40 protein-coding genes and 2 pseudogenes (2 of these 42 cut by a window edge) are annotated in these 57671 nt (G+C 70.5%); 11 read left to right on the top strand and 31 right to left on the bottom strand.

The window, feature by feature from the left end:
- The 3 genes in view from Prum_RS35850 to Prum_RS35840 are tightly spaced (at most 28 nt apart) and all read right to left on the bottom strand, a layout consistent with a single transcriptional unit that may run on beyond the window.
- Positions 1-1200 carry the 5' portion of a hypothetical protein gene (locus Prum_RS35850; RefSeq protein WP_173080856.1) on the bottom strand. Its footprint begins 156 nt before the window's first position, so the window shows 1200 of its 1356 coding nt (coding positions 1-1200); its start codon is at positions 1198-1200; its stop codon lies off the left edge, out of view.
- On the bottom strand, positions 1197-2024 hold the full coding sequence (locus Prum_RS35845; protein ID WP_173080854.1) for a phytanoyl-CoA dioxygenase family protein: 828 nt from the start codon (positions 2022-2024) through the stop codon (positions 1197-1199). Before Prum_RS35845 ends, Prum_RS35850 begins: the two co-directional genes overlap by 4 nt.
- A 28-nt stretch (positions 2025-2052) precedes the next feature.
- Positions 2053-3816: an ABC transporter substrate-binding protein gene (locus Prum_RS35840; RefSeq protein ID WP_218577506.1), complete on the bottom strand. Its 1764-nt coding sequence runs from the start codon at positions 3814-3816 to the stop codon at positions 2053-2055.
- Positions 3817-3987: 171 nt separating this feature from the next.
- Here Prum_RS35840 and Prum_RS55365 point away from each other — a divergent pair.
- From Prum_RS55365 to Prum_RS35825, 5 genes and pseudogenes are all read left to right on the top strand, one after another.
- Positions 3988-4659 (top strand): annotated as a pseudogene (locus Prum_RS55365) (glycosyltransferase); the annotation flags it as partial.
- Between the two features lie 128 nt (positions 4660-4787).
- Entirely contained in the window at positions 4788-4931 is a 144-nt protein-coding gene (locus Prum_RS49990) for a hypothetical protein (RefSeq protein ID WP_218577854.1), read from the top strand.
- A complete protein-coding gene (locus Prum_RS52465) occupies positions 4928-5392 on the top strand; it encodes a hypothetical protein (protein WP_246278317.1) in 465 nt (154 codons plus the stop codon). Before Prum_RS49990 ends, Prum_RS52465 begins: the two co-directional genes overlap by 4 nt.
- A complete protein-coding gene (locus tag Prum_RS35830) occupies positions 5287-6798 on the top strand; it encodes an ABC transporter ATP-binding protein (protein WP_246278316.1) in 1512 nt (503 codons plus the stop codon). Before Prum_RS52465 ends, Prum_RS35830 begins: the two co-directional genes overlap by 106 nt.
- Positions 6795-8582 carry an ABC transporter ATP-binding protein gene (locus tag Prum_RS35825; RefSeq protein ID WP_173080852.1) on the top strand — a complete coding sequence of 596 codons (1788 nt, stop codon included), beginning with the start codon at positions 6795-6797 and terminating at the stop codon, positions 8580-8582. Before Prum_RS35830 ends, Prum_RS35825 begins: the two co-directional genes overlap by 4 nt.
- Here Prum_RS35825 and Prum_RS35820 read toward each other — a convergent pair.
- The 18 genes and pseudogenes from Prum_RS35820 to Prum_RS35750 form a co-directional block, all read right to left on the bottom strand.
- Positions 8573-13360 (bottom strand): diguanylate cyclase, encoded by a 4788-nt coding sequence (locus tag Prum_RS35820; protein WP_218577505.1) that lies wholly within the window; start codon positions 13358-13360, stop codon positions 8573-8575. The genes Prum_RS35825 and Prum_RS35820 overlap by 10 nt on opposite strands.
- 126 nt (positions 13361-13486) lie before the next feature.
- The gene (locus Prum_RS35815) at positions 13487-14536 is read right to left on the bottom strand and encodes a hypothetical protein (protein WP_173080842.1); all 1050 of its coding nucleotides are present in this window, start codon (positions 14534-14536) and stop codon (positions 13487-13489) included.
- A gap of 51 nt (positions 14537-14587) precedes the next feature.
- A complete protein-coding gene (locus tag Prum_RS35810) occupies positions 14588-15220 on the bottom strand; it encodes a hypothetical protein (protein WP_173080840.1) in 633 nt (210 codons plus the stop codon).
- Positions 15221-15263: 43 nt separating this feature from the next.
- Positions 15264-15656 (bottom strand): hypothetical protein, encoded by a 393-nt coding sequence (locus Prum_RS54655; RefSeq protein ID WP_308785401.1) that lies wholly within the window; start codon positions 15654-15656, stop codon positions 15264-15266.
- Entirely contained in the window at positions 15599-18364 is a 2766-nt protein-coding gene (locus tag Prum_RS35805; RefSeq protein WP_308785400.1) for an OmpL47-type beta-barrel domain-containing protein, read from the bottom strand. The genes Prum_RS54655 and Prum_RS35805 overlap by 58 nt, the downstream gene beginning before the upstream one ends.
- 33 nt (positions 18365-18397) lie before the next feature.
- Positions 18398-23056, bottom strand: a complete 4659-nt coding sequence (locus tag Prum_RS35800) for a discoidin domain-containing protein (protein WP_246278315.1) — start codon at positions 23054-23056, stop codon at positions 18398-18400.
- A gap of 71 nt (positions 23057-23127) precedes the next feature.
- On the bottom strand, positions 23128-23700 hold the full coding sequence (locus tag Prum_RS55360) for a glycoside hydrolase family 127 protein (protein WP_371871405.1): 573 nt from the start codon (positions 23698-23700) through the stop codon (positions 23128-23130).
- A complete protein-coding gene (locus Prum_RS35795; protein WP_371871312.1) occupies positions 23610-25100 on the bottom strand; it encodes a glycoside hydrolase family 127 protein in 1491 nt (496 codons plus the stop codon). The genes Prum_RS55360 and Prum_RS35795 overlap by 91 nt, the downstream gene beginning before the upstream one ends.
- Before the next feature lie 2 nt (positions 25101-25102).
- On the bottom strand, positions 25103-25951 hold the full coding sequence (locus Prum_RS35790) for a carbohydrate ABC transporter permease (protein WP_173080838.1): 849 nt from the start codon (positions 25949-25951) through the stop codon (positions 25103-25105).
- 2 nt (positions 25952-25953) lie between these two features.
- Entirely contained in the window at positions 25954-26817 is an 864-nt protein-coding gene (locus tag Prum_RS35785) for a carbohydrate ABC transporter permease (RefSeq protein ID WP_173080836.1), read from the bottom strand.
- A gap of 81 nt (positions 26818-26898) precedes the next feature.
- Entirely contained in the window at positions 26899-27504 is a 606-nt protein-coding gene (locus tag Prum_RS54045) for an extracellular solute-binding protein (RefSeq protein ID WP_281369078.1), read from the bottom strand.
- A 98-nt stretch (positions 27505-27602) separates the two neighbouring features.
- The gene (locus Prum_RS54040; RefSeq protein WP_281369077.1) at positions 27603-28199 is read right to left on the bottom strand and encodes an ABC transporter substrate-binding protein; all 597 of its coding nucleotides are present in this window, start codon (positions 28197-28199) and stop codon (positions 27603-27605) included.
- Positions 28200-28392: 193 nt separating this feature from the next.
- On the bottom strand, positions 28393-29424 hold the full coding sequence (locus Prum_RS35775) for a LacI family DNA-binding transcriptional regulator (RefSeq protein ID WP_173080834.1): 1032 nt from the start codon (positions 29422-29424) through the stop codon (positions 28393-28395).
- Between the two features lie 72 nt (positions 29425-29496).
- Positions 29497-30039: a PIN domain-containing protein gene (locus Prum_RS35770; RefSeq protein ID WP_173080832.1), complete on the bottom strand. Its 543-nt coding sequence runs from the start codon at positions 30037-30039 to the stop codon at positions 29497-29499.
- A gap of 85 nt (positions 30040-30124) precedes the next feature.
- Positions 30125-31123: a helix-turn-helix domain-containing protein gene (locus Prum_RS35765; protein ID WP_503826946.1), complete on the bottom strand. Its 999-nt coding sequence runs from the start codon at positions 31121-31123 to the stop codon at positions 30125-30127.
- Between the two features lie 41 nt (positions 31124-31164).
- Entirely contained in the window at positions 31165-32262 is a 1098-nt protein-coding gene (locus Prum_RS35760) for a hypothetical protein (protein WP_178132675.1), read from the bottom strand.
- Positions 32263-32524: 262 nt separating this feature from the next.
- Positions 32525-32872: pseudogene (locus tag Prum_RS35755) on the bottom strand (cellulose binding domain-containing protein); the annotation flags it as partial.
- A 53-nt stretch (positions 32873-32925) separates the two neighbouring features.
- Positions 32926-33912, bottom strand: a complete 987-nt coding sequence (locus tag Prum_RS35750) for a DMT family transporter (protein WP_173080830.1) — start codon at positions 33910-33912, stop codon at positions 32926-32928.
- On the opposite strand from Prum_RS35750, the gene Prum_RS35745 reads away from it, so the two are divergent.
- Positions 33911-35314, top strand: a complete 1404-nt coding sequence (locus Prum_RS35745; protein WP_173080828.1) for an aminotransferase-like domain-containing protein — start codon at positions 33911-33913, stop codon at positions 35312-35314. The two genes, Prum_RS35750 and Prum_RS35745, sit on opposite strands and share 2 nt — an antisense overlap.
- A gap of 1 nt (position 35315) precedes the next feature.
- On the opposite strand, the gene Prum_RS35740 is transcribed toward Prum_RS35745, so the two are convergent.
- The 4 genes from Prum_RS35740 to Prum_RS49980 form a co-directional block, all read right to left on the bottom strand.
- On the bottom strand, positions 35316-36689 hold the full coding sequence (locus Prum_RS35740; protein ID WP_173080826.1) for a permease prefix domain 1-containing protein: 1374 nt from the start codon (positions 36687-36689) through the stop codon (positions 35316-35318).
- Complete coding sequence (locus Prum_RS35735) at positions 36686-37081, bottom strand: PadR family transcriptional regulator (RefSeq protein ID WP_173080824.1); 396 nt, start codon at positions 37079-37081, stop codon at positions 36686-36688. The genes Prum_RS35740 and Prum_RS35735 overlap by 4 nt, the downstream gene beginning before the upstream one ends.
- A 76-nt stretch (positions 37082-37157) precedes the next feature.
- The gene (locus Prum_RS49985) at positions 37158-37628 is read right to left on the bottom strand and encodes a helix-turn-helix domain-containing protein (protein ID WP_218577504.1); all 471 of its coding nucleotides are present in this window, start codon (positions 37626-37628) and stop codon (positions 37158-37160) included.
- Positions 37628-37915, bottom strand: a complete 288-nt coding sequence (locus Prum_RS49980) for a hypothetical protein (RefSeq protein WP_218577503.1) — start codon at positions 37913-37915, stop codon at positions 37628-37630. Before Prum_RS49980 ends, Prum_RS49985 begins: the two co-directional genes overlap by 1 nt.
- Positions 37916-37994: 79 nt before the next feature.
- Between Prum_RS49980 and Prum_RS35725 the strand changes: the two genes are divergently transcribed.
- The gene (locus tag Prum_RS35725; protein ID WP_173080822.1) at positions 37995-38813 is read left to right on the top strand and encodes a phytanoyl-CoA dioxygenase family protein; all 819 of its coding nucleotides are present in this window, start codon (positions 37995-37997) and stop codon (positions 38811-38813) included.
- The gene (locus tag Prum_RS35720) at positions 38810-39079 is read left to right on the top strand and encodes a hypothetical protein (RefSeq protein WP_173080820.1); all 270 of its coding nucleotides are present in this window, start codon (positions 38810-38812) and stop codon (positions 39077-39079) included. Before Prum_RS35725 ends, Prum_RS35720 begins: the two co-directional genes overlap by 4 nt.
- Here the strand turns inward: Prum_RS35720 and Prum_RS35715 are convergent.
- The 6 genes from Prum_RS35715 to Prum_RS35690 all read right to left on the bottom strand — a co-directional run bounded on the left by Prum_RS35715 (position 39063) and on the right by Prum_RS35690 (position 53407).
- Positions 39063-40514 carry a leucine-rich repeat protein gene (locus Prum_RS35715; RefSeq protein WP_173080818.1) on the bottom strand — a complete coding sequence of 484 codons (1452 nt, stop codon included), beginning with the start codon at positions 40512-40514 and terminating at the stop codon, positions 39063-39065. The genes Prum_RS35720 and Prum_RS35715 overlap by 17 nt on opposite strands.
- 41 nt (positions 40515-40555) lie before the next feature.
- Complete coding sequence (locus tag Prum_RS35710) at positions 40556-42226, bottom strand: DUF2207 family protein (protein ID WP_443094368.1); 1671 nt, start codon at positions 42224-42226, stop codon at positions 40556-40558.
- Complete coding sequence (locus Prum_RS35705) at positions 42223-42975, bottom strand: LemA family protein (RefSeq protein ID WP_443094364.1); 753 nt, start codon at positions 42973-42975, stop codon at positions 42223-42225. The genes Prum_RS35710 and Prum_RS35705 overlap by 4 nt, the downstream gene beginning before the upstream one ends.
- 166 nt (positions 42976-43141) lie before the next feature.
- Positions 43142-49393: an RHS repeat domain-containing protein gene (locus Prum_RS35700; RefSeq protein ID WP_246278670.1), complete on the bottom strand. Its 6252-nt coding sequence runs from the start codon at positions 49391-49393 to the stop codon at positions 43142-43144.
- Between the two features lie 7 nt (positions 49394-49400).
- Positions 49401-52910, bottom strand: a complete 3510-nt coding sequence (locus Prum_RS35695; RefSeq protein ID WP_173080812.1) for a LamG-like jellyroll fold domain-containing protein — start codon at positions 52908-52910, stop codon at positions 49401-49403.
- 227 nt (positions 52911-53137) lie between these two features.
- On the bottom strand, positions 53138-53407 hold the full coding sequence (locus Prum_RS35690) for a hypothetical protein (protein WP_173080810.1): 270 nt from the start codon (positions 53405-53407) through the stop codon (positions 53138-53140).
- A gap of 72 nt (positions 53408-53479) precedes the next feature.
- Between Prum_RS35690 and Prum_RS35685 the strand changes: the two genes are divergently transcribed.
- The 3 genes from Prum_RS35685 to Prum_RS35675 all read left to right on the top strand — a co-directional run.
- A complete protein-coding gene (locus Prum_RS35685) occupies positions 53480-55963 on the top strand; it encodes an ATP-binding protein (protein WP_173080808.1) in 2484 nt (827 codons plus the stop codon).
- 330 nt (positions 55964-56293) lie between these two features.
- On the top strand, positions 56294-56998 hold the full coding sequence (locus tag Prum_RS35680; protein WP_246278314.1) for an ABC transporter ATP-binding protein: 705 nt from the start codon (positions 56294-56296) through the stop codon (positions 56996-56998).
- On the top strand, positions 56995-57671 hold the 5' portion of the coding sequence (locus Prum_RS35675; RefSeq protein WP_173080806.1) for an FtsX-like permease family protein. 403 nt of this gene lie beyond the right edge of the window; 677 of the gene's 1080 nt are visible here — the first part of the coding sequence; the start codon lies at positions 56995-56997; its stop codon lies off the right edge, out of view. Before Prum_RS35680 ends, Prum_RS35675 begins: the two co-directional genes overlap by 4 nt.

Below are 57671 nucleotides of genomic sequence, written 5' to 3'. Positions count from 1 at the left end.
CAGGCCCCGGACGCTGGTCGGATAGGCGCGTACGCCCTCGTCCCAGAGCCGCTGGAAGATCGGCCGGAGGTGCTCGGCGTAGGTGATCCAGGACGGCACCTCGACCACGAAGTGTGCCGACAGCGTGAGGTCGCGCTCGGCGTCCCAGTTCTTCAGCAGCATGCAGGCGTGCATGGAACCGCTGCGCCGGGCGTTGATCTCGGTCACGTAGAGCTTGTCGTCGGTGCCGGCGACGCAGTCCACGCACATCCAGCCGCGGTATCCCAGCCGGTGCGCGGCCATGCCCAGCTCACGGGACACCTGCCGGACCCGCTCGCCCCAGACCGGCGGGAGGGCGCCGTCACCGACGTCGACGCTGCGGAAGACGTGCCCGTTCTTGACGGTCAGCGAGCAGAGCACGATGTTCTCCACGCCGTCCTCGCCGATCAGGATGTCCGCGGCGGGGCAGCCGACTCCTTCGGCGTGCGGGATGAACTGCTGCACCAGGATCGGGAAGGCGAAGAAGGAGTCCTTCACCGCGGCGGCCACGAACGACTCGACGCTGCCGGGTTCATCGCGGATGACCGCGGTTCCGGCGCCGGAGACCCCATACAGCGTACGGGCGACGACCGTCCCGTACCGGTCCAGCATGGCGCGCAATCCGCCGTGCAGCTCGGTCCAGTTGCAGAAGGTCATCCCCGGCGCGACGCGGACACCGGGCAGCTCCCGCGCCAGATCCATGCAACTGATCTTGGAATCCAGGTAGACGCTGGCCCAGTAGAGGTCCTCGGGCAGGTGGTCGATCCCGACCGGGAGACCCCAGCCACGCACGACCTCGGCCAGCAGATACGTCTCCGGGGTCGGCCCGGTCACGAGCAGTTCCACCCGGTCGTAACCCGTCAGGTGGGTGCGCAGCTCGTTCTGGGCCTCGCCGTCCTTCAGCAGGTCCGGCACGAGCATGCCGGTGCTGGGCCGGGGCGCGACGGCCGGCGGCTCCTCGATGCCGAGCGCGCGGTGCACGTCGGTGAACCACAGGCGGTCGTACCCGTGCGGGAGCACGAGCACCCGGGGCTCGACGCTCCAGAACACCGCGTGCTCGGCCTCGGAGGTACCGACGTAGGTGACGAGGCCGTCGCGTTCCGGGCCGGTGACGGTGAACGACGGATTCCGGAGCAGGAACTCCGCGCTGTTCATCAGGATGAGCTGGACGGTGCCGGTCATCGGGGTTCTCCGATCAGGTCGGCGGTGCGAGGGACGAGCGCGCGCACGTCCGGCTCGGCGAGGAAGGCGGGCCGGGGGTTCTCGACCTTGCGGGGCGCGTTGCTCATCGCGTTGTAGACGAAGATGGCCATGGCCCGGCGGCCCGGCGACATGTTGCGGACGGAGGCGTGCAGCAGGTTCGGGTGGAAGAAGAGCACGGACCCGGCGGGTCCCTTCGGGCTCACCATGCCGCCCAGGCCCGCCATCTCGGTGATGACGTCGGCGTTGACCAGGAACTTCTCGTCCGCGGTGAGGGTCGAGACCCAGCCCGGCGCGTCCTCGTACCCCAGCGGCATGCCGTCGCGCCCGGTCGCGGCCAGCACGCCGTGCCGGTGCGAGCCGGGGATGAAGGTGAGCGGTCCGTTGAACTCGGTGACCTCGTCCAGGAACACGGCCACGTTGACCATGTCGGGCCGCTCGATGCCGTCGTCCTGCAGCCAGTAGATGTAGTCCTGGTGCCAGTCCCACTGGTCGCCGGCGAACGCCGCCTTGATGTTCACCTTGGACTGGTGGACGTAGACCTCGTCGCCGAGGATCCGGCGGGCGGCGCCGAGCAGGGCGGGGTGACGCACCGCGCCGGGAAAGACGTCGCCCTTGCGATGTACGCCGTACACCGAGCGTACGGTGACGCCGTCGCGTTCCATGACGCGTTCCGGTCCGTCCTGGCGCAGCAGCGCCGGGACCGCCGACGCGAGGCTCGCGACGGTCTCGTCCGGCAGGAAGCCCGGCGGCATGAGCACGAAGCCGTCCTCGTGGAAACGCTGCACCGCGGCGGGGTCCATCATTGATGCCTCCTTGCGTTGGTGGCCGGATTCATCGGCGCCGGGGACGGATCTGGTAGAGCCAGTCGACGCCGGCTCCCTGGAAGGACGGCGGGGCGGTGGGGTTGGCGGCGGTCGGGAAGCCGGTCCACACCGTCTGGTTGAACTCGAAGAACTCCAGCGGCCGGTACATCAGCGGGACCATCGGCGCGTGCTCCATGAACAGGGTGTCGAGCGTGGTGAGCGTGCTCAGCAGCTCGGTGCCGTTGGCGACGGCGGCCTTGTCCAGCAGGACCGCGGTGTCCGGGTGACTGAACCGGCCGTAGTTGTAGGACGCCGGCAGACCCGGCTCCGGTACGCCCCGCATGTCGAGCACGTCGCGGAACCGCTGCCACGGGGTGCTGGGTGTGGTGGCGGTGATGTGCCAGACGGCGATGTCGAAGTCGGCGACGTAGAGAGTGGTGGCGGTCTCCGCCTCGCTCGGGTAGGTGGGGATGATCTCGATGCCGATCGCGCGGGCGTTCTCCGCGACGATCTCGATGGCGGTCTGCCAGTCGGTCCAGCCGGTCGGGGCCTGCATCTTCCAGCCGCCGAGCCGGGTGCCGTCAGGCAGACAGTAGACGCCGTCCGCGCCCTTGGTGGCGTGCAGCTCCTCCTCCAGGATGCGGACCGCCTCGGCCGGATCCGTACGCCAGCCGTTGCCGGCGACGTTGGCCGCGTCGAAGTAGGACGCTTCCGGGCCCATGGGCAGCAGCAGGCTGGACTGGGCCGGGTCGGAGTAGTTGGAGACCGCGTCCCGGGCGATCCGCGCGTAGTCGACGACGAACGCGATGGCCCGGCGCACCCGGGGATCGCTGAGTCCGGGCCGGCCGGTGTTAAAGATCATCATCGGCATGGCGCCGGGCAGGTGGTACGGCGCGCTGTCCAGCCAGGTGCCCACCGGCAGGCCGCGCTCCCGCAGCTTCCAGATCTCCGGCAGGTACTGCTGCATGACGTCGACCTCGCCGCGCTCGAAGGCGGTATTACCGGCGTCGTTGCCGTCGAAGACCGGGTGCACGATGTACTGCGGAGCGGGCAGCCGGCCCCGGAAGCAGCGTCCCCAGTACTTGTCGTCGCGGACCATGACCAGCTGCGACTCGTCGGCGACCTGCACCCGGTACGGGCCGGAACCGAGCGGGTCCTGCGTGTAGTACTCGCTCAGGTGCGCGTACCGGCGCTCCAGGCGCTCCCAAAGGTGCCTGGGCACGATGGGGATCTGCGCGAGGTGAGCCTTGATCATGCCGGGGTTCAGCTGCGCCTGGTTGAGGTGGAAGACGACCGTGTGCCGATCGGCCGCGGTCACCCCCGAGATGTAGAGCCAGACGTCGGAGAACTGCACCTCGGGATACCGCTGCGCCAGCTCGACGGTGTAGACCACGTCGTGCGCGGTCACCGGGCGCCCGTCGCGCCAGTGCGCTTCCGGCCGCAATCGTACGGTGAGCGTGGCAGGGTAGTTCGCCTTGAACGACTTGGCGAGCTGGGGGCGCAGCGTGCCGTCGCGGATATCGAAGGTGAACAGCGTCTCGTAGACCAGCTGCATGGAGTTGACCTGGGTCGGCCACGTCTGCTCACCGAACATGTTGAAGTTCGAGGGCGGACCCCAGAGGAAGCCGGCCGTGACAAGGGTCCGGGACCGGCCGTCCGAGCGTCCCTTGCCGGCGGGTGCGGCGTTCGCCGGTCCGGTAAGCAGGCCGGTGTTCAGGGCGGTGGCGGCGACACCTGCGGTCGCGCCCGTCAACAGATGACGGCGGGTGGGATGAACGGAGTCTGAAGGCATGTCGGAGTCCTTCCGGTCGCGCCGAGGCGACTCCATCGTCATGGTCAGTTTCGGCGCCGGACATCTCCGACGGTGCTAAGCCGCTAACGCAGGGCACGCTCGAAGTGTGTTGATCTGTACGGCGGCCATGAGACTGATCCAGACACTGCGTGATCTCGCGGAGGAGCTGCCATGACCGGTGAGCCCGAGCTCAGCGTCATCGTCCCCACGTACAACCGGGCGGCGCTGCTGACGCAGACCCTGCGGTCGCTGACCCGGCAGACCCTCGCGCCGCATCGCTTCGAGGTTCTCGTCTGCGACGACGGCTCGACCGACGACACCGCCGACGTGGTGGACGGTTTCAGCGATCAGCTGGACGTCCGCTTCTTCACCTCACCGCACGAGGGTTTCCGCGCCGGGCGGATGCGCAACACCGGCGTCACCCACGCCCGCGCCGAAATCAGCGTGTTCGTCGACAGCGGCGTGGTGCTGCACTCCGGCTGCCTCGGCGGGCACCTCGCGGCGCATCGGGCGTCGGGCGAGCCGGTCGCGGTCTGCGGGTACGTCTTCGGGTTCGCGCCGGACCCCAAGGACGCCGACGAGTTCTTGTCCACAGTGGACGTCAGCGATCCGGACAAGGCCATGGCGCGACTGCGGGAGACCGGCAGGTGGCCGGACGTCCGGGAGTTCTTCTATGAGAAGTACGGCGACGACTTCGCCGATCTGCCCGCTCCGTGGCTCGTCTACTGGACGGTGAACGCGTCCGCGCGTACGAGCCAGGTGCGGGCGGTCGGCATGTTCGACGAGGCGTTCCACGGGTGGGGCGGCGAGGACCTGGACCTCGGCTACCGGCTCTACCTCGACGGTGCCCGCCTTGTCCTTAGCCGGGCGGCGGCGGCGCTGGACATCCCGCATCCCAAGAACTTCGACAGCAACATGGAGAGCGCCGGCGAGAACTACCGCTACATGGTGCGGAAATACGGCACCCCGTGGTGGAGTTGCTCAGCACCTCCGACCCGGACGTCTTCTTCGATCTCAACGACATCATCCGCGAGCGTGGCCTGCCGGCGTGCCGTGACCTGCTGGCCGGCCGCCGCCATTCGGTCGACGACATCGACGCGGCGGTCGAAAGGTGACCATGCGCGGCCTGCTCGCCGACCGGCTGCGCATCATCCGGCTGTTGCGGTACGGCGGCGCCGGGCCGGTCACCGCCCTGGTGGCGATCAACCTGGTCCTCGGCCTGCTACCGGTGGCGTTCGTGCTGGCCACCGCGCGCCTGCTCGGCCTGGTGCCGGCGGCGGTCGAGGACGGACTCTCCTCCGCGGCCTTCGACTCGCTGGTCACCGCCTTCATCGTCGCCGCCGCCACGTTCGCCGGACAGCAGATCCTGGCCCCGCTGGCGTCCGCCGTCGGCGTCCTGGTGGCGAGGCGCGTCGACGGGCACGTCTTCGACCTGCTGATGGCCGCCACGCTGGGCACCCGGGCATCGCGGTGCTGGAGGACCAGGACGCGCTGGACGACCTGCGCCAGGCGGTCGGCGGTCTTGAGGTCGCCTACCAGTCGCCCGGCGAGGCATGTGCCGGGCAGGTCGCGCTGATCGCGCGATACACCCAGCTGGCCGGCTATGTCGCGGTGGTCGGCCTGGCCGCGTCGTGGCCGGCCGCGATCGGCCTGCTCGGGGCCGTTCTCCTTTTCCGGTACGGGCAGCGCGGCGGCCTGCGTAAGTTCGCCGACGTACGGATGGGTCTGTGGGACGCCGAGCGCGAGATGGACTACTTCCGGGAGTTGTCGCTGCGGCCCACCGCCGGCAAGGAGATCCGGGTGTTCGGCCTGACCGGCTGGCTGACCGGCCGGTACCGCGCCACCTATCTGGAGTGGATGCGCCCGTTGTGGGCGGCGCGGCGGCGGATCTATCTCTGGCCGTTCGTCTGGTTCGCGCTCTGGGGCCTGGCCGCGGCCGTGCTGATCTTCGTCCTGATCGGCCGGACCGCCGCCGGCGACCTGGCGCTGGTGGCGTTCGCCATCGTGGTGCAGGCCACCCTGGCCGCCCTGCGGCTGGGCGAGTTCTATCCCGAGGCCGACGTGCAGACCGCGATCGGCATGCTGGGCTACGACGGCGTGCAGAAGTTCGCCGAGCGTGTCCGTACCGAACTGCCCGCCGCGCAGGCGGCCGGCGCCGCCGGATCCGTGCCGGATCCGGCACGGACCATCCGCTTCCAGGGGATCACCTTCCGCTATCCGGGTACCGAACGGGCCGTCCTCGACGGGCTGGACCTGAGCATCCCGGTCGGGCGGTGCACCGCGATCGTCGGCCTCAACGGCGCGGGCAAGACCACCCTGGTCAAACTCCTCGCCCGCCTCTACGAGCCGGAGAGCGGCTCGGTGAGCGTCGACGGTGCGGACATCCGGTCGTACCCGATCGATCGCTGGCGGGAGCGGATCGCCGTGATCTTTCAGCAGTTCGCCCGATACGAGGTCTCTGCCGCGGACAACATCGGTTACGGCGCCGAGCGGTTCCGCGGCGACCGGGCCGGCATCGAGCAGGCCGCGGAGCAGGTGGGCATCGCCGCGGCGTTGCGTGCCCTGCCGCAGGGCTTCGACACGCCGCTGGGCCGCAACCTGACCGGCGGCGCCGACCTTTCCGGCGGCCAGTGGCAGCGGGTCGCACTGGCCCGGGCGCTGTTCGCCGTACGGCACGGTGCCTCGGTCGTCGTCCTGGACGAACCGACCGCGGCCCTGGACGTCCGTGCCGAGGCGCGCTTCTTCGACGAGTTCGCCGCCCTGACCCGAGGCGCCACCACCCTGTTGATCTCTCACCGCTTCTCCACCGTGCGCCGGGCCGACCACATCGTCGTGCTGGCCGACGGCCGGGTGTCCGAGCAGGGCAGCCACGAGGAGCTGATGGCCCGCGACGGGCGGTACGCCACCCTGTTCCGGCTGCAGGCCGACCGGTTCGCCGACTCCGACGTCAGCGCGCCCGAAGTCGGGAAGGTAGTGGCGTGAAAGACCTGATCAGAGGGGCGCGAGGCGTCCTCGGTGCGGCCTGGCGCCAGCACCGCGGCAAGACCATCGGCTCGATCCTGCTCATGGTGGCCGGCGCGGCGGCGGCGCCGCTGATCGCCGCCGCCCTGGCCTGGATGACCGATGCGGTGGTGGCCGGGGACGCCACCGCGGCCACGGTGGCCGGCGTGATCGTCGCCGTGCTGGCCATCGCCGTGCTGACCTTCGCCCACTTCGCCCACGTGCTCTACTTCGACCTGGCCGACCTCGCCGAGCTCGACTTCCAGGAACGCCTCATCGCGCTCTCGCACGGCACCACCGGGCTGCACCATCACGAGGACGCCCGGCAGGCCGACACGCTCAGCGTGCTGGAGCAGGACAGCCGGCAGTTCCAGGGCGCGATCGAGGCCCTGCTGAACACGCTCGGCCTGCTGATCGCGACCGGCATCACGGCGGTGCTGCTCGCCCGGCTGCATCCGGTTCTGCTCCTGCTGCCACTGGCCGCGATCCCGCCACTGGTGTGCGGGCGGTGGGCGGAACGCCGCATCGACCGCTCCCGGACGGCGGCCGCCGAACCCACCCGGGTCGCCCTGAACCTGTTCCGGCTCTCCACCAGCGCCGAGCTGGCCGGGGAACTGCGGGTGTTCCGGCTGCAGAACGAGCTGCGCCACCGGCACGGCACGCTCTGGGCGCAGGCCAGCCGCCGTCTCTGGCGCGGCCAGGTGACCGGCACGCTCCTGCGGATCGCCGGGCAGCTGGTCTTCGCCGCGGCCTACATCGCGGCGGTGCTGCTCGTGGTCACCAGCGCGGTCCGCGGCGACCGCAGTGTCGGCGAAGTGGTGCTCGCCATCGTCCTGGCCGCCCAGGTGAGCCAGCAGGTCACCCAGGCGGTGACCTTGCTGGAGACGCTGCAGCGCACCGCCAGCACCTATCGCCGGATCGCCGAGCTGGCGGAGTTCCTCAGCTCGCGGTCAGCCGGGCCGGCCGGTGCCGGAGCGCCGCCGGAGAGGCTTCGCGAGGGGATCGCCTTCGACGGCGTCTCGTTCACCTATCCCGGCACGGACACGCCGGTCCTGCGGGGCGTCGACCTCAAGCTGCCGGCCGGTACGACCGTGGCCGTCGTCGGCGAGAACGGCGCCGGCAAGTCCACTCTGGTGAAACTGCTCTGCGGTTTCTACCGGCCGACCGGCGGCCGGATCACGGTCGACGGGACCGATCTCAGCAGCCTGTCCATGATCGGCTGGCGGGAGCGGATCGCCGCCGGTTTCCAGGACTTCGCCCGCTTCGAGCTGGTGGCCCGGGAGACCGTCGGGGTCGGCGACCTGCCCCGGATGGCCTCGGCGGAGGCGGTGCTCGGCGGCCTGGAACGGGCGCACGCGACCGACGTGCTGAAGCATCTCGGCGACGGACTCGAGACCCCGCTCGGCAAGAGCTACACCGACGGCGCCGAGCTGTCCGGCGGGCAGTGGCAGAAGCTCGCCCTCGGCCGGGCCCTGATGCGGACGGCGCCGTTGCTGCTGGTGCTCGACGAGCCCACGTCGGCGCTCGACCCGCAGGCGGAGCACGACCTCTTCCAGCGGTACGCGGAGCAGTCGAAGCGGGTCGCGGCGGGCAACGGCGGCATCACGGTGCTGGTGTCGCACCGCTTCTCGACCGTACGCATGGCGGATCTGATCCTGGTCGTGGCCGGCGGCCGGATCGCCGAGCGTGGGGATCACGCGGCGCTGCTGGCGGCCGGTGGCGTGTACGCGGAGCTCTTCGACCTGCAAGCCGCCGCCTACCGCTGAGGCGCCGCGTGGACCCGGTTGCGCCCGCCGCGTTTGGCCCGGTACAGCTCCGCGTCGGCGGATTCGACAAGTTGGTTCCAGGTGCCCCGCTGCGGCGGGATCGTCGTGGCGACGCCGATGCTCACCGTGATGCCTCGGTCGCCGGCGCGGTCGCGCGGTTCGGGAAGCGTCATGACCGCCGCCCGTAGGCGCTCGGCGGCCGCCACGGCGGCGTCGAGGCTCATCCCGGGCATCACGACCGCGAACTCCTCGCCGCCGTACCGGGCGACCAGGTCGGTGTCGCGTACGTGCTGGCGCACCTTCGCGGCGACCCGCTGCAGGCATCGGTCGCCCGCAGCGTGTCCATAGTGGTCGTTGAAGAGCTTGAAGTGGTCGATGTCAATCATCGCGACGCTGATGGGTGACGCCATGGCCTGCGCGCGTTGCCACTCGGCGTCGAGGACCTCCTCCAGCCGGCGGCGGTTGGCGACTCCGGTGAGCGGGTCGGTGACACTCAACTGCTCCAGCCGCTCGTTGGCGATTCTGAGCAGTTCGTTGGTGACTCCCAACTCCTCCGTGCGTTCGGCGACCTTGCGCTCCAGCGACGCGTACACCATGGCGTTGTCGAGGGAGACGGCCAGTTGGCCGGCGATGAGCCGGACCCCGTCGAGCCTCTCGGTGGAGAACGCTCCGCGGATGAGGCGGTTCTCCAGCAGCAGCACCGCCCGGAGCATTCCCCGGTTGACGATGGGTACGGCCAGCAGCGAGCAGCCGGCGAGGTCGGCGAAGTACGGGTCGCGGGCGAAGCGGTCGTCGCGGGTGGCGTCGCGGGCGACCAGCGGCTCACGGATGCGTTGGGCGTAGCGCAGCACGGACATCGGCACGGTGTATTCGTGGCCGGTGCCGCTGATGAGGGCGGTGCCGCCGGCGCTGTCCGGCGCGGGCAGCAGCCAGTCCTGCCGCTCGTCGCTCCACAGCACCAGTCGTACGCCGGTGGCGCCGGTCATCGCGCTGAGCACCTCGACGACGTACGAGTGGAGCCCTTCGATGCTGGTCTGCGAGCTCAGCTCCTGCGACGCGGACAGGATGCCCAGTAGGTCTATCGTCCCGGTCGACACGGTGGATGGGCGCTCTTGCGGCCGCAGGGTCGGGTAGGCCCAGTCCAACTGGTCGACCTTCGCCGCCGCGCCCCAGACGAGATACTCCTGGCGGGCCTGGGCCAACAGCTCGTAGCCGGCGTGTTCGATGCCGTGGGCGAGGCAGAAGCGGGCCGCGCGTTCGGCGATCAGGGCCCGGTGCCACGGGCGCTGGCGGCCCGCGGCCTCGCGGCGCGCGGCGTCGAAGGCGAGTACGGCGGCGCGGAAGTCGCCGACCGCCCGGGCCCGCTCGGCCTCGACCAACCGCAGCAGGTGCAGGAGGTTGTCCGGCGCGTCCGCGGCGCGGGTGGCCAGCCACCGGATCACATCGTCCAGTTCGGACAGTAGCTCGTCGCGCTCGGTGCCGTGGCTGGTGCGGACCTGGCTGGCGAGCGCCAGCCCGCGTACCAGATAGGCCGTGGCGGTCGGGTAGCTGCCCAGGTCGGCGGGCAGCACCGGCATGGCCGCGGCGGTGTGCTGCGCCAGGGCGACCGGGTCGCCGAAGATGGCCGCCGCGACCGCGGCGCTGATGTGCCCGTGGAGAATCGCCAGCGGGTTGTCGGCGTACTTGTCGATGGGGACCACCGCGGCGGAGGTTTCGCCGCGCAGCACGCCGACCAGCCACCGGTAGATGTCCAGCGTCGCGCCGGTCTGCTCGTCGCCGCCGCGGCGCACCAGGGCCAGCCCCGCGTCCACCTCGGCGACAACGCTGTCCAGCGATGGCGCGCAGTCCAGCATGCCGCGCACGGTCGTGTGGTAGCTGTAGATGGCGTACACCAGGTCGCCGCTGCCGATCAGCCCTTCGCGGGCCCGGCGCGCCTGTTGGACGCCGTTTTCGACCGGCTCGAAGCACCAGCAGAGGGTGGCGAACAGGAAACGCGTCTGCGAGGTGTCGGGCTCGTAGCCGCGGGCCTCGCCCAGCGCCATTACCCGTCGCAGCGCCCGGTATCCGGCGGCGTAGTCCCCGCGCAGCGCCACCGCGCCGAAGGCGGCGATGCCGGCCGGGCCGACGAGGGTGCGGCCGGGGCCGTATTCGAGCCAGATCCGCACCGCTTCCAGGCTCAGCCAGGCGTGTGTGGTCGGGTCGGGGAAGAGGTACGCCGCCGGCAGGACCGCGTCGAGCAGGCGGGTGGTGGCGAGCAGCGTCGGGTTGGTGATTTCGGGTCGGGTCAGGTCGTCCGCGTCGCCGGCGCCGTCCAGCCACCGGTACAGGTAGTCGAATTGACCGTCCAGCTCCGCGGTGAGCCGCTCCCCCGCCGGTACGGCGATGCCGAACTCGCGCAGCCCCGCCAGGCCGAGACTGAGCGCCTCCGCGTAGCGGTTCCGGAAGGTCAGGCTGCGCACCTGTACGCCGGTCGCCGCCGCGCGCTCCATCGTGGACGGACGCAGCTCGACGATGGTGCGGTACTCCTCGTCCGCCTCCTCCAGGCGCCCCACGCTGAACAGCGCGGCGTGGCGGCTGGTGTGCACCTCGATCAGCGTGCCGGCGTCCGCCGGATCGACAAGCCGCAGCGCGGCCGTCAACAACACGTTCACCAGCGCGTAGTCCCCGATCAGGGCGGCCTGGCCGGCGGCGCGCCGCAACAGCCCGACGGCCCGGCGCCGCTCCCCCGGATCGTCGACCGCGTCGACCACCGGCAGGTACTGCTCCGCCGCGACGGCGAACAACTCCGGCACCGCCGCGAGCCGCCGCGCCATGGCCAGTTGCAGGGTGCTGCGCCGCCGTGGGTCCAGCTCCTCCAGGATCACCTCACGGATCCGGTCGTGGCGGAACCGCATCGCCTCATGCATCCCCGGCTCGACCACCAGCAGGCCCTCGTCGAGCGCGACGTCGAGGGCGTCCTCCACGGCGTTCGCCGGCTCGCAGGTCGCGATCTGCAGCACGGCGATGTCGGCGCGCGCGCCAAGACACGCCATCGTCTCGACCATCGCCCGCGACCGCGCGGGCATGATCGCCAGCCGCGCCGCCAGCAGCCCGCCGATCTCGGACCGGCCCAGGTTGGCCCGCACGGTCGTCGCGTCCCACCGCCATCCGCTGGCTGTCGCGGTCAGCACGCCCTCGCGGCGCAGCGCGGTGAGCAGCTCCGCGGTGTCGTACGGGTTGCCGGACGTGTACGGCTCGATCACCTCGACCAGGCCCGCCGCCATGCCGGAGTCCACGTGCAGCATCTCCGCGACCATCGTTTCCATGCCGCGCACGGGCAGGTTGTGCAGCTGAAGGTGGCGCACGGTGGCCTGGTCGCGCCACCGGGACAGCGGCGCGGTCAGCGGGTGCCCCGCGTCCACGTCGTCCTCGCGGTAGGTGCCCACCAGCAGCAGGCCGTCGATCGGCTCGTCGCCCAGCACGAGGTCGACGAAGCCGAGCGCGGTGCGCCCCGCCCACTGCAGGTCGTCGAGGAAGAGCACCACCGGCCGTTTCCGCGAGGCGATCGCGCGGAGCATCTGTACGCTGGCTCGCTGCGCCCGCGGCTGCGCGGTCAACGGATCCCCGGGATCGGGCGGCACCGCCAGCAGCGTCGCGAACTCCGGCGAGGTCGCCGTCACCAGGCCCGCGTTCAGACCGACCGCCTTCACGATCCGTTCGCAGACCTCGGCCAGCTCGTCCTCCGGTTCGGCCAGCAGGAGCCGGCCCAACGCGCGGAACGCCTGATGGACCGCGTCGAACTCCAGGGCCCGCCGGTACTGGTCGAACTTGCCGGCCACGTACCAGCCGTCGGCGCCGGTCACCACCGGTCGCAGCTGGTCGACCAGCGCCGTCTTGCCCACTCCCGGCGCGCCGCCGATGAGCACGCCGCGGCACCGTCCGGCGAGCGCCTCCGCGAACGCCGTCTCCAGCACCGCCACCTCGTCCTCGCGGCTCACCAGCCGCGACGGTGGCAGCAGCCGCAGCGGAAAGTCGTGTTCGCCGACGTGGACCGGGGCGGCGGCCGGACGCGCCAGGGTGTCCCGCAGCCGTTCCAGGTCGTGCGCCACACCGTCCGCGGTCTGGTACCGGTTGTCCGGTTCCTTCTCCAGCAGGTGCATGATGATCGCGGACAGCGGCCGGGGGACGGCCGGGTTCACCTCGGCGGGCGGTAGCGGCACCCGCGCCAAATGATCATGGGTGAGCCGCAGCGGGTCGCCGGAACCGAACGGCGGCTCCCCCGTCGCCAGCTCGTACAGCGTGGCGCCCAGCGCGTACAGGTCGGCGCGTTCGTCCACCGACCGGCCGGTACGCCCGGTCTGCTCCGGCGCCAGGTACGCCAGCGTCCCGACGATCTCGGTGTGATGCGTGAACGCCGGGCGGATCTCGGCCAGCGACGAGGCCAGCGCGAAGTCCACCAGGCACGGGGCCCCGTCGCGGGAGATCACGATGTTCGCCGGGGAGATGTCCTGGTGCATCACCCCGCGGCGGTGCATCCCGGCCACCACGCGGGCCAGCTCCAGCGCCAGTCCGACCAGGTCGTCGACCGCCAGTGGTGTCGCCAGCCCGGTCAGGCTCGTGCCGCCGTCCGCCAGCACGACCGACCCCGGGTACCGCGGCATGTCCAGCAACTGGGCGACCCCCGTGGCGCCGCGCAGCCGCTCCAGCATCGCTACCTCGTGGCGCAGCCGGCGTTCCGCGTCCCGCCCCAGCGGCTCCTTGCGGATGGCGGTATGCCCCGCGAGGAACAGCCGGGTCACGCGCGTGCGTTCGCTCTCGCGCAGTACCTCGCTCCGAACCGGCGCTTCCATACACCGTGCTTACACCTGTTCGAAGGGCCAGGTCGGCGGCTTGATCAGAACGCAACCCGAGACATTCTGACGGGCTCAAGCAGGATTTGGGTCTTTTGCCGCCTCTGTTCCCTTCTGGGCCTCTGCCCGGCCTTCCTCCCGAGCCCGGGCCAGCAGCTCCGCGAGCCGCCGCCGGCGCCGCCGGAGGACGGTCCGGAGGGCGAGGACCAGGGCGACGAGGACGGCGACAGGGACCAACTGCGCCCCCGGCAGGGTCCATACCGTCACGGTGGCCGCGGCCGGCCGGATCTCCGCGCCGGTCGCGTCGCCGGCGGGGACAGCGGGGGTCAGGTCGACGGTGGTACGCAGCAGTCCCAGCGCCCAGACTCCGGCGACGCGGACCTCGACCTCTCGGCCGCCGCCCGGCAGCACCTCCTCAACCCGGGTCTGGGCACCATGCTCGGCGAGGCCGAACAGTTCGGTGGTGGTCACCTTGCCGGCGCCGGTCACGGCGACGCTGCCGTCGTTCGTCGCGGTGTACCTGACCAGGATGGCGCCGGCCGAGAAGGGGTTCCATGACCGCTTGTACGTGGCGGTCAGGTCGTCGACGGCCAGCGACGCCGTGACCGTGCCGCTGACCCGCATCATGACCCGGAAGCCGACCCGGCTCTCGACGGCGACCGTGCCGCCGGTGCTGGTGATGGTCGCCGCGATGCCGGCCGGGTGGTCGCCCGGCGTGGCGTCCCGGGGCACGGTGATGGTGAACGGCACGACCGCCGTCGCTTTGGCGCCGACGGTGACCTTGTCCTGCACCCGGATCCACGTGCCGCCGTCCACCGACGCCTGATTCGACGGGAGCATGTTGAAGCGGCCCTTGTCGGTGAGGTAGCCGTCGGCCGCCTTCAGGAAGAAGGTGGCGGGGCGGTCGCTGAAGTTCCGCACGGCCAGCCGTTCGGTCACCACCTGACCCGGGTCGAGCGACCGCTCGACCCACCGGCGGCCGTCCGGGCCGTTCTGGTCGGCCGGCTGGACCGCCCACGTGAGCGCCGGCGTGCTGGGTTCGGCCATGGCACCGGCGGGCGCGATCGGCGCGGCGACGAGCACCGCGACCGCCACCGCGAGCAGCCGCGGCAGAGTTCGGATCATGGCGGTCCTCCAGCCCGAGGGGGCCGCGCCGAGCGCGGCCCCACCCGTGCGTCATTCAAACAGCGACAGGGTCAGGGTCGAGGTGTACGCGCCGGCGGCGACATCCGCCGGGGCGCGCAGGAACAGGTTGGCGTTGACGGAGTACGCGTCGCCGGTGACCGCCTCGGAGTCGAACGTGGACACCAGCAGCTCCTGGTCGACCAGACCGACGTTGTTGCCGGGCTGGGTCGGCTCGTCGATGACGGTCACCACCTCCTCGCCCTCGGTGACCTGACCGGTGTCGCCGCCGTCGATCAGGTTCGGCTTCCAGCCGAGATGACCGGCGCTGATCGGTGCCTGGCCGGCGCTGCCGACGAAATCGGTCGCGCTGCCCAGGACGGCCCACGCGGCGCCGTCGGGGATCTCCTCCGGCGTACGGGTGTCGGTAACCGTCACCGTCGGCAAGGTACCGACGAATTGGCGTACCAGCAAGGTCGAGCCGTCCTCGGACAGCGCGACGGCGTTGGCGGCGATCGACAGGGCGAGCACGCCCGGTTCCTGGATCTCCTCGATGTCGACCGTCACCCGTACGTCACCGCTGTCGCCGGGCTCGGCCAGGGCCGGCGACGGCAGCGCCATCGCCCCGGCCAGGACCGCGCCGGCGGCACCGGTCGCGGCCAGCCGCTTGCGTTTCGATGTGCTCATGCGATGCTCCACTATCCTTTGTAGTCGGTCGTGAGTCCGAAAGTCAGGCGCAGGCCACGCCGGGGTACTCCGCGGTGTAGACGGTCGTCACCTCCTTGCCGGCCACGGTCCCGGTGGCGCGGACGGTGGCCGTGCCGGCAGCGACCGAGACCGCCCGCGTGGCGAACGACTGGTACGCGTTGGCACCCGGCGCGACGTTCGCGAAGGACCGCTCGCCGTAGGCGGTCTCCAGCTCGATCGTCACCGGTGCACCGTGGTCGTTGCGGCCCTGCACGGCGACGTACGCCTTGCCGGCGATGCACCGCGACTGGGCGGTGACGGTGACCGGCACGGTGGCCGGGTTGGTGCCGGGGTCGTCGGCGAAGACCCGCCAGTCGGTTATCGCGACCGCGGAGTAGGTGTCGCCGTTCCCGTTGGCCTGGATGGTGGCCCGCACCCGGGTGTGGTGACCGGGTCGAAGGTGACGGTGTTGAACGCGGTGGTGCTCGTGCCGTACGCGGATGCGCCGGTCACGTCGCGCCAGGCCGAGGTCGCCTCGTCCCAGTACTGCAACACCCATCCGTCGGGCTCGGCGACGCCGTTGCCGCTGCCCTGGTCCGAGTCCCGCCAGAACTTCAGCTCGGTGCCGGTGATGCGCACCGGGCGGGCCCAGTCGTACTGGACCCACTGGCTGGCCGGGCGGTCGCCGGACCAGGTGCCCCAGATCTGCGCCTGGCTCGGGTTCGCCGGGTCGGCGCCGTCGTTGAGCCCGGTGAGGCTGTTCCAGGGCGCCGTGTACGACGCGGTCGGCGTCGCGATGGGGCCGATGTTGCCGGTGAGCGGCCCGGACAGGTCCGCCGGGATGGCGACCGTCTTGGCGGTCTCCAGGTTTCCGGCCGTGTCGAGCGCGCGGAACGACACGGTGTGCCGGTTAGCGTCCGGTGCCGCGATGGCGCCGGTGTAGGCCGTCCACGCGCCCGTGCCGATGGCGTACTCGATGCGGGCGACCCCGGAGGCCGCGTCGGTCGCGGTCACCGTGACCGCGCGGGTGGTGCTGTTCACCGTGCCCGTGCTGACCGGCGCCGTGGCGTCGATGCGGACGGCGAGGCTCGCGGGCGCCGAGACGTTGCCCGCCCGGTCGGTCGCGGTCGACGTGACGGTGTGCTGGCCGTCCCCGGAGACGGTGACGTCGGCGTACCGCACCTCCGTCGCGACGGCCGGTGCGCCGCCGTCCACCGTGGACTCGATGGTCAGCCGGCCGCCGCGGTCGTCGACGCCGGCGACGCGGACCCGCACCGCGGACCGGAACCAGCCGCCGCTGCCCGCGCTGCCGCTGGGCGTGAGCGTCAGCGTCGGCGCGGTCTCGTCGCCCTCGGTGTCGCCGGGCGAGATCACCCTGACCTGCGCGGTGATCCGGCCGGCGGCGTAGCCGAGCACGGTGCCCTGGATCGGGAACGTGCCGGGTGCGGCGACCTGCTCCTCGGTCACCGGGTCCCAGAAGACCGGCACCTGCAGGCTCTGATCGCCGAACGTCACCGCGGCGGTGCCGGGCAGCTCCCGCTCCCCCACCTCGACCGTCAAAGCCGGCGCGGCGACGGATGACGGCTGCGCGGCAAGGATCTTCCACTCCTCGACCGCCACGGCCGAGTACGTGCTGCCGTTGGTCGACGCGTCGAACAGCGCGCGGACCTGCGTGGTGGTGACGGAGTCGAAGGTGGTGTTCTGGAAGCCCTGCGTGCTGGTCGGGTAGCCGCTCGGGTTCGGCACGTCGACCCACTGTCCACTGTCGAGGTTCCAGTACTGGACGCGCCAGCGGGCGGGGGCGGCGACGCCCACGCCGGTGCCCTGCGGCTGGTCGTTCCAGAACTCGATCTGCGAGCCGGAGATCCGCATCGGCTGGTCCCAGGTGTACTGCACCCACTGCTGGGGCGGGTTGTTGCCGGTCCAGGTGCCCCACATGTCCGGCGGCAGCGGGTTCGACCGGACGATCTCGTCGTTGAGCGCCTTGACCCAGTACTGCGTGGGCACCGGCTCGTTGGAGACGGTGACCTTCGCTTCCTGCGCGATGTTCGGCCGGGGTGTGAGGTCGCGCCCCTTGGCGGGCGTCGGCGTGACGAGCCTCATCCGCGGCGGGGTCTGTGTGTCGTCCCACTCGACCTTGTCGATCGCGACAGAACGGCGGAAGTGGCCGCCGCCCACGGCGTCGGCGGTGTGGTACGCCAGGTACCACTGGCCGTTGAACTCCAGGATGCCCGGGTGGCTGGTCGTCGAGGAGACCGGCCGCAGCACGGTCCCCCGGTACGTCCACGGCCCCTCGGGCGCCGCCGCCGTCGCGTACGCGATGCAGGCGTGGTAGTTCGCCGGCGTGCACGCGGAGGTCGGGCCGGCGTTGTTTCCGGCGTACGCCATGTAGTAGGTGGCGCCGCGCTTGAAGGCCCAGGCCGCCTCGAAGAAGCCGGTCAGCCCGGTGACGGTGCGCTGGGTGCCGACCGGGGTCTTCATGTCCGCCTGGAACTCCAGCATCCGCAGGTTGCTGAACGAGCCCCACCACACGAAGACCCGCTGGCCCTCGACCAGGATCGTCGGGTCGATGTTGTGGATGGTGTTGGCGGTCGGCACCCGCTGGGAGATGATCGGCCCCCCGGCGTGGTCGGTCCACGGGCCGGTCGGGCTGTCCGAGACGGCCACGCCGATCGCGAACTTGTCGGCCGCCGGGCTGTCCCGCTCGTTGATCGGCACGTACCAGTAGTAGCGGCCGTCGACGCCCCGGACCACCTGGCCGGCGTACGCGCGTCCCGCGGTCGCCCAGGCGAAGACCTGCTCCGGGCGCATCAACGACGGGTAGTGGGTCCACTGTCCCGCTTGCACGTCCGTGGTGCGGAACGCGCCCCACTCGTTCATGATGAAGTCGTTTGTGGACGGTCCGGCCTCGTCATGTCCGGTGTAGACGTAGAGCTGGTCGCTTCCGCTGTCGTTGCCGGGGGCGCCGGCCGGCACGACGAGCGGCGCCGGGTCGGCCGAGTAGTAGCTGCCGTCGCCGAGGATGGGGTTGACGGTGTTGGTGAAGGTGATCGGGTCGGCGGCGTAGGCCGGCGTGCCGGCGCCCACCAGGGCGCCGGCGAGGAGCCCGGCGGCCGCCGTGACGGCGGCCGCCCTTCGTCTCATGCTGATTTTCACGTGTCGGTCTCCTAACCCTGGCTAGCCGCAGGTGATCGCCGCGTACGCCGCGGTGATCTGCGCGGTCACCGGCTGCTCGTTGACGGTTCCGGAGACCTTCACCGTGGCAGTGCCGGCCGGGATCGTCTTGGCGCGGGCGTTGAACGCCTGGTACGCGGACTTGCCGGGCAGGACCCCGGGGAAGGTCCGCGACCCGTACGGCGTGACCAGCTCGATGGTGAGCGGCACGTCCTCGTCGTTGCGCGCGTTGACGGAGACGTAGGCGTTGCCGCCGATGCACTGCGAGCGCGCCTGCACCGTGACGTCCCACGCCGGGCCACCGTCGCCCACGGTCAGCGTCAGCGTGGTCTGCGTAGTGCCGGCCTGGCTGACGTAGTCGGGCAGGATGAGCTTGCCGATGACGGTGTAGCGCCCGGGTGTGTTGACGATGTTCGGGTCGAACTGCCAGTCGACGCCGATCGCCTGGTTGTCCCGGGAGCCGTCGTTGTAGGACACCTCCACCTTGTCCGGCAACCCTGGCAACTCCCCCACATCGACGCTCTGCTGGAACGACTCGGCGCCCTGGATCGAGATTCCGCCCGGGGCCGTCTCTGGCCGCACATAGATTCGTGCCTCGGCGATCAGGCCGTAGGCGTCGTTCGTGCCGTATACCACGAACGGGTCCACATTGGGCTCGGCGACCATCTCTGGGGTGATCTGCTGCCACCGGAAGCCGATCTTGCCGCGGGCGCCGCTGGCGTACACGCCGTCGAGCTCGCTCGGCAGGGTGGGCACCTGGCCCACGGTGGTCCGGATCAGCACCGGCGAGCGCACCGAGTCGACGGTCTCGCCGTTGGCCCGCCAGCGCAGCACACCCGTGCCCGCGCCGCCGGTCATCACGCCCCAGATGCGGACGCGCAGGTAGCTGGTCATGATCGGTTCGAAGGTGAGTCGGTTGTAGGCGTTGGTGTTCAGGCCGCCGGCGTACGCCGACCCGCCGGTCAGCGCGACAGGGGTCCAGGTGGCGCCGTCCGTCGAGCTTTCGACGACGTACGTGTCGGCGTTGGGCCGGCGGGTGCCGCCGTTGTCGTCGTACCAGTAGATGTCCGTCGAGGACAGTCGCACCGGCGAGTTCCACCGGTACTGGATCCACGCCTCCGTCTCCGGCGTGGTGCCGTTCTGCGTCTGGCCCCAGGTGCCCCAGCCGTTCCCGGCGCCCGGGCTCGAGCTGGCCGGGGTGGTGGCCTCGTTGACCCGTAGCGGGTTCTCCCACGGCGCGCTGCCGCTGGTGGTGACCGCCGCCGAGGAGCCGAACTCCGCGACCACGTCCTTCTTGGCGAGGGTCGCCGCCACGGTCGCCTCGGTCCGCCTCTCCCCGTCGTCGGCGAAGAACCGGAACACGTAGTCGCCGGCGACCGTGCCGGTCACCCGGGTGGACAGCGCCTTCGGGTCGGCGAAGATGACGCCCGCGCCCTGCGGCGCCGAGACGGTCTCCCAGCCGAGGGTCAGCTCGCTGTCGTACGGGATGCCGTCGTCGGTCGCCGTGCCGACCAGCCGGGTGGACAGGTTGCCGTCCGCCGTGGCGTCGCGCGCGGCGGTGACGACCGGCGCCTGGTTGGAGACCGGTGGCACGTCCCGGCCGGAGTTGAACACCTGGATCTCGGCGATCGCGGTGAAGTACGTCGGGTTGTTCGTGAACGCGATCCGCACCTTGTTCGACGTCACGGTGCCGAAGAGCGCCTCGTTGAACTTCGCCGACGTGACCGTCGGGTTCTTGAACTGGCCCGGTACTTCCTTCCAGCCGCCGCTGCCGTTCGGCACCTGGACCCACCAGCGCGCCGGCTCGCGGTAGCCGCCGGCCTGGCGGTCGCTGACGAACGTCACCTTCACGTTGTCGAACGACTTGGCCGAGCCGAGGTCGAGCTCGACGTAGCCGTTCTTCTCGGTCGTGCCGTAGTTGCCCCAGTACGGCTCGTTGGCGGTGACGCCGTCGGTGACCGCGGCCAGCGACACCGGCCGCTCGGTCTCGTTGATGGCGCCGGGCGTGTAGTTCATCGTGGACGTGCTCCACCCCGGCGTGTGGAACTGCCGCCACGGTGTCGGACGCACGCCCTGCTGGGTGTACGACGAGCTGAGGTTGGCGCCCGCGGCCAGGTTCGGCGCGTCCTCGGTCAGGTCGATGCCGGCCGTCTTGAGGTACTCGACGACCCGCTCGTCCTGGATCGGCGTGTCCACCGCGCTCGGGAAGTCACTCCCGGTCGCCGCGGTGAAGGTGACGGTCAGGCCGTCCTCCGCCTGGACCTGGTTGGTCGTCGGGTCGTAGGTGAACTTGCCGAGCTTGTCGGTGCTGACCTTCCGCTCACCGTTGAGGAAGAGGCTGTAGCCCGCGCCCAGGCCGTACTTGCTGCCGTCCGGGTCCCAGACGATCGTGACGTCCTGCCCGTGGTAGCGCAGGTTGTTGACCATGAAGTGGTCGTAGCCGAACGTGATCGGCCACAGCTCGATCTTGTCGTCGGAGCGCGGCTGGATGCCCGCCATGTCCTCGACGAAGATGTAGTTCTGGTTCCCGAGCATGATGTGGTTCGGGTTGTTGCGGTTGTACGTCTTGGTGGTCGGGTTCCAGTTGGAGTAGTACTCCGCCTGGTTCGCGACCCGCATGTCCGCGCCCGGGTAGACGCTCCAGGCCATCCAGTCCAGCAGCCGCTTGGCGTACGCCGGGGTGATGTACTTCTGGCCCGGGTCGTAGTGGCGCAGCGCCGAGCGGACGCCGCGGTACTGCACGGTGAAGTTGATGTTGGAGAAGTTGTTGGAGCCGCCGATCCCGTAGGCGGCCCGGTCGTACTGGTTCGCGGTGTAGAACGGGAAGATCGGGAAGTTGTCGCCGTAGGTCAGGAAGCGGAACCCGTCGACGTAGGTCTGCCACTGGTCGAACGGGATGAGGTTCTGGGCGTAGACGTCGTAGAGGTTCGACTCCTTCGCCGGGATCAGGTCGCGGGCCGACTCGGGCAGCGGGTTGGCCCGGCCGTTGGAGCTGGCCGCGCTCGTCGCCCCGTGCGACGTACCGGCCAGGAACATCCGGGTGTCGGTGCTCCACAGTCGACCGAGGATCGCGTCCCGGACGCCGTTCGCCCCGGCCGCCATCTGGTCCACCTTGGACTGATCCGCGCCGGAGATCTGGTAGAGCTGCCGGGCGGCGTCGAGCGCGCCCCACACGTACGCCGACTCGGGGCGTTCGATCGTCCGCGCGCCGGGTGCGCCGGCGTTCGCCTTCGGGAAGCCGAAGGTGATGGCGTCGGCGTCGTTGCCCGGCATGAAGTTGGTGTCGTAGGCGATGAGCTTGTCGTCGTTGCCGTCGTAGTGTTCGAGCTGGCCGACGCCGTCGCCCTCGAAGTAGTGGGCGAACTTTCCGGCGATCTCCTTGCCACCGCCGTGCACGTTGTACGCCTCGAGCCCGGCCGTGCCGATGTACTGCGAGTAGTGGTTGTTCCAGCTGGTGTGGCCGGGGCTGTCCAGGAACGCCGAGGAGCCGGACAGCTCACCGATGTTGAGGATCTGGCCGTACGGCAGGTAGGGCGTGCGCAGCCACTTGGTGTCCTGCAGGTGCATCGGCTGGGTCAGCGCCACGGCGTTCTGGTAGAGGTTTACGCCCTCGATCGTCGTCGGGTACTGGTAGACGTGGCCGGTCGCGTTGGCGTCGAGGCTGTTGTAGCGCTCGCCCCACCAGCGGTACACGATGGCCTTTTCCAGTGCGGGGTCGGGCACGTTGATGTAGGGGACGTCCTGGGCCCAGCGACTGTTGAACGCGGTGACGCCGGTGCGTACCGCCTCGGCCGGCGCCAGTTGGGCGTACTCCTGGTAGCTCTGCACGGTCTTCGGCAGCGTGGCCGAGGAGACCGCGCCGACGACCGACAGCGACACCGAGCCGCCGGCGGCCACGGTGACCTCACGGTCGAGGTTGGTGCCGGTACGGGTGAAGCCCGCCCCGGTCAGGCTGGTGCGGATCGTGTCCCACGCCGTGTCGATGGTGCCGTTGTTGGCGCCGCTGGTGATGACGCGGGTGCCGGTGAGCTCGGCCGCGCCCTGGCCGGCCTGGGTCGCCAGCGGCGAGGCGGCCCGGACGGTGAACGTCGCCGGTGCGGCGCCGGGGTTGGTGAAGGTGATGGCGGTGACCGCGACGTTGTCGTAGGTGATGAACTTGGTCAGGTTGGCGGTGACACCGGTGGTGCCGATCGTGTACCGGCTCTTGGCGTGGCTCGGCGCGTTGAACCTGTTAGCGTTAACTTCGGTGACCGTCTGGCCGGGCACCGTGACGGTGTACAGGTTGCCGAGGTTGTTGGGGCCACCGACGTACGCGCTGCCGGCGAAACCCATGACGGTGAAGTTGTTGTTGCTCGCGCCGCGCATGTACAGGGAGCGGCCCCGGGTCATCAGCACCGCGGACCCGATCGTGCCCGAGACGCCCAGGACGCGGTCGAGATAGTAGTCCGTGCCGCCAGCGGCCAGGTCCTTGTCGAAAATGGACTGATGCATGTTGCCCGCGGTGAACGGCACGCCGGGCTTGAGCTGGTTGGCGACGTCCCCGGCGTTGGCGTAGACCGGGTCGCCGATGTCCATGACGTGGCTCAGGCCGTCGGTGTAGACACCTACGTCACCCTCGTTGCCGGGCAGTACCGGACCGGCGGCGTGAGCGGCGGAGGGCATGCCGACCACTCCTCCCACCAAAAGCGTGGTGAGAGCGGCCCACACGGGCACCCTCCGCACGCGTCTCGGAATCATCTCGCTTCCTCCTTGAGGTCGGGGGTACGGCGATCTGCTGTTGTGGGGAGCCAGACGCGCATCGTCGAGGGCCCGCGATTGGCCCATGCGTGGTACGCCACCAGCGCCACCTCGTCCAGTTCCTCGCCCAATGCGGGCACCGACTCGGCCTCGTCCGTCCTATATGGCCAGTCGTGGTCATTCGGGTGCACGCGCCGCAGGCTGACGGTCACCCGGCCGGCGGACAGCCGGGGCGGGCGGCCGGTGTCGACGCGGAGTTCGTCGACGCTATCGACACCGTCGACGTCCACGGACTCCAGGGCCAGCACCACCGGGCCGCGCTCCACCGCGACGCAGCCGCGGACCGCGTCGATGCGCGGGTCGGGGTAGGTGAACCGGGGCGCCATCGGCAGCGACAGCACGACCTCGTCGCCGGGCCGCCAGATCCGCTGTTCGGTGACGTAGCCCGGACCGACCGGCCGGGTATGCCCGTCGACGGTCACCGTCGCGCCCTGGGCCGCCCATCCGGGTACCCGCAACGACAGCGACCAAGGAACATCAGTGTCGCAGGCAGTTTCGTCGCCCTCGATACGTACCCGGATCTCCCCGTCGTGGGGTAGTCGGCCGTCACCGTCACGCGCAGCTCGCGCCCGTCGGCGCGGCGGTGTTCGATCGTGCCGGGCATGTACTGGTGCAACTGCAGGCCGTCGTCGTCGGACGTGGCCACGTACGCGGTCAGGCTGGCCAGCGTGCGGGCGACGTTGGTCGGGCAGCAGGAGACCTCGAACCAGGGCGCCCGCAACGAGGCCGCCGCGCGCAGGCTGGGCCGGTCGGCGTCGGGCAGGGTGCCGACCTCGCGGCGGTGCAGGGTGTTGGCGTAGAAGAAGCTCCGCCCGTCCGCCGACGGCGAGGTCGCCACGACGTTGAAGAGCGTCCGCTCGATGAGGTCGGCGTACCGGGGGTCACCGTCGGCCAGCAGCAGCCGCCACGCGACCATCACGGAGCCGATGCCGGCGCAGGTCTCGGAGTACGCGCGGTCGGGCGGCAGCACCCAGTCGCCGCCGAACGCCTCGTCCTGGTGCCGGGAGCCCTGCCCGCCGGTGATGTACGTGCGCCGCGTCACCGCGTTCTGCCACTGGTTGCGCACCGCGTCCAGCAGGCCGGCGTCCTTCTGCTCGACCGCGACGTCGACCGCGCCGGCGGCGAGGTAGTTCGCCCGCACCGCGTGTCCACGTAGGACGGTCGCCTGCCGGACCGGCTGCTCGTCCTGGAAGTACTCCCGGCCGAACTCCACGTCGCTGAGCCGGCCGTGGCCCCGCCGGTCGACGAAGAGCGCGGCCTGGGCCAGGTAGCGGTCGTCGTCGGTGGTCCGGGCGAACTCCACCAGCGCGGCCTCGATCCCCGCGTGCCCGCAGAGTCCGTCGATGCCGTCGGGTCCGAACGTCTCGCACACGTTGTCGGCGGCCCGGCGGGCGACCTCCAGCAGCCCGTCGTCCGCGCCGGGACGCGTGCGGGCCCGGGCCACCGCGGCCTGCAGCAGGTGACCGACGCAGTAGAGCTCGTGGCCCCATTCGAGGTCGGACCAGCGCGGTGCCTGCCCCGAGCGGCCGAATTTGGTGTTGAGGTACCCGTCCGGCTCCTGCGCCGCGGCCACCCGCCGCACGACGGCGCGAAACCGCGATTCGAGCCCCGCGTCGCCGTTCCGGCCGATCTCCCACGCCAGCGCTTCGAGGTACTTGTAGACCTCCGAGTCGGAGAACTCGCGCCCGCGGCGTTCCTGGGCGAGGCCACCTCGCACGGCGAGGTCGAAGTTTCGGATCCAGCCTTCGCGTTCGAGCCAGTGCTCGATGTGCGCCAGGGTCGCGACAGCGTTGACTTCTTGGCGCTCGGCCCAGAATCCGCCCGTGATCCGGACGTCACCCAACCCGAGCGGCCGGAGCCGGCCGCGGATGGGCAGGACAGTCGCCGCGGTAGCTGCGGTGGCAGTCATGCTCAGCCTTTCAGCGCGCCGGACATGAAGCCGCGCACGTAGTGTCGTTGGAGCAGGAGGAACAGGATGATGCACGGCAGGGCGAGGATGACGACGCCCGCTTCGGTCGCTCCATAGTCGACAACGCCTTGCACCTGGCCGCGCAGGTTGGAGACGGCGAGCGGGAGGGTCATCTTCTCGCTGTCGTTGATGAGGATCAGCGGCGCGAAGAAGTCGTTCCACGCGGCGAGGAAGGAGAACAGCCCGACGGTGATCAGGCCCGGTTTCACCGCGGGCAGCAGCACCCGCCACAACGCGCCGAACGGCGAGCAGCCGTCCACGGTCGCGGCCTCGTCCAGCTCGCGCGGCACCGCCTCGAAGGAGATGCGCATCAGGAACGTGGAGAACGGCAGCTGGAACATCGTCAGCACGAGCGCCACGCCGACCAGCGAGTTCTCCAGCCCCACCTCGTTCAGCAGCACGTACAGCGGGATCAGCAGCGTCGCGTACGGGACCATGAGGATGGCGAGCGTGAGCAGGAACAGGACGTTCTTGCCGGGGAAGCGGAACCGCGCGAACGCGTAGCCGCCGAAGAACGAAATCAGCAGCGTCAGCGCGACCGTCAGCAGCGAGACGAACGCGGAGTTGAGCAGGTAGCGCCAGATGCCGGCCTGGTAGCGGGTGAGCGTCTCGTAGTTGCCAAACCCCCAGCCGTCGACCTGGTTGGTGCCGGCCTGCGGGGAGACCGAGGCGACCGCGGTCCAGAGGAGCGGCGCCAGGAAGATCAACGCCAGCGCGCCGGTGAACACCCAGTACGGCGTCCGCAACGCGATGCCGGCGATGGTCGAGGTGGACCGGGAACGGACCGCCATTCTCAGCTCTCCTCGGACCGGAAGGCGCGCAGCTGCAGCGCGTTGATGACGACCAGCGCGACGAGCACGATGACCGAGATGGCCGCGGCGACACCGAGGTCGTTCTGTCCCTGGAACGCCACGCTGTAAATGAGCTGGACGACCGTGATCGTGCTGTTGTCCGGGCCGCCCTTGGTGAGGATGTAGAACTGCTCGAAGGCGAGCAGCGAGCCGGTCACGCAGAGCACGGTCGTGAGCGCCAGCGTGGGGCGCAGCAGCGGCAGCGTGACCCGCCAGAACGTCTGCCAGCGGGTGGCGCCGTCGGAGCGGGCGGCCTCGAACACGTCCGCCGGGATGCCCTGCAGACCGACCAGCATGAGCACCATGTAGAAGCCGGCGTAGCGCCACACGATGAGGAACGTCGTGGAGAACAGCGCCGCGTTCGGTGAGCCGAGGAACGTGAAGCCCCAGCTGTCCATCAGTGGTTTCAGCGGGCTCGCGTACGGCGAGTAGAACACGTAGAACAGCAGCGACGCCGAGGCCAGCCCGAGCGCGCTGGGGATCAGGAACGACGCCCGGAGCAGGTTGTTCCACCGGCTCGACTCCTGCACCAACAGAGCCAGACCCAACCCCAAAACCAGCAGCAGTACGGTCGCGAGCACCGTGTACTTGATGGTGAAGACGACCGAATCGGTGAAGAAGCGGTGGTCGACCGCCTTCTTGAAGTTGTCGGGAAAGTTGATGCCCTGATCGCCGGTGAGCAGCGGCCACTTCGACACCGACATCTTGATCACGAGCAGCAGCGGGAGGGCGAACAGCGCCACCACGAAGACCGCCGTCGGTGTCGCGTAGAGCCAACCGAGCAGCGCTTGCCGGCCGCGTCGCATGGAAACCTCTCGTTCGTTCGGTGGAGCGGGCGTGTACCGGCCTGAGGTAGACGGTCTGCCGGTACACGCCCACGCGGACATTTACTGCTTGAGGACAGCGGTGATTTCTTCGTTGTCCTTCTGCAGATCGCCGCTCTTTCCTTCCAGCACCTGGTTGCGCACCAGCGTCAGCCACGGGCTGTTCGGCGCGTTGAACGCCTGCTGGAAGTTGAGCGCGACCGGGGTGTCACCCTTGCCGGCCACCTCGTTGATGGTGACCAGCCGCGGATCCGCCGCGGCGTACTTGTTGTTGGCGAAGTCGGCGCGAGACACCACGTCCTTGTTCTTCGCCAGCACCTCGACCTGGGCCTCCTCGGACATCATCCAGCTGAGGAAGTTCCAAGCCTGGGCCGCCTTCTTCGAGTCCTTCGAGACACCGATGCCGTCCCCACCGACGAAGGTGGAGGCGCCCCCGCTGGGGCCAGGAATGCCGGCCACACCAGCCTCGAAGGGGGTCGAGGAGAGCAGCGTCGCCGGGTAGAACATCAGACCGACCTTGCCCTCGGTGAACGCGGCGGTCCAGGTCGGACCCGCCTCGGTCTTCGAGGAGGGCAGCACGGCGCCGGACTTCCACATGTCGTTCCAGGTGTTGTAGACCTTCTGGGCGGTGTCACCGGCCAACTCGGACTGCTTGCCGTCCGCGCTCATCACCTCGCCACCGCTGGCCCAGATGGACGGGAACCAGGTGAAGACCAGGCATCCGCCGCAGTTCAGGCCGGTCGCCGTGCCGTAGACGCCGGGCTTCTTCAGCCCTGGATCTTCTTGGCCGCGGCGGCGTACTCGTCGAGGGTCGCCGGGGCCTTCTCCGGATCCAGCCCGGCGTCCTTGAAGAGCTGCTTGTTCCAGAACAGCATCGACAGGTCGAGCACGAAGGGCAGCACGTGCGGCTTGCCGTCGAGCGTGCCGGCCGAGAGATGCCCCTTGTTGATCTGGTCCTTGAAGCTGAGGCCGTTGATGTTCGAGCTGAGGTCCTGGAACAGGCCCTGGCTCACCCAGTTCGGCACGTAGACGATGTCCGCGGCGAACAGGTCCGGCAGGCCACCCGAGCCGGCCGCCGCACCCACCTTCGCGACGTAGTCGTCGTTCGGTACCACGGTCAGGCTGACCTGGTTCTTGTGGCTGGCGTTGTAGGCGTCGACGAGGAGCTTCGCCTGCTTCTCCAGCGGGGCGCGGGTCCACAGGGTGAGCTGGCTGCCGTCGTCGGTGCCGTTGGGCCCGGCCGCGGCCGCGTCCGTGCCGGTGGCGTCGTCGTCTCCACACGCTGCCACGGCGAGTGTCAGCGTGGCCACCAGGACGCCGGCCAGTGAACGCAGGGCGGTGCGTCTGCCCAGGGTTCGGCTCATTGATTGTCCTCCTAGGTCTTATCAGGCCGTCAATTCGTTCTGCTCGATGAGGAGGCACGCAGGAGGGCATGACGGATCGCCAGTGCGCCCGTCCCGGCTCACCGCCCTGCGCCGCTTCCGAAAACCTTTTCGGGGATTCTGGTCGCCTGTTACGGCCGTGTCAACCGTGGATTTCGACCCGGGTGTAGGGGTCTCACCTGTTGGGCGCGGTCGAATCACGCATTACGACGCGACCCGGAAACTGCTCCGAGGTGGGCGGGACACCACCGTCGATGGCCGCGAAGAGGTGTTGGCTGGCGGCCGCGCCGAGGCGTTCGAGGTTCATGTCGATGCTGGTCAGGCGCGGTCGGGAGTGCGCGGCCACGGCCTCCCAGTTGTCGAAGCCGATCACCGATATGGCGCCCGGCACGTCGCGCCCGAGGTCGCGCAGCGTCTCCAGGACACCCCGGGCGATCTGGTCGCTGCCGCAGAAAACCGCGTCGACCTCGGGGTGTTGCTCGACGACGATATGCGCCGCGGCCCGGCCCCAGGTCTCGTGCCACGACCCGTAGTACGGCTTGCCGCCGAGCATGCTCAGGCCCACGTCGGCGAGCGCGGCCACCGCACCGTCGGCGCGGTCCCGGGCCGCCTTGTAGCTGGACTCGCCGGTGATGTGGGCGATGTTGCGCCGGCCGCACGCCAGCAGATGCTCGACGGCGAGCCGCCCGCCGCCCACGTTGTCGACCGTTATCGAAATGTCGTCCGGGTTCGCGGACGGGGCGTAGACGTACACGACCGGCACGGGGATGGTGCCGGCCAGCGGCGGCCGGGGATCGGTGCGCGACCCCACGACGATCAGACCGTCGACGCGCCGGGACAGCAGCGCCCGTACGTGGTACACCTCCCGGATCGCGTCGCCGCGCGCGTCGCACAGGAAGACCGAGACCTGCCCCGCCCCGGACGCGTCCTCCGCGCCCATCAGGATGGGAATCGAGAAGCGCCCCTCCAGGTCGCTCGTCAGCAGCCCCACCGTGCCGGTGCGCCCCCGCAGCAGCCCCTGCGCGAGGGCGTTCGGCGCGAACGAGAGCAACTCCGCGGCCTTCAGCACCCGTTCCCGCGTCGCCGCCTTGACCTCGTCCCGGCCGTTGATGGCCTTGGACGCGGTCGCCACCGACACCCCGGCGAGCTTGGCGACATCGGTCAGCGTGGGCGCCCGGTAGGCGGGGACGTCGGGCTCAGCGTTCATGCAACGACAGTACAGTCCTTGAAAACCTTTTCGGCAGACTTTCAGTCGGCGAACGAAATCCTCAACCAGTCTCTACAAAAGGCCATTGTCGCTGGCGTACCGAGGAAACTCGGTTCCTGTACAGGGCAGTCTCATTCCGGTGGCCGCCAGAGCGTCGACCAGGTTGCTGGCGCCGACCTCGGTGAGCTTCCCGTTGTGGCAGGCGCGCGCGAGGAGCCAGATCGTGCCATGTACGTCGATCCCGTGTTTGCGGCCGACTCGTGTGGCGTCGCGCTCGTCGATCAAAGCCACGCCACCGAGTTCCTCTGCCACGGCCAGGACGCTGGCCTCACCAAGGTTGCGGGTACCGGCACCGACCCGGCCGCTCCAGATAGCAAATAGCCGGAGTCGATCCAGGGTGTCGAGAGAAACGATCCGAAGCCATTCGACGCTGAGAATCTGCGTCAGCTCGGGGTAGACAGAGCTGCCATCACGGATCTCCTCGCGGACGACATGCGGCACGAAAGACTCCGCGTCCGCGAGAAGATCACCAAGTACGTCGAGCCGATCGGCGCGGGCGAAGTGACTGAGGCAGGTCGTGTCGAACACCAAGCGCGGCGCGACGGAGGCTGTCACGGCGCGATGTCCTCATCACTCAGCGGGGGAAAGTCCGCCTCGTCGATCTGACCACGCATCAGCTCAACTGCGCGGGCCGTTGTGATCAGGTGCCGTCGACGCGCTTCCAGGACAGCGTGCGCATAGCTGGGGGTACTCGAATCCACTCCAGATCCGGTTGGGGAGTCCATCCGGTGGCGTCGAGAAGCTCGGCTCTGGTGGGCGTCTGCGGAAGCCAGGACGCGGCCTCTTCTTGGCCGAGGACGCCGGCGCGAACCGCCTGCCGGACCGCCAAGGACCACGATGTGCGGTAGGCGGAAGCAAGCCGGATCAGCGCGTCTCGATCAAACCCTTGGCCTGCCGCACTGATCACCGCGGACGGTAGGAGAAACTCCGCCGCGAACGCGTCGATGATGGCCTCTCGACCGGATCGCGACGCGTGCACGCCCAGATCGCTTGAGTATTCGTCGCCGAGCACAAGGTGCCCCAACTCGTGCGCGGCGGTCGCCCGCCGCCGGCCCGGATCGCCGAGCCTGCTCACCACGGCGACGGCGAGATCGCCATCCAAGACCGATGCCCCGTCACCGGGAAGGTCGACAACAGCGACGAACAACCCTGCGTCCTGACATGCCTTCATGAGCGACTCGATGGGTTCATCGCCATTCGCAAACAGACTGCGCAACCAGCCGGCGGCCTGGCGCGCGGCGGTGTCCGAATCGATCTTTCCCGGGTAGGTGCGGATCGGGCGGGCCTCGAGCACGCCGAGGGTCTGCATTTGACGGACGTCACGAAGCCAACTCACCAGTTCGGCTTCCAGCCGGAACGACTCACGGCCGGCCTCCGTGGCTTCCTCCTCAAGCAGGGCGGTGCGCCGGGACAACACGGCCGGACGTTCGTACAGGAAGTGATCGAGCGGCAGGTCGAGGCACGCGCCCAGCCGGACCAGCTCGACGGCGTCAATGCGCCGGCTCCCTCTTTCGATCTTGGCGATCATCGTCCGGTCCAGCCCGATCCGCCGGCCGAGTTCGTCCTGGGAGAGCTTCGCGGCCAAGCGAGCCTCACGCACCCGCTGGCCGATGCCAGCCCATTCCTCACGTACCGCCATGGTGCGATAATCGCACGAACCGCTCCCGACGGCATCCTTGATCATGGAATGGGCATCACCCGGGCGATCCGGATCGACGTACTGGTGCTGCCGGCCGCCGGGTATGCGGCGCTGCCGTCGGCGTACGCCTTGAATGCCTGGAAGTCGTGGTCCCGCACGTCGATGGTGAACTGGGCGCCCACGGCCGTGCCGGTGCCGGCGTCGTACACCTGCGCGGCCATCGCGGTGCCCGACTCCCACGTGAGCAGCATGCGGCCGGTCCCGTAGCTCACCAGGTGCGGATGGCTCGATCGGGCGGCGGTGCTGACGGTGGTGTCGGACGCGCCGGTGGTGAAGTGTTCGAGGCGCACCTGGCCGCCCTGGCTCCACGCGGTCCAGTAGCCCGACGTGCTCGCCAGCACCAGGTCGCCGCCGAAGAGGGTGCCGTCGCAGGTGCCGGCGGCCACCGTACGGTACGGGTTTGGCTGCGCGATCCGGCACGCGTTGTCGGTGGCACAGACCATCGCGAAGCGGCTGGTACGGGGGTCCCACACGATCCGCGTACCCCAGCTGTGGCTGCAACCCACCTCGAAGCTGTCCCGGTGTCCGGCGACCAGCGCCCCGCCGGCGTTGACCACCTGCATCCGGTCGCCCTGATGGATGTCGACGCAGTTTCCATTTTGGACGGTGATGGCGACGCCGAAGTAGGCCGCGTAGTTGGCGCCGTCGGACGCGAGCCGGCCGTGGTGCTGGTACCACCAGACGAACCGGGCGCCGTTGTCGTACCCGGTGCGGGTGTCGCTCAGGTTGGTGACCTGCCGTTCCCACACGAGCTGGCCGGAGTTGTCGAAGCGGATCATGTGCATGGTGTTGCACGGGCTGGACGAGCCGCCGCACAGCGGTCCGTCGCCGCAGTCGCCCCGGCGGGTGAGCAGCAGGACGCCGCCGTTGCTGTCCGCCTGTACGTCCTGCAGGTCGATGCCCGCGAAGCTGGTGGGTGTCCCGACGAGCCGGTCGTCGCAGCCGAGCTTGCCCAGGTACACCCGGCTGTCGGTGCCCAGCCACGCCAGCCAGGACCCGCCGGACGGGGTCGCCGCGATCGCCGCGGGCAGCGGTTCGGTGTCGCCTTCCCGCCCGTAGCCGGTGACGGGCACGCCCACGTCGACCTGGGTGACGGTGACCGCCGGCCCGGCGCCGGCCGGTCGGGCGCAGTCCCCGTCGGCGGTGCGGATGGGGTCGCCGTGGGGGTGGGGGCGCCGGTCGGGGAGGCGGAGGTGGCGGCGGTCGGGGTCGGTGCGGCGGTCGGCGAGGGGGCGGCGGTCGGCGTCGGGCTGGGGTCGACGTCGCGGTGGCCTGCCCGGTGCAGGTCACGCCGTTCAGCGAGAAGCTCGCCGGTGCGGGGTTGCCGGCGGCGTTCCAGGTGCCGTTGAGCCCGAACGAGGTGGTGGCGTTCGTGGCTATGCCACCGTTCCAGGCCGCGTTGTTCACCGTGACCGCGCTGCCGCTCTGCGAGACCGACGCGTTCCACGCCTGGGTCACCGTCTGCCCGGCCGAGTAGGACCAGCGCAGCGTCCAGGCGCTGACCGGGTCGCCGAGGTTGGTGATCGCGACGTTGGCGGTGAACCCGGTGCTCCACTGCGAGCCGACTCGGTAGTTGACCGAGCAGCCGGTCGAGGCGGCGTGCGCCACCACCGCCGCGGTGGTACCGGCGGCTACCGCGGCCGCACCGGCGGCCGCGAGCAGTACGACGCGCAGTCGTCGTTGGCGCATGTCTTCGTGTCTCCCGTCAGAGCGGACGCGGCGCCCGATCTTATGGACGTGGATCAGTCGGACGCAATCGACCTTAATGAATCTTTAAAGTCCTTACCGCCCGTACGCCGCCCACTGCGCAATGCCGGCACGCTGTTGCGGGTGCGCTGGATGAGTACGACGCAGGCCAGCACCACCAGCGCCGCCGCGATCGAGGCGGGGGTGACGGTCTCGCCGAGCAGCAGCGCCGACCAGAGCAGGGTGAGCACCGGCTGGGCGAGCTGGACCTGGCCGACCCGCGCGATGCCGCCCCGGGCCAGTCCCGCGTACCAGGCGAAGAAGCCCAGGAACATGGAGACCGCGGTGACGTAACCGAACCCCGCCCAGGCGCCGGCATCGGCGTGCGGCGGATCGACGACCGCGGCGGCGACCGTGATAGGGGCGGTGACGGGCAGCGCGAGCAGCAACGCCCAGCAGATCGTGCGGGCGCCACCCAGTTCGCGGGCGAGCACGCCGCCTTCGGCGTACCCCAGGCCGCACAGGACGACCGCCGCGAGCAGGAAGAGGTCGGCGGTGGACAAGGCGCCGCGGACCGCGCCGCTGGTGCCCAGGAAGGCGAGCACCGCGACCAGCCCGCCGGCGCTCGCGACCCAGAAGAGCGCCGGCGGGCGCTCACCGGCGCGTAGCACCGCGAGCACGGCGGTGATCGCGGGCAGCACGGCGATGACGACCGCACCGTGTGCCGAGGTTTGGGTGGTCAGCGCCAGCGAGGTGAACAGCGGGAATCCGACGACGACGCCGAGCGCGACGACGGACAGCCGCCGCCACTGGTCGCGGGTCGGCCGGGGCGCGCCGGTGAAACGCACGTACGCCCAGGCCAGCGCCGCCGCGCCGACGGCCCGGCCGAACGCGACGAACCACGGGTCGAGCTGCTGTACGGCGACGCGGGTCGCGGGCAGCGACATGCTGAACGCGAGCACGCCCAGCCCGCCGAGGGCGAGGCCGGTGGCCCGATCCGCTGTTACCGTGACGCCGGCAGTAGCGCTACTCTGGTCTGTCATGGGTAACAGTAACGCAGCCGATCGTGTGATCCAAGATCTGCGCGGGCTCGTGGCCGTCGCGGACCCCGGCACGCGGCTGCCGTCGGTGCGCGAGCTGACCACCCGGCACCAGGCGTCTCCGGTGACCGTCGCCGAGGCGATCCGGCAGCTGGTTGCGGACGGGCTGATCGAGGCCCGGCCCGGCAAGGGCACCTTCGTGGCCGCCCCGCCACACCAGCGGCGCGCGCCCGACCTGTCCTGGCAGACCGTGGCGCTCGGCCCTCGCCTCCCGGGCGAGGACGAGTTGCAGGCGTTACTGGCGTTACCGCCCGCAGGCGCGATCCCGCTGTCCGGCGGCTACCTGGACGCGGACCTGCAGCCGGCCGCCGCGCTCGGCGCCGCGCTCACCCGCGCGGCCCGGCAGCCCGCGTCCTGGCAGCGCGGGCCGACCGAGGGGCGCGCGGACCTGCGTGCCTGGTTCGCCCGCGAGGCCGGTACGGGGCTGCGCGCCGACGACATGGTGATCTGCCCCGGCGGCCAGGCCGCGCTCTCGACGGCGCTGCGCGCGCTCACCGCGCCCGGCGACGCCCTGCTCGTCGAGTCGCCCACCTATCTGGGCGCGCTGGCCGCCGCCCGCGCGGCCGGGCTGCGGGTGGTGCCCGTGCCGGTCGACGCCGACGGCGTACTGCCCGACCAGCTCGCCGCCGCGTTCGCCCGCACCGGCGCCCGGCTGTTCTACTGCCAGCCGCTCTACGCCAACCCGCACGGCGCGACGCTCGCCGGGCACCGCCGGGCCCAGGTCGCCGCCGCCGTACGCGACGCCGGGGCGTTCCTGATCGAGGACGACTACGCCCGCGACCTCACCGTCGACGGGGAGGCTCCGCCACCGCTGGCCGCCGACGACCCCGACGGGCACGTCGTCTACCTGCGTTCACTGACCAAGTCGGCGGCTCCCGGGCTGCGCGTCGCCGCGATCGGCGCCCGCGGACCGGCCGGCGCCCGGCTGCGGTCGGCCCGGCTGCTCGACGACTTCTTCGTCGCCGGCCCGCTCCAGCAGGCCACGCTGGAGTTCGTCACCGCCCCGGCCTGGGCGCGTCACCGCCGTGCCCTGCGCACCGCGCTGCACACCCGGCGCGAGGCGCTCCTGGCCGCGCTGCGCCGGCACCTGCCGGCACTGATCCCAGCGGCGATCCCCCGCGGCGGCCTGCACCTGTGGACCCGCCTCCCCGACGGCACCGACGATGTCGCGCTGGCCGCCGCCGCGGCCGCCGACGGCGTCGTCGTCTTCCCCGGCCGCCCCTGGTACGCCGCCGAACCCCCCGCCCCGCACCTCCGCCTCACGTACGCCGCCGCCCCGCCCGACCTCATGGACGAGGCCGTCCGCCGCCTGGCCCGCACCCTCCACAGGGGAACGTCGCGGTAGCTCAGGCGAAGTCGAACACGAACGGGAATGCGAGGACCACCAGCCAGGCCCAGGCGGCGTACACGACCACGTAGCGGGTCTGCCAGCGTTCGAGCTGGGCGAACGGCGCGCGGCCGCGCACGAAGCCGAGGAACAGCCATGCCGACCACGCCAGGTTGGCGAGCAGGATGACGTTCTCACCCAACGCCGCGCTCTTGTTGGGGGTGAAGCCCCATTCGCTGATCCGGCCGGTGATCGCCAGCAGCACGATGACGTCGATGACCAAGGCGGTGACGACGAGCACGAGCTGCAGGTGGTCGAACAGGCTGGGCCGGGCCGCGGGGTCGCGGGCGGAGATGGAGTACAGCAGCAGGCCCAGGACGATGACCAGCAGCAGGTCGAAGATGATGAGCACGTCGCGGTCGACGTCGATGCCGTTGCTGGTCCACATGAAGGCGACCAGGAAGGCCAGGAGGGTGGCCGCGAAGAGCGGGGTGAAGACGCGGGTCAACACCGGGGCCATGTTTTCGATGACGCTCTGCTTGGCCTCGACCAGCCAGGCCGACACGATGACCGCGGCCACGACGCCGCACGGCAACAGCCACGACTGGATGAACTCCTCGGGGTCGAGGCCGATGGCGTTGAACGTGCCGGCCGTGAACGCGAGGAGGATGCCGCCCCCGGTGGCGATGAGGTTGAAGTAGATCAGCCACTCCCCGGTGAACCGGATGAAGTCCATCCGCCGCCGGTCCGAGCGCCACTCACCCCCGACATAGGCGACCCCGACGACCAGCCACAGCGCGAGCGGCAGGTGGATCGCCGTGAGCACAAAGCTTTGCGAGTCACCGTCAAGCCCGTACGCGTTCGCGGCGACCGCGCCGAGCACGAACAGCAGCGCGAGCACCCCGATGACGCGAAGACCGACCCGGCGCTGCCACGCGAAGTAGGCGGCCAGCACCGGCAGCACGAAGAGGCTGAAGTTTCGGACGTAGAACTCCGCGTCCTCGTCGTCCGAAATGTCCAACCCGAACAGCGCCGGCACCTTGATCGCGATCGCCGCGGCGATCGCACAGGCCACCATGACGGGCAGCTCGCGCCGGGACCGGGCGGCGGTGGGCGCGTCCGGCTCCCGGGGCAGCACCAGCTGCTTCCAGAGCCGCTCGGAATGCTCGCGGGCGAACTCGCGCGCCACCTCATCGAGGCTGCCCATGCGTTTGACCGCGATGAGGAACGCCTCATCCGCTTGCAGGCCCGCCTCCGTCAGCTCGGTGATGCGGCTGCGCAGGTGGTCTTCCAGCTCATCGGCGTCGGTGTCGTGCAGTGGGCGGCGGCGGCGCATGTAGGCCCGCCACTCGGCGATCTGGCGCTCCAGATCGTTGTCGCTGTCGACGGTCATCGCCCTGTCCCCCACGCCGGTGTCGCCGTGATCGGCTTGATGGCCGTGCTGGGCTTGAGGGACTCGGTCGTGCTCCAGACGCCACGCAGGGCGTCGACGACGGTGGCCCACTGGCGGCGCTGCTCGGCGAGCTCGGCCCGGCCCTGGTCGGTGATGCGGTAGTACTTGCGGCGGCGGCCCCCGGGCGGGGTCTCCCAGGCCGACTCGACGTGGCCGAGCCGCTCCAGCCGGTGCAGCAGCGGGTAGAGCAGACCGTCGGTCCACTCCAGCTGCCCGCCGGACAGGTCGTTGACCTGCTTGAGGATCGCGTAGCCGTAGCTCTCACCGTCGGCGAGGATCCCCAGCACGAGTGGGGTCGCCGAGGCCGCGACCAGGTCCTTGGTGATGTACACGCGACTCCTATACCCTTAGGCTGCCATACCTAGAACAACAATGCATAGTAGTTCTAGGTATAGGGCCACGCAAGGCTCACTCGCCGGCGCGTACCGCTCGCGGGGAGCCGCCCAGCTCGCGCCGGCATGCCTTGTTGAACGCCTGAAGGTCGGCGATGCCCACGGACGCCGCGATCGCCGGGATGGACAATGTGGACTCCCGCAGCAGGTGCCGGGCCCGTTCCAGCCGGCGGCGCCGCAGATACCCGACCACCGTGTGGCCGGTCTCGGTGCGGAACAGGCGGGTGAGGTGGTTGTGCGAGACGCCGACCACCCGCGCGATGCCCGGCACGGTCAGCGGCGCGGCCAGATTCGCCTCGATGTGCGCGACGGCCGCCGACACCGCCGCGTGCCCGCCCTGCTGCCCGTCCCGCTCCCCGAGGTCGGCCACCTGCCACAGGGCGGTCCACACGCAGGCCACCACCCGGGCCGGGGCGCCGGGCCCGGCCGCGATCGCCTGGTGCAGCAGGGTGGACAGCAGCCGGGCCTCCGCGCCGGCGTCCTGCATCACGGGTACGCCGCGCGGCGCGCCCTGCCGGGGGCGGAAAAGTGCGCGTACAGGTGCTCGGACCGGCCGCGGTAGCGGTACTCCACCCGCGCGCCGGGTGGAATCAGGCTCACCCGGCCCGGCCGGATCGCGTGCGTCGTGTCCCCGACGGTCAGCTCGGCGGCGTAGCCGTAGAGGTGCAGCTGCCACAGGTCGGGCAGCTCGAACACGTCGCGCAGGCCGGTCGTCCCGTGCACGCCGACGCCCACGTTGGCCACCGCGGGCGGGTCGTCCAGCCGGATCAGCACGCTATCGATGGTGAAAATCTACCAGCACTGGTTGACTAGGACCCACGACGGGCTCACCAGCTGTTCGTAGGGTCGACGCATGTTGACCAGTAGCCACCTGCTCTCCTCCGTTCAGATGGCGCGCTTCGTGACGCACGGCTACCTACGCATGGACGCCGTCGTTCCGGACACGCTGAACCGGCAAGCCGTCGAGGTGCTGTCCGCCGGCCTTCCGGCCGTGCCGTACGGCACCGCGCTGCCCGACGCCTTTCCCGAGGGATCGTTCGCCCGCCAACTGGTCGAGGTCCCGGCGGTCGCCGGCGCGCTGCGCAGCCTGGTGGGACCGGAGCCCACTGTGGACCATCATTTCGTGCACGTCCGGGAACCACACGAGGGCAACGCCCAGCCGCTGCACGGCGACGCCATCATCGACGTGCGCCCGGACGCCTTCGACGTCCAGCTCATGTACTACCCGCGGGAGGTGACCGCCGACATGGGCGGGACGCTCGTCGTGCCGGGCAGCCACCTGCGCCGCACCAACGAGAGCGACACCGGCCGCTACCAGAACCTGCTCGGCCAGATCCGGCTCACCTGCCCGGCCGGCACCGTGATGCTGCTGCACCACGGCATCTGGCACGGCGGGCGGCGCAACGACAGCGGCACCCGCCGGTACATGTACAAGATCCGGTTCAACCCCACGGTGCCCCAGGTGCGGCTGTGGAACGCCGACGACCTGGCCGATCCGCGGATCGCCGCCGAATTGAGCACCAACTTCCCCTGGTACGAGCACGCCACGGGGCGCCTGGAGATCTACAACCGGATCCGGCTGTGGCGCGCGCTGACCGGCGATGACGGCTTCGACATCGAGTACTGGGTGACCCGGGTGAGCAACCGGCCGACCGTGGGGAGCAACGCATGAGGCAGCAGGTTCTGGTGCTCTACCTGACCACGTCGGCGCTGGATTCGGCGGTCGTCGGCTGGGCCCGCTACGACGGCACCGGCCAGGCCAGCCCGACCACCGGCGACAGCGACGAGCCGCCGTATCCGACCGGTCTGGCCGCGCTGCTGGACGGCTGGCGCCTGTTTCAGGCCGCCCAGCTCATCCCGCCGTACCCGGGCCACGAGTACGACACCTCGTACCTCAAGCACGAATTCTTCTTCGAGAAGCTCATCCCCCGTACCTGAGGACCGGGACGGTCGGGTTGCCGGCCGGGACGAACCGGGCCCAACTGGCGGCGTCGCCGCTGTGGTAGATGGACAGCCGCGCGGGGTCCGCACCGGCGAAGACGTCCGCGTCCTGCGCCGGCGGCCGGTCGCCGAAGCGGACCTCGCGCAGGTTGGGGTTGTCGCGAAAGGCGCGCGGACCGAGCTTGCGCATTTCGGGTACGTAGACCGCCGCCAGGCTCGGATTGCGGGTTATCGCGTCGTGCCATGCGGTGGTCAACGACGGCGCGTACACCCGCACCAGCGACGCGAATCCGGTGAGTCCGTTCTTGTCCAGCACCGTCAGCTTCGGCAGCCGCAGTACGCGCACGCCGGTGCCCGCCTCGGCGTTGCCGTTGAGGTCGAAGCAGTTGATGCCGATGTACTCGACGCTGGGCAGGTTCACCGACACCAGCGCGTGGCTGTCGTTGAGCGCGTTCCTGCCGATGCTCCGCAACCGGGGTGCGTTGAAATAGCGCAGCCGGGAGGCGTCGTCGAACGCGAAGTCGTCGACCTTCGTCGCCCGCGGCAGGTTCACCTTGGTCAGGTACTGGTTCCGGCGGAACGCGTCCGGGCCGACGTACGTGACGCTCGGCAGGTAGAGCACGCTCAGCTTGGCGTACGGGCGGTGCCCGAATCCCATCGGGCCGATCGACCGGACCGCCTTGAGGCTGACCGACTCGAAGCCGGTGTTGCTGAAGGCGCCCGCCTTGACCTCTTCCAGGTCGTCCAGGGTGAGGTGCTTGACCCAGGAGTCCCACCAGCCGTTGTGCCACAGGTACGGTGACCGGCCACCACGCGCGGTCTGGCCGGCGCACGCGAGGCTCGAGGTGGGCGTGCACTCCGTTCCGCCCGCCAGCGTCTTCAGGTTGTAGACGTACAGGCGGGTCGGCCTCGTCGCCCCCTGCCCACCCTGCGATGGCGGCTTGTGCAGCGACTGGATCGCCGCCAGGTCGGCGTCGTTGAGCGCGTGGCCACCGTCGAGGTAGACAGCGACTCCGGTGGCTTGGACCAGATCGGCACGAGCCCGGTCCAGCAGCGCCTTCAGCGGTGTGTCCAGGGCGGTGGACACGTCGTACCGAAGCGTGACCGTGCCGGCCGGGAGCGCGTGGTCGCCCGGCTCGGTGTGCCGGTAGGCGTAGGTTTCGGTCCGGGCCAGGTCCGGGTCGGAGCCGAAGACGGGGTCGGCTCCCGGGTCGATGCCCGCGTCCACGGGTTTGCGCGCCGGCGCCGTGGTGGGTGCGGATCCGAGGCCCGACACGGCCTTCGGGACGGGAGACTCCGAGGCGCCCGCCGACCGCCAGCCGGTCGCCGCGGCGCCGGCGGTCGACGGATCGGCGCAGGCGCCAGCTGTCAGGGCGAGCCCGGCGCAGGCAAGGGCGAGCACGGTCTTCTTCGCCGCGTGCAGAGACTCCACGACATGGAGGCGGGCCGGGGCCGCCCCGGATAACAGAAAACCTATCCGGGGGCGTGCCGGGTGGTCGCGCGGGCGGCGGCCTGGTTCAGCAGCCAGGGCAGGTACGCGTGGCGGCCGCGGCCGTCGCCGAGCAGGGTCACCACCACGGTGGTCTCGCCGAGCCGCAGCGCGGCCCGGTCTCCCGCGGCGTAGGCGCCCTCGCCGACGCCGGGCAGCGCCTGCCCGCGCGAGTTCGCCCGCCAGGCCCACCGGCCCGGCGCCCCGCCCGCCGTCTGCACCATGAGTACGGCCTTGCCGCGGTCGGCCGACACGTACTGCGCGGTGCCGACCGGGCCGATGGCGGGGACCGGCGGGCCGGCCAGCACGGCGAAGCCGAGTGCCTGCCCGATCTCGTCCACAGTGAACACGTCGTTGGGCCCGGGGCCAACGGGTGCGGCACTGGGCTCGGCGGTGTCCTGTGTGGTCACCGGTTCGGTCAGCGCGCGGGTGCGGCCGTGGCCGACGACGGTCAACTGGACCACACGCCGGCTCCACGGGCGGACCCGGATCGTGACCGTGTCGCCGTCCTGGCAGTTGCCGGCCCACTCACTGGGCAGCGCCCAGGCCGTGGTGCGATCGTCGGTGCCGTCGTCCACGGCGAGGTGGTGCAGCCACGGCCGGGACGGGCTGTCCTCGGTGCGGGCGGTGGACTGCCACACCTGCTGCCACAGCACCTCGCCGGTGATCGTACGGACGGTGGCGAGGTCGATCAGGCTGCGCGCCAGCGCGTACAGGCCGTAGCCCAGCAGGACAACGGCTACCGGGTACGCCACGTCGGTCACCGGGTCGCCGGTGACGGCCACCAGATCGAGCGCGTCGACGGTGAACCGCAGCAGCAGGACGCCGGCCGCGACGGCGAACAGCGCCCGCCGCACCAGCTGCGGCGCGGTACGGCCGTAGCGCGGCCAGAAGCGCGGATACCGCACCCGCACGCGGTGCCAGGTGCCGCCGAACGACGACCACACCAGCTTGCGGTCGCCCATGCCGAGATCGAGGATGGCGCTGGCCAGGTGGGTGGTGCCGGTCGCCGCGCCGTAGCCCAGATACCGGTCCCACACGGTCACCGACGCCGGCGGCAGCTCGGCGAACTCCTCGTGGCCGCGCAGCCAATCGCGTACGCCGAGCCAACGCCCCGCGACCTGGCGGCCCAGCGGGGTGTCGCGCTCACCCCGGGTCACCGCGACCACGCCGCCGAGCACGAAGAACGTGACGATCCCGGCCGCGACACCGGGGTTGTCCTCGTTGTCGCTCCATACTCCATAGTGGAACGCGGCGAGCCCGACCGCGATTGCCGCGAGCACCGCGGCCCCGCCGAGCACGCTGCGCACCGTCGACCCGAACCGTGGCCGGGACAGACCGGCCGTACGGGCGTCCGCGACGACCTCGGCGTGCAGCCGCTTGTTCCACGACTTGGCGCTCGACTCGTCGCGGAACGTCAACGCGGTCAACGGCACCACACCGTTGACGGCGAGCCCGCGTACCCGATCGAGGACCCGCCGCTCGTACGGCCGCAGCCCGGTCGCGTCCGGCGGCGCGGCCGGCAGATGCAAGGTGGTCTGCATCGGATCGTTGCCGGGCTGGCGCAGCTCGATGAAGCGGCGGGCGGCCAGGTCCAGCAGCGTCGACTCGGCCGCGTCCTCGGTGAGCGTCCACCGGTTGGCCAGCAGGCTCACCACCGCCGGCGGCTCCGCACCGAGGTCGGGGCTGGCGGGCTCCGGCCGCGGGCTGGCCGGCCGGGTGACCAGCCGCGCCACGCCGTACCCGCCGAACCAGCCGCCGACAGCGGCGGCCGCCACCGCGATGTCCAGCAGCGCGCGCCCGTCCATCGCTCGCCCCGGCGGCTAGAAGCGGACCTGGACCGGGCCGCGTTCGCCGCCGGCGGCCTCGAAGTACTCCACCGCCGTGAAGCCGCCCATGCCCGCGACGAGGTTCGTGGGCAGCGACTGCACGCTGGTGTTGAGCGTCTGCACAGCGCTGTTGTAGAACTGCCGGGCGTACGCGATCTTGTCCTCGGTGTTGGCCAGCTCCCCTGGAGGGCGGCGAAGTTCTGATTGGCCTTCAGATCCGGGTACGCCTCGGCGAGCGCGAACAGCCGGCCCAGCGCCTGGCTCAGGATGTCTTCCGCGGCGGCCCGGTCACCGACGCCCGGCGCGTGGGCGGCCGTCACCGCGCCGTTGCGGGCCACGACCACGGCATCCAACGTGCCCCGCTCGTGCGTGGCGTACCCCTTGACCGTCTCCACCAGGTTGGGGATCAGGTCGTGGCGGCGCTTGAGCTGCACGTCGATCTGCGCCCAGGAGGCGCGGACCTGGTTACGCTGCCGCACCAGCCGGTTGTACGCGACGATCCCCCAGCCGATAACGACCACGGCGAGCAGGCAGAACAGCCCGCCCACGATGCCCAGGACCACGCCACCGCTCATCCACGACTCCCCTGCCGGATCATCTCGACCGCCCGATAGTGCGCGTCGCAGGCCAGCGAATCGCCTCACTGTCGCCGATCGGACTGTAGGCCGTGGGCGCGGCCGCGGCTTGCCGACGCCGACCCGGTGTGGATCGGCGCCAGCAAGCCGCATGTGGTCGGGCGCTTCAGCAGGCCCAGATGCCGGATTGGCAGATGATGCGGTCGGCCTCCACGTAGATGTTCCGCTGATTCACGATGTGCTGCTCGACACCGGGCTTCATAGAATCTGAACGGTCCAGGCTGATGACGGCCCCGCCTCCGCCGTTGGCCTGACGGAACGCGGAAGCCGCCTCGATTGGTGTCGCATTGATATTATTAGTGGCGATCTTCGCCGAACCGCTTTCGAGGCGATCCATCTCGATTCGCATCGCGAAGGCGCTGATCTCCACGGAGAGGCTGTCATCCCAAGCAACGTCGTAGAGCATCTTGCCTTCGAGATCCTTGGCGTACTTTCCGTATACGGGACTGTTTCGCATTGCTTCCGCCACGTCCGTCATGACGCCGAACTTGACATTTGTGATGCCAACAGATCCCCCGTCTTCGTCAACTCCCAGGAGATCCGCCAAGCCGGCAATACTCGGACTCGCCTGCATTCCTTGTACGATCTTCCAGGATTTCCAGCCATCGCTCGATTCCCGCAAGATGACCGCGAGGAGCATTACCGGATCGATGCCGAATTCGTTGCCCCACTTCACGGCGAGGCCGGCATACTCGATGTCTTGGTCCGACGGGTGGTCGTGTGGCCTACACCCGCGCCAGCATTGCCTCCCTCGCTGCGAGAGCGTGTCATGCGGGGTGCAGTTCTTGATGCGACAGGTGACCTTGCGCGGTCCCGACGGCGTCGACCTGTCAAGGGTGGTCTTGGTGCACTCGCTGTCCTCACAGGCGAGCAGCCCCGTGGGGTCAGCCCAGGTGGTAGGGCTGTTGTTGCTGTAGGCGTACCCGTGCATCTGTTGGGGGTCGGTCAGGTCCATGACCGGGTCGACGCTGACGAACCGGCCGAGGAACGGGTCGTACTCGCGCGCGCCGAGGTGCGTCAGGCCGGTCGGGTCGGTGGTGCCGCCGACGAAGCCCTTGTCCATGCCCGATGCCCAGGTGCCGATGTTGGTGCCGCGCTGTTCGCCGTACGGCAGGGTGCGGCGCTTGGCGACGGCGAGGTTGGTGGCGTTGACGGTGAGTTCCGCGGTGCCGTGGTGGTCGCTGACGAGCCAGTGCAGGCCGGCGGCGGTGCGGACGGCGATGGTGGCGCCGGCGTGCGTGTAGTACCGGGTGGCCGTCGTCGTGCTCGCGGTCGCCCGGACTTCGGTGGTCCCGAGGTACAGGGTCTTGGCGCCGCCGGGGTCGGTGCGGATGAGCCGCTTGCCGTCGGCGTCGTAGAGGTAGGTGCTGGTGTCGGTGCCCTGGAGCAGTTTGGCGAGGTGGCCCTCCCGGTCGAAGGTCAGGGTTTGGGTGGCGCCTGTCGCGGTGGGTCGGGTGGCGGTGTTGCCGGCGTTGTCGTAGGTGTAGGCGCGGTTCCAGGTGACCGCCCCGCTGGCGCTGACCGACTGGACTGCGTGCGGGCGGACCGTGGTGGGTCCGGGCGTGGGGTAGGCGTACGTGTAGGTGGTGTTGCCGCTGGCGGCGTGCCGGGTTTCGGTACGGCGGTTGCCGAGGTCGTCGATCGTCCAGTCGTGCCAGTACGGCGCCGGCCCGCCGACCTGGTTCTGGGTGGGAGCGGCCTGGCAGTCCGCGGTGGTGGGCGTCCAGGCTTGGGTGAGGCGGCGCAGGTAGTCGTACGTGAAGCATTGCTGGTCGGCGGCCTGTCCCGACGGTGCCTCCCGGATCGCGGTGGTGTTGCCCGCGGGGTCGTAGGTGTAGCTGTAGTTGGCCGCCTCCGGGGCGGCTTCCGGTACGACGCTGGCGTTGGTCAGCCGCCGGGTTGGTTCGTCGTACGTGTTCGTCAGCGCGAGCCGGGCGCCGCTTGCGCCGAGTACGCGGCTGGTGAGCTGGCCGAGTTGGTTGTAGTCGACGGCATCGACGTAGATCTGGCTGGCTGAGTAGACGGTGCCGGGGTCGTCGACGTCGGTGTAGCCGAAGGTGAGCTTCTCGCTGGGCAGGTCCGCGGCGGCCGGAAGCGTCGCGGTCGACTGCTGGCCGCCGAGCCCGTAGGTGGTCGTGGAGGTGTAGGTGCATGCGGTGCGTGCGGCGGCGCACAGCGCCGTCTCCGACGCGGGCAGCACCACCGAGGTGGAGGTGGGGCGGCCGTACTGGTCGTACGCGTTGACGCGGTTGGTGTAGGCACCCGCACTCGTGTGGCGGGTGGCGGAGGTGAGCTTGCCCTTGCCGTAAGGGAGCGTGTCGTATACCCACTCGGCACGGATCGGACCGCCGACGGTGTCGTCGCGGACGCTGGTCTTGCGGCCGAGCGCGTCGTACGTGAAGGCCAGTGTCGCCGTCCCGGTGCCGAACGGCATGGTGACCGTCTCGACGTTGCCGGCCGCGTCGTAGGTGGATTCGGTGATCCCCTTGTCGGGATCCTTGGCCCGGTATTGCCGGCCGCGCAGGTCGTAGTCGTAGCTCCAGACGTTTCCGCCTTGGTCGACCAGGGTCGTGAGCTGGTCGAGCAGGGTGTGCGTGTACGCCGTGCGGGTGAACGCCGCCGGGTTGTCGCTGCCGAGGTCCGCGGGCGCCTTGTACTGCCGCAGCTCGATGGTGCGTCCACGGGCGTCGGTCAGCGTCGCGGTGGCGGTGCCGCCCGCGGGCGGTGTGTGGAAGGTGCGGTCGCCGCCGTAGCCGATGGTGGTGCGCCACTTCTCGGCGCCGTTGGCGAGGAAGATCGTGGCAGTGGGGCGGCCGGCGCCGTCGTGCACGGTACGGCTGACGGCCGGTATCTGTCCCTGTGGGCTGGCGATGGTGGTTTCCGGCGCCCCGCCGGTCGAGTCGTGGTACGCGGCGCTGGTCCAGCCGACCTGGCCCAGGCTGTTGTGGAGGGTCTCGGTGATGATCCGGCCGCCGCCGGTGGCCTGGAGCTGGTTCTGGCGCTGCCGTAGGAACCCGTCCAACAGGCTGATCGACGTGCGGTACGCGTCACCGGTGGACAGCAGCGTCTCCGTGGTCACGGCGCTCGGGCCGCCGCTGGACCGCATCCGGTACGTGAACCGGCGGTTGGGGCCTTGGCTGGCCTTGTCCCGGCCGGGTAGCCACACCGCGCCGACCCGCCCCAGCCCGTCGTAGGCGACGTCGGTGACGATGTGCTTGGGGTTGGCCTGGTCGGTGGTCTGATCGTCGATGATCCTGGTCGGCAGGCCCCAGGCGGGTTCGGTCGTGGTGATGACCCGGTGGCCGAGCGGGTCCGTCACCGTCGTCCCGGTGACGAGGCCGGTGGCGGCGTCAACGGTGTAGCCGGTGGTGGCCGTGTTGCCGCGGGCGTCGGCGACCGCCTTGAGGCGGCCGTTCTCGTCGAATGTGTTCGTCGCGGTGGCCACGTAGACCGGCGTGGTGCCGTTCCAGTGGTCCAGTTCCTCGATCCGCTTCGGGTCTCCCTTGGTCGGCGGTGCGCCGAATGAGGATTCGTCGGTGTAGGTGTCGTAGAACGTGCGGCTCCGGTTGAGTACCTTCTCCTTCGCGGCGGGTGTGGTGGCCGCGGCACACGTGCCGGTCAGCGTTTCGGTCTGGGCGACCCGGTCGAGCATCCAGATCGCGTCGTTGCGTGCGTACGTCTGGCGCTGGCAGGTCTCGTCGCCGCTCGTGGCCTCGTCGCCGAAGTTTGTCGTGGCGATCGGCTGGCCGTCGTTGTTGTATTCGGTGGTGGTCTTGGTCGTGCGGTGGCCGCGGGCCGTGCCGTCCTTGGCGTAGAGGGCGGTCCGGGTCCGGCTGCTTGCGACCTCCGTCTGCCAGGCGTTGACGACCGACCCGTTGCGGTTGCGGGTGGCGGTCGGCCCCATTCGCCAGGGGTCGTTGACCGTCGAGCTGACCTCGGCGCCGCCAGGTCCCTGCCACGTGATGACCTGGCGGAGGAAGCCGTGGTGCGCCTCATGGTCCTCGATGTGGCCGCCCCAGGTGTCGTCCACCCAGACGTCCCGGGTGCCGGTGGGTTGCTTGTCGCCGTCCATGCCGCGCAGGTAGCGGTACTCGGTCGCGGTCTGTTGTCCGGTGGCGGTGCCGTTGCGCACCTGGACCCGGCCGTAGCCGCGCCAGTCGCCCCAGGTGCGCCGGTTGTTCGGGGTGAGTTCGTCGTCGGTGTAATGCCAGGCGGGTGTATCCAGGTAGTCGTAGAACGCCTCCTGGTCCTCGCTCTTGGCCACGGTGTGGCCGTCGATGTCCTGGTACTGCACGTCCACCTGCCGTACGTGCGTGACCACGTACTTGTGGAACCAGTCCAATGTGGTCGATGCGCCGACCGGCGACCAGTACACCGGCATGCACCGCTTGGTGTTGGATTCAGGGATCGGCAGGCTGCCCCGCGTGCAGTCCGGCCCGGAGTAGTTCACGGTGATCTGCCCACCGCCGCTTGTGGTGATTGTCTTGATGCGGAACCGGGTCAGGCTGGTAAGCCCGTCGGTCGGCCCGTCGACACGGTTCGGTAGCGGTTCCGCGCCAGGAGCGAAGATCGTCTCCGGTTCGGTGACCGCGGTGCCGTCGGAGGTGACGTGGCCGGCGTGAGTGATGCCGCGCAGCCACATGGGTGCGCCCTCGTTGTCCCCGGCGTTGAGGAACTCGTGTCGCAGCGTCCACGACTCCACGTCCCGGTACGTGTTCGGGCCGGATCTGACCTGCGTGGTCACCGAGGCCAGGCGGCGGGCGGACCAGAAGGTCGGGGAGAGGTTGCCGGTGCATGGCGCCGCGGCGCAGTCCCGGTCCCAGGGGACGTCCGCCCAGGCCGACCGTATGGGTGCGGAGTTCCAGGCCGGGCCGCTCCAGCAGCCGGTAAAGCAGCGCTCGCGCGCGTCGAACACGACCCGGACCGGGGCGGGGGCGGTGTACTCGGCGCCCTTGCGGGTGCCGTATTCGATCCGGTCGAGCCAGCCGCCGCGGACGTACTCGGTCCGCAGGCTCGGGGTCTGGTCGCGGCCGTACCAGCCGGCTTCCTTCTGGTAGTAGTACGCCATCGTGTTGTCGTGCGGGTCGATGACGTAGTCGAGGTTCCAGCGCCACGCCTGCTGGCACCAGCCCGCGCCGGATGAGCACGGCTCACCGCTGCCATTGCCGTAGACCGGCACGGTCCAGGTGGCGTTCGTGGTGGGGTGGCTGTCGGCGCCCCAGCCGTTGGTCCGGTGGTAGCCGAAGTAGTACTGGGTCCCGTCGGTGGTGGTGACCTTCCAGTACTCGTTGTTGTCGTCGCCGTTGGCGCGGGCGGGGTCGGTGAGCTTCTCGACGCGGGTGCCGTCGTCGTCCTTGAGCCGCCACACGCCGGGGGTGCCGGTCTCGATGAGCTCACCGGCGTGGCCGGAGAGCGAGAGGCTGGCGTTGTCGGTCCCCCAGCACAGGTCGCCGGTGTTGCGGGTCGGGCTGTCGTCCGTGCAGGACGCGTACTTGCGTTCGATGAAGCCGGGCCAGAAGTCCCAGCCGTCGCCGATCCATCCGGTCTGGTTGTTGGTGGTGGAGGTGCGCCCGTCCACGCTGCCTGACGAGTAGGACAGCGCCACGGATGGCGTCGGGCCGCCTAGGCCCGGCGGCATCCGCATCGGGTACGAGTGGGTGAAGTCGCCGGACTGGGCGCCCACGTTCCAGGTCCCCGCCGGGGACAGCGTGGTGGCGGCGTAGTCGCCGTTCGGCCCGGACGGCGCGGCTTGCACCGCCAGTACGGCCGGCGCGCCGGCTGCGACGGTCACCTCGGCGGTTACCGTCCCGGCCTTGGGATTGTTGACCGTTCGCAGTGGACGGACCGTCCGGCACTTGTCGCTCGCCACGGAGAGCGCGCACGAGGGCAACTGCACCAACCGCAGCCGGCTGGCCCAGTCACCGCCGTACGCGGCGGCGAACCCGGCGTACCCGACCTCGACGGTCAGCTTGCCGGCGCGGGCTACGCCGTCGACGCGTTCTACGCCGAACAGCAGACCGTCCACATTGGCCTTGGCCGTGGTGGCACGGTCGTACACGGTGACCGTTGCCTTGGCCACCCCGGATCCGTCCTCCCGGTCGGCGACGTGGGCGAGACGGACCGGAAGTGCCCCGGCCGCTACCCGTCCACCGGCCGCGCGGGCGGCGGCCGGGCCGGCGAGGTCGACGGTGGCCCGGCCGTCCGGCCAGGTCACCCGCTGTGGGCCACGCACGGTACGGGATTCCGCCTGGGCGGGCCACGCCGGCCGCTCCACCGCGCGGGCGTCGACGGTCGCCACGCCGGGCACGTCCGCGCCCTTCGGCGGCGTCCAATCGGGCCTGCCGGGCGGGCCGCCCATCGCGACGTCACCGAGCAGGGTCGCGCTCAGTACCGCCACCACGGGCAACACCATCCGGCGCACCCACCTTGTCGATCGCATTGTCAGTTCCCCCGTTCTCGATTTCGATGAGGCCATCACGGCTGGGCCTTCTGGCAGATCTCGGTGCCGGACAGCGCGCGCTGGAACGCCCACACGTCGTCGATGCCGCCGCGCCAGTGCTCGCTCGCGGCCCGGCTGCCTTGGCCCGGCCGACGACGAACGCCCCGGTGGCCGACCAGGTCCCGGTGAACGTGATCGCGGCGGTCTCGCTGGGCGCGCAGCTGCGCGGGTCGCCCATGACGTAGACGCGCAGTTGCTGGCTCGCCAGCGCCGGCTGGTACACGACGGCGAGATGCACCCAGTCCGTTGTGGACGGCAGGCCGACCGAGGCCCCGGTCGTGCAGACGGTGGTCGGCGCGGAGCCGTCGGCCGCGCGCATGCTGGCGCACCAGCCGCCGTTGCCGGCGTTGGCCTGCCGGTCGAAGTGCAGCTGGAAGCGGCTCGCGGCGGCGCCGTCCTGAGACAGGACGGTGCGGTCCGTGGTCAGGTCCGTGGGCTTGACCCAGGCCATCGCGGTGAACGCTTTGGTGGTGTCCAGCACCGGGCGGGCTGCGGCGGCGGCACCGTCGCCGCTGAACAGCAGGCTGTTCGTGGGTGTACCGGCCGGGTCGGCGACTCCGCCGGGCGCGAATGCCACTCCCGCGCCGGAGAGCGTGAGCGGTGAGAGGGCACCGCCGTTGGTGGGCGCGTTGCCCGAGTCCGCGGCGGTGCCGCCGGACGCCTCGTCCAGCGTCCAGTGGCTGTAGATATTCGGCGACGGTGTCACCCAGAACTGGTAGGTCGCGGTGTTACTGACGTTGCCTGCCTGGTCCTTGGCCCGCACCTGCATCGTGTGGACCATGTCGGTGCTCGGCGTCCAGGTGACCTGCGCGGTCACCGGGCCGGAGCCGGTCGCCGGCACGGTGGTGTGCGTGCCGTTGTCCACCCACCACTCGAATTGGATCGCGTCGGTGCCGGTCGAGGAGAACGTGAACGTACCCGGGTCGCCGACACGGGGGCCCCACTGCCGCTCCGGGTACTGGGGCGAGGTGATCGGCGGCGTGCCCGGCGCCGGTGCGCTGGTGTCCACGCGCAGCGCGTAGAACGGCGACCAGTCAGAGTTCCACGGCTCTTCGTCCTTGCTGTAGGCGCGCCAGTAGTAGGTGCTTCCCGGGCTGAGCTTGCCGGCCGGCACGAGTGTGGTAACCGTGGTGCCGGACGCGTGCGGGCCCAACTCGTTGGTCCAGTGCACCTGCGTAGCCGTCTCCGACGGGGCCGTGCGGACCTCGAACCCGGTCGAAACCTGCGCATCCGGCTCGGGATCGAGGACGCGGGCGGACAGCGTGGGCGTCACCGTGCGGACCACGGCCGGGCTGATGTTGAGTGCTCCCCCGCCCCGGCCGTCGGCGTACAGCGCGGATACGTCAGCGGTGGTTATCGCCCGCTGGTACACCTGGACGTTGTCGATGCCGCCGAGGAAATAGTTCTTGACCTGGCTGGCGTGCTTGGACCGGCCGATGGTGAGCACGCCGTTCGAGGCGATGTTGCTGTCCCGGAACACCTGGTGTTCCAGGACGCCGTTGACGTACAGCCGCATGTGCTTGCGGCCCAGGTCGAACACGCCCACCAGGTGGGTCCAGGCGTTCAGTGTCGGCGTCGCCGCCGAGTTCGCGTATGTGGAGGTCGTGCCGTCGGTGTCGGAGTGGAACAGGATGAACGACCACCGGTCCACGCCCTTGTCGTACTGAAGGGTGAATCCGGCCGCGCTGTTGGCGTCCTGGTTGAGCACCGACCGCCAGACGGAGTTGTCGGTCAGCTTCGCCCACGCCGAGATCGTGAAGCTTTTCGTGGTGTCCAGCACCGGTCCGGTGGTGTAGAGGTCACCGCCGCCATCGAAGACGGCGCCTCCGTCTCCCCAGCGGACCGTGCCCGCGATCGTGGCGGGGTGCGGCGGGCTCGCTGCGTCCGCCGCGACCGTCCCGGACGTCTCGTTCAGCTTCCACCAGCCCTGCCCCTGCGTGGTGCTGCTCGACGCCGTCGTGGCCGAGCCGCACACCTGGAAGCAGTCGGTGGTCGTCGGGTGCGGCACGAACGCCGGCACGTCCGGGGCGGTGTTGTACTTGACCGTCAGCTTCGCCGTGGTCGGGTTGAACTTCTTCCAGTAGTCGACGCCCTCGCCGTACCCGGACTGGTTGTAGGTGGCCAGTGCCACCGTCATCGTCGGTATGCTTCGATCGGCACGCCACCGCACGTGGTAGAACAGGTAGTGTCCAAATTCGACCGACACCGGTGACTGGTCTCCGCAGTCGGCGTTGGCCTCGACCGACTTCTCGTCGGCCCAGTTGCCCGCGCTCATCGGCGGCGCCCAGGTGGTGCGCGTGCCGTTGACCCCGGCGTCGATGTTGTCGGTCACCCACAGGCTGACCGGTGTCGGATCGCACGGCGACGTGTGAACCGCGTGGATGTAGAACCGCGTGTCGTAGACGTTCTTGCCGGCGAACGGCGAAACGTCGAACTCGAAGTACGAGCGGTACGCGCCGGAGCCGTCCGGGTTCTTACCCACCCGGGCGATCCCGTCGTTCCGGTTGTTGCCCCCGTCGTTGGCGTATCCCCACCGGTTCCGGACCGCGTCGAGGGGAGGATCGATGAACAGTGGAAACACTGTCGCCGGGTCGGTCAGCATGCCGGCGTCCGGGGTCACGGTGAGGGCGCCGGAGCTCAGGGTCAGCCGCACCGGTGCCTGCCGCGCACGGTCACCGGCCAGCTCGGCGGTGGACGCCGCCGCCAGGCCCCGCGCGGTAACGCCGGATGAGGAGTCCCACATCGAGCCCGGCGCGCCGGAGAGCACCACTCGGCCCGTGGCGTCCTTCACGTCGATGCCGCCATCGGCCCGCGAGGCCACGGCGAGGCCGTCGCTGGCCCAGCCGTAGCGGATCGCCCGCAGCTTCTTGTTCGCCGCCGCGGCCGCGTTCTTCACGACCAACACCTGCGTGAACCCCGTCGCCGTGGCCCGCACCCGCAGATCCACGCCGGGCAGGACCTCCGGGTACACGGCGGTGTCGCCGTTGATCACCGGCGCCGGCAGCGGTCCGGCCCACGACATCGACACCGAGCCGCCAGCGGCCATGACCGTCGCCAGTGGATCGGTGCCGCCCCGAGAGAACCGCACGTCCACCGCCGCCGCCTTCGGCACCGGTCGGCCGTCGTGGACGGTCAGGTCGGTGTCCACCTTCACCCACTCGGGGCCACGGCGTACCCGCACCGGCACCACGTACTGCTCCAGCACCAGCCGTCCGTCCGGATTCGCGACCACCTTCACGGTCTCCGATGCCAGGGACGACACCTCCACCGCGCGGTCGCAACGCCGGGCCACCGCGACCGCGTCGGACTCCGACGCCGCGGTGTCGACACAGTTCTGGACAGGTGCCGCCGCGAATGAGGTCGGCAGGGCGACCATGCCCCCGCCGCCGCCAACGCGACCGTCATCACAGCCACCGTCACACGCCGCAATCCGGCGCTTCGCCAAGCTGACACGTTCCCCCGCTCCCATCACACTTCGGTGGCCGGTGGCATCCGCCAGCGGCCTTGTACGACTGTTAGCGCGCCGCGGTATTTGGCCGGTATACGGACGGCTGCGGTCGAACAAAACGAGGGCTCAACCGCTGGTCAGGGCTTTGTTCGAGGTCACATGTCGAACATTGAGATGGCCAAGATCTGACCAGTTCGCGGATCCGTGCAGGAAACGATCATCGGTAGACTCGGGTCGATACCGATCGACAGTCCACGGGGGTGACTGACGTGATCGGCAGTCCGGACGCCCGCCGAAGAGGTCGCAAAGAGGGCCTGCTCGATCCCACCCTGCCGCCACATCGACGGGTGTTCGCGCAGCGGCTCCGCGCGCTGCGCCATGACTGCCGCGATCCGGCATACCGCCTGCTCGGCAGGCTGTCTCATTGCGGGTCGGGGACCCTCTCCGAGGCTGCCGGCGGTCGTCGCTTCCCGACTTGGGAGGCAACCCGCGCATACGTGACGGGATGTCTGCGACATGCGCAACGCACCGAGGAGCTCGACGAGATCCTGCCGGTGTGGCGCCGCCGGTGGCTGGAAGCGAATGCGCTGGAACAGGCGTATCCACAGCGGCTGCACCATGCGACCCTGCCAGGGCGGGCGCGGCTGCCGGCTCCGCCCGCCGATTTCACCGGCCGCGACGCCGAACTGTCCGAGTTGGACCGGCTCGGGGCCGATGACGGGCGGGCGAGAATCGTCGTGGTGTGCGGCACGGCCGGGGTGGGCAAGACCGCGCTCGCGCTCAGCTGGGGCCACCGCGCCCGACACCGCTTCCCCGACGGCCGCCTCTACGTGAACCTGCGTGGGTACGACACCGCGAAGCCGTTGCTCGCCATGGAGGCTTTGACGCAACTGCTGCCGGCACTGGGCGTGCCCACGGAGGAGATTCCCTCCAACGTGGACACCGCAGCCGGGCTCTACCGCGGTCTGCTCGACGGGCAGCGCGTGCTCGTGGTGCTCGACAACGCGCGCGACCCCGATCAGGTACGGCCGCTGCTGCCCGCGGCCGACGGCTGCGTCGCCGTGGTGACCAGCCGCGACCGGCTGTCCGGTCTGGTGGCCCGGGACGGCGCCAAGCGGGTGGCACTGGGCCCCCTCGGCAACGCGGAGGCGTTGTCGCTGCTCGCCGAGATCGTTGGCGAGGCGCGCTTGGCCCGGGAGCCGCAGGCCACGCGGGAACTGGTGCGCGCCTGCGCCAACCTGCCGCTGGCGCTGCGGGTCGCCGCGGCCAACCTCGCCGACCGACCGTCGCGCCGCATCGACACGTACCTCCGGCAGTTGGCCGCGGAGGGTGCGGCGCCGGCCGATGACCCTTATAGCGGCCTGAACGCGGCACTCGATCTTTCCTACGACACCCTCGGGACCGACGAGGCGGCCCTGTTGCGCCTGCTCGGGCTGGTGCCCGGTCCGGACTTCACCGCCGGGGCGTGCGCCGCGCTGGCCGACATCGATCCGGTGAAGGCCGCGCATCTGCTCGAACGCCTCGCGGCTGCACACCTGGTCCAGGAGCACACCGACGACCGGTACACGTTCCATGACCTGCTGCGCGCGTACGCGGTAGGCAAGCTGCGCGAGCGTGAGGAGGCACCGATTTGTGCGGGCGCCGTGCAGCGGCTTTTCGACTGGTACCTGCACAGCGCGCACGCGGCCGCCGCATTCCTCTACCCCCAGCCACCGCGGTTCCCGCTGCCACCGGCACCGGCCGCGGCGGCCGAGCCGAGCCCGGCCACGGCCGTGGATGCCCTGGCCTGGCTGGATCGGGAGCGGCCCAACCTGGTGGCGCTGATCGTGCCGGCGCCGGGTCAGCCGCACCGCACCCGGGCGTGGCGACTGGCCGCCGAACTGAGCGGCTACTTCTGGCGGCAGACTGCCACCGACGAGTGGGACCGAGTGGCGCAGGCCGCGCTCGCCAGCGCCGAGGCCGACGGTGACCCGGCCGGCCAAGCCAGCGCCCTGATGAACCTCCGGCGCATCCAGGGAAAGGACGGCAGGACAAGGGAGATCGCCGCGGTCGAGACCGATCGCGCGCTCCTGCTCGCCCGCGAGTTGGGCTGGCGGGACGGCGAAATCTTCGCGCTCAACAGCGTGGCCTCGGCGCGTATCGAGATCGGTATGTTGGCCTCGGCCGCGCGGTCGCTGCACGCGGCCCGGTTACTGCTGGAGTCCGACGGCTACCTGAATTGTCCGCCGATGTTCCTTTTCAACCTCGCCCGCGTCTATCACCGTTGGGGTGAGCCGGCGCTGGCCACCGCGTACGCCCGGCAAGCCTTCGACCACTACGCCCGGCTCGGCGCGCGCGGCGAGCAAGCCGTGGGCCGCATGATCCTGAGCATGGTGGCTCGGGATCGCGGCGACACCGCCACCGCGGAGGAGCACGCCCGAGCCGGCGTCGCCCTCGCGGTGGACATGGGTGACCGCCACATTCGCGCCTACAACCTCGTCGCCCTCGCCGCGGCCCTGCACGACCTGGGCCGCGACGGCGAGGCCACGGACGCGGCGGACGAGGCCCTGGCGCTCGCCCGCGAACTGGAGGTTCCCCAACTCGCCGGGTACGCACTGATCCGCCTCGCCGACGCAGACCTGCGGGCAGGCCGTCACCCAGACGCCCTGTCCCGGCATGTGCAGGCGCTGCGCATCGGCCGGCGCACCGGATACCAGACGATCAAGATCTTCGCGCTTGCCGGGCTGGCGCAGGCTCAGCGGGTGCCGCAGCCGCAGCGCGTATCGCACGCCGAGGCCGCACTCGCCGACGCCAACGCCACCGGGGCCAGGCTCTTCGCCGCGCAACTGTCCAATGTGCTGGCCGCTGCCCACCGGGACGCCGGGCAGCCGGAGCGTGCGAGGCGGTGCGCGTCGCGGGCGCTGGATCTGAGCCTGGCCTGCGCCCACTACCCGGGTGTGGCGCGGGCACGCGCTCTGCTGACCGCGCTGGAGGCGAGCTGACCCAGCGCGGCGAACCTCGGGCGTGGTACCCAGTAGAGCGCCCCTACTCATGCGCCGGACGCCAAGAGGGGACCCCTACTGGGGCGTACCCGCGGCGCGCCGCAGCCGACCCGTCTCGTTGCCCTGGGCGTCGAGGAACACCAGCACGTCGCCGTCCAACCCCGCGCGGGAGGCGGAGCCGAGCCACCGGCCCACCGGTACGTTCTCTCCCCGTCCTCTCGCACGACGCCAGGTCCTTGGACGACGCACAGAGGTCAGCGGTTGCCGATCCTCCAGAACGCCTCCGTCCGCTCTACCCATCGGGTATACTCGTCGGGTATAGTCCGCGGCATGTCGGTGTCAGCTATGCCCAACGACGGGGTGCCGCTGCTGCTCGGGCGCGGGCTGTACAAGAGTTTCGGGCCGATCCCGGCGCTGCGCGGGGTCGACATCTCCGTTGCCGCGGGCGAGGTGCTCGCGGTGATGGGCCCCAGCGGTTCCGGCAAGTCCACCCTGCTGCATTGCCTGGGTGGCGTCCTCACACCGGACGCCGGAGAGGTGATCTTCGAGGGGCAGCAGGTCAACCGGATGTTCGACGGCCAGCGCAGCCGGTTGCGGCGCAGCGTGTTCGGCTTCGTGTTCCAATTCGGACAGTTGGTGCCGGAGCTGCCCGTACGCGAAAACATCGCGCTTCCCCTGCTGCTCGGCGGCACGCGCCGGCGCACCGCGCTGGCGGAGGCCCAGAGGTGGTTGCCACGCCTGGGGTTGGAGGATTCCGCGGACCGGTTGCCCGGTGAGATCTCCGGCGGGCAGGGGCAGCGCGTCGCGGTGGCCCGGGCCCTGATCGCCGGCCCGCGCGTCGTGTTCGCCGACGAGCCGACCGGCTCACTGGACTCGGTCGCCGCCGAGCAGGTCATGGAGTTGCTCGTGACCACGGCGAAGACGGAGGGAGCCAGCGTCGTCCTGGTCACCCACGAGCCGCGGGTGGCGGCGTACGCCGACCGCCAGGTCACCGTCCGGGATGGACAGACGGTGTTGCCGGCGGTGATGCCATGAGCATCCTGCTCGGTTTACGGATGGCGTTCGCGGGCGGGCGGGAGAGCCTGGCCCGGATGGCGTTGATGGGCGTGGGGGTCGCGATCGGCGTGCCGCTGATCCTGGTGGCGTTGTCCGCGCTGCCGATCCTGCAAAGTCACGTCGACCGGCTGGCGTGGCACCGCACCACCGCGGCCAGCCCACCCACCGCGCCGGACCATGCGCTGTGGCTCGCCGTCACCGACCGGTACGCCGGCCACGACATCATCCGCGTACACGTCGCTCCGCTCGGGTCGCGACCGCCGGTGCCGCCGGGCGTGGAGCGCCTGCCCGGCCCGGGGGAAAAGCTGGTCTCGCCCGCGCTCGCCGAACTCATGCGGACCGTGCCCGACGACCAGCTGGACAACCGGTTTCCGGGCCGCGTCGCCGGGAGCATCGGCCCGGACGGCCTCGTCATGCCCGACGAGCTCGTGGCCATCATCGGCCACACGCCCGAACAGATGCGCGCCATGCACGGCGCGACAGAGATCCAGGGCATCGAGCAGCCCGGCATCCGCCTGGACCTGGCCGGGCTGTGGGGCATCTTCTTCGGCATGATCGCGGTGTTGGTCATCGGCCCGGTGGTCGTGTTCGTCGCCATGACGACCCGGGTCGGCGGGGCGCGGCGCGAGCTGCGGTTCGCCGCCGTACGCCT

Source organism: Phytohabitans rumicis, assembly GCF_011764445.1.
Lineage (GTDB): Bacteria > Actinomycetota > Actinomycetes > Mycobacteriales > Micromonosporaceae > Phytohabitans > Phytohabitans rumicis.
Note: the sequence above shows the minus strand (reverse complement) of the source record. Positions and strands in the feature narration are given on the sequence as shown.

What these genes read in the sequence shown, in the direction of transcription:
- Prum_RS35790 (WP_173080838.1), bottom strand. Translation starts at nt 25,951, where the DNA reads ATGGCGGTCCGTTCCCGGTCCACCTCGACCATCGCCGGCATCGCGTTG.
- Prum_RS35765 (WP_503826946.1), bottom strand. Translation starts at nt 31,123, where the DNA reads ATGGCGGTACGTGAGGAATGGGCTGGCATCGGCCAGCGGGTGCGTGAG.
- Prum_RS35705 (WP_443094364.1), bottom strand. Translation starts at nt 42,975, where the DNA reads ATGAGCGGTGGCGTGGTCCTGGGCATCGTGGGCGGGCTGTTCTGCCTG.
- Prum_RS35815 (WP_173080842.1), bottom strand. Translation starts at nt 14,536, where the DNA reads ATGATCCGAACTCTGCCGCGGCTGCTCGCGGTGGCGGTCGCGGTGCTC.
- Prum_RS35740 (WP_173080826.1), bottom strand. Translation starts at nt 36,689, where the DNA reads ATGACCGTCGACAGCGACAACGATCTGGAGCGCCAGATCGCCGAGTGG.
- Prum_RS35725 (WP_173080822.1), top strand. Translation starts at nt 37,995, where the DNA reads ATGTTGACCAGTAGCCACCTGCTCTCCTCCGTTCAGATGGCGCGCTTC.
- Prum_RS35690 (WP_173080810.1), bottom strand. Translation starts at nt 53,407, where the DNA reads ATGAGACAGCCTGCCGAGCAGGCGGTATGCCGGATCGCGGCAGTCATG.
- Prum_RS35695 (WP_173080812.1), bottom strand. Translation starts at nt 52,910, where the DNA reads ATGGTCGCCCTGCCGACCTCATTCGCGGCGGCACCTGTCCAGAACTGT.
- Prum_RS35750 (WP_173080830.1), bottom strand. Translation starts at nt 33,912, where the DNA reads ATGACAGACCAGAGTAGCGCTACTGCCGGCGTCACGGTAACAGCGGAT.
- Prum_RS35745 (WP_173080828.1), top strand. Translation starts at nt 33,911, where the DNA reads ATGGGTAACAGTAACGCAGCCGATCGTGTGATCCAAGATCTGCGCGGG.
- Prum_RS35700 (WP_246278670.1), bottom strand. Translation starts at nt 49,393, where the DNA reads ATGGGCGGCCCGCCCGGCAGGCCCGATTGGACGCCGCCGAAGGGCGCG.
- Prum_RS49985 (WP_218577504.1), bottom strand. Translation starts at nt 37,628, where the DNA reads ATGCAGGACGCCGGCGCGGAGGCCCGGCTGCTGTCCACCCTGCTGCAC.
- Prum_RS35720 (WP_173080820.1), top strand. Translation starts at nt 38,810, where the DNA reads ATGAGGCAGCAGGTTCTGGTGCTCTACCTGACCACGTCGGCGCTGGAT.
- Prum_RS35805 (WP_308785400.1), bottom strand. Translation starts at nt 18,364, where the DNA reads ATGAGACGAAGGGCGGCCGCCGTCACGGCGGCCGCCGGGCTCCTCGCC.
- Prum_RS35785 (WP_173080836.1), bottom strand. Translation starts at nt 26,817, where the DNA reads ATGCGACGCGGCCGGCAAGCGCTGCTCGGTTGGCTCTACGCGACACCG.
- Prum_RS35845 (WP_173080854.1), bottom strand. Translation starts at nt 2,024, where the DNA reads ATGATGGACCCCGCCGCGGTGCAGCGTTTCCACGAGGACGGCTTCGTG.
- Prum_RS35775 (WP_173080834.1), bottom strand. Translation starts at nt 29,424, where the DNA reads ATGAACGCTGAGCCCGACGTCCCCGCCTACCGGGCGCCCACGCTGACC.
- Prum_RS35800 (WP_246278315.1), bottom strand. Translation starts at nt 23,056, where the DNA reads ATGCCCTCCGCCGCTCACGCCGCCGGTCCGGTACTGCCCGGCAACGAG.
- Prum_RS35795 (WP_371871312.1), bottom strand. Translation starts at nt 25,100, where the DNA reads ATGACTGCCACCGCAGCTACCGCGGCGACTGTCCTGCCCATCCGCGGC.
- Prum_RS54045 (WP_281369078.1), bottom strand. Translation starts at nt 27,504, where the DNA reads ATGAGCGCGGACGGCAAGCAGTCCGAGTTGGCCGGTGACACCGCCCAG.
- Prum_RS35840 (WP_218577506.1), bottom strand. Translation starts at nt 3,816, where the DNA reads ATGCCTTCAGACTCCGTTCATCCCACCCGCCGTCATCTGTTGACGGGC.
- Prum_RS54040 (WP_281369077.1), bottom strand. Translation starts at nt 28,199, where the DNA reads ATGAGCCGAACCCTGGGCAGACGCACCGCCCTGCGTTCACTGGCCGGC.
- Prum_RS35680 (WP_246278314.1), top strand. Translation starts at nt 56,294, where the DNA reads ATGTCGGTGTCAGCTATGCCCAACGACGGGGTGCCGCTGCTGCTCGGG.
- Prum_RS35810 (WP_173080840.1), bottom strand. Translation starts at nt 15,220, where the DNA reads ATGAGCACATCGAAACGCAAGCGGCTGGCCGCGACCGGTGCCGCCGGC.